This window comes from Prevotella sp. P5-126 (genome assembly GCF_002251185.1).
GTDB lineage: Bacteria > Bacteroidota > Bacteroidia > Bacteroidales > Bacteroidaceae > Prevotella.
On record NZ_NPIZ01000110.1, the window covers coordinates 1 to 43,739 of the forward strand.

At 41.4% G+C, this 43,739-nt stretch carries 40 protein-coding genes; all 40 read left to right on the forward strand.

Annotation, left to right across the window (positions count from 1 at the left end; genetic code table 11):
• Positions 1 to 108: 108 nt before the first annotated feature.
• Positions 109 to 3,264: a tubulin-like doman-containing protein gene (locus CIK90_RS12990; protein ID WP_094465754.1), complete on the forward strand. Its 3,156-nt coding sequence runs from the start codon at positions 109 to 111 to the stop codon at positions 3,262 to 3,264.
• Positions 3,265 to 3,285: 21 nt separating this feature from the next.
• Positions 3,286 to 7,164 (forward strand): C1 family peptidase, encoded by a 3,879-nt coding sequence (locus CIK90_RS12995; protein ID WP_094465756.1) that lies wholly within the window; start codon positions 3,286 to 3,288, stop codon positions 7,162 to 7,164.
• Between the two features lie 8 nt (positions 7,165 to 7,172).
• Positions 7,173 to 8,447 (forward strand): M48 family metallopeptidase, encoded by a 1,275-nt coding sequence (locus CIK90_RS13000; protein WP_094465758.1) that lies wholly within the window; start codon positions 7,173 to 7,175, stop codon positions 8,445 to 8,447.
• Between the two features lie 6 nt (positions 8,448 to 8,453).
• On the forward strand, positions 8,454 to 8,993 hold the full coding sequence (locus CIK90_RS13005) for a GNAT family N-acetyltransferase (protein ID WP_094465760.1): 540 nt from the start codon (positions 8,454 to 8,456) through the stop codon (positions 8,991 to 8,993).
• Positions 8,983 to 13,008: a formylglycine-generating enzyme family protein gene (locus CIK90_RS13010; RefSeq protein ID WP_094465762.1), complete on the forward strand. Its 4,026-nt coding sequence runs from the start codon at positions 8,983 to 8,985 to the stop codon at positions 13,006 to 13,008. Before CIK90_RS13005 ends, CIK90_RS13010 begins: the two co-directional genes overlap by 11 nt.
• On the forward strand, positions 13,005 to 13,328 hold the full coding sequence (locus tag CIK90_RS13015) for a multidrug efflux SMR transporter (protein WP_042517689.1): 324 nt from the start codon (positions 13,005 to 13,007) through the stop codon (positions 13,326 to 13,328). The genes CIK90_RS13010 and CIK90_RS13015 overlap by 4 nt, the downstream gene beginning before the upstream one ends.
• Before the next feature lie 3 nt (positions 13,329 to 13,331).
• Complete coding sequence (locus tag CIK90_RS13020; protein ID WP_094465764.1) at positions 13,332 to 14,705, forward strand: hypothetical protein; 1,374 nt, start codon at positions 13,332 to 13,334, stop codon at positions 14,703 to 14,705.
• Positions 14,706 to 14,770: 65 nt separating this feature from the next.
• Entirely contained in the window at positions 14,771 to 17,551 is a 2,781-nt protein-coding gene (locus CIK90_RS13025; RefSeq protein ID WP_094465766.1) for a calcium-translocating P-type ATPase, PMCA-type, read from the forward strand.
• 5 nt (positions 17,552 to 17,556) lie between these two features.
• On the forward strand, positions 17,557 to 19,014 hold the full coding sequence (locus tag CIK90_RS13030; protein ID WP_094465768.1) for a hypothetical protein: 1,458 nt from the start codon (positions 17,557 to 17,559) through the stop codon (positions 19,012 to 19,014).
• A gap of 174 nt (positions 19,015 to 19,188) precedes the next feature.
• Positions 19,189 to 19,608, forward strand: coding sequence for a hypothetical protein (locus CIK90_RS13035; protein WP_094465770.1), 420 nt, complete (start codon positions 19,189 to 19,191; stop codon positions 19,606 to 19,608).
• Between the two features lie 4 nt (positions 19,609 to 19,612).
• Entirely contained in the window at positions 19,613 to 19,738 is a 126-nt protein-coding gene (locus CIK90_RS14575) for a hypothetical protein (protein ID WP_256387361.1), read from the forward strand.
• A 294-nt stretch (positions 19,739 to 20,032) separates the two neighbouring features.
• Positions 20,033 to 20,416: a hypothetical protein gene (locus CIK90_RS13040; RefSeq protein WP_094465772.1), complete on the forward strand. Its 384-nt coding sequence runs from the start codon at positions 20,033 to 20,035 to the stop codon at positions 20,414 to 20,416.
• A gap of 11 nt (positions 20,417 to 20,427) precedes the next feature.
• Positions 20,428 to 20,727, forward strand: a complete 300-nt coding sequence (locus tag CIK90_RS13045; RefSeq protein WP_094465774.1) for a hypothetical protein — start codon at positions 20,428 to 20,430, stop codon at positions 20,725 to 20,727.
• A gap of 12 nt (positions 20,728 to 20,739) precedes the next feature.
• Positions 20,740 to 21,780 carry an AAA family ATPase gene (locus CIK90_RS13050; protein WP_158216074.1) on the forward strand — a complete coding sequence of 347 codons (1,041 nt, stop codon included), beginning with the start codon at positions 20,740 to 20,742 and terminating at the stop codon, positions 21,778 to 21,780.
• 11 nt (positions 21,781 to 21,791) lie between these two features.
• Positions 21,792 to 22,316, forward strand: coding sequence for a YkvA family protein (locus CIK90_RS13055; RefSeq protein ID WP_094399475.1), 525 nt, complete (start codon positions 21,792 to 21,794; stop codon positions 22,314 to 22,316).
• 9 nt (positions 22,317 to 22,325) lie between these two features.
• The gene (locus CIK90_RS13060; protein WP_094465778.1) at positions 22,326 to 22,997 is read left to right on the forward strand and encodes a hypothetical protein; all 672 of its coding nucleotides are present in this window, start codon (positions 22,326 to 22,328) and stop codon (positions 22,995 to 22,997) included.
• A 2-nt stretch (positions 22,998 to 22,999) separates the two neighbouring features.
• Entirely contained in the window at positions 23,000 to 23,761 is a 762-nt protein-coding gene (locus CIK90_RS13065; protein ID WP_094465780.1) for a hypothetical protein, read from the forward strand.
• Complete coding sequence (locus CIK90_RS13070) at positions 23,745 to 25,034, forward strand: hypothetical protein (RefSeq protein WP_094465782.1); 1,290 nt, start codon at positions 23,745 to 23,747, stop codon at positions 25,032 to 25,034. Before CIK90_RS13065 ends, CIK90_RS13070 begins: the two co-directional genes overlap by 17 nt.
• A 176-nt stretch (positions 25,035 to 25,210) precedes the next feature.
• Positions 25,211 to 26,377, forward strand: a complete 1,167-nt coding sequence (locus CIK90_RS13075; RefSeq protein WP_094465784.1) for a hypothetical protein — start codon at positions 25,211 to 25,213, stop codon at positions 26,375 to 26,377.
• Between the two features lie 77 nt (positions 26,378 to 26,454).
• Positions 26,455 to 26,889, forward strand: a complete 435-nt coding sequence (locus tag CIK90_RS13080; RefSeq protein ID WP_094465786.1) for a hypothetical protein — start codon at positions 26,455 to 26,457, stop codon at positions 26,887 to 26,889.
• Positions 26,886 to 27,284 (forward strand): hypothetical protein, encoded by a 399-nt coding sequence (locus CIK90_RS13085; RefSeq protein WP_042517711.1) that lies wholly within the window; start codon positions 26,886 to 26,888, stop codon positions 27,282 to 27,284. Before CIK90_RS13080 ends, CIK90_RS13085 begins: the two co-directional genes overlap by 4 nt.
• 15 nt (positions 27,285 to 27,299) lie before the next feature.
• Positions 27,300 to 27,701: a hypothetical protein gene (locus CIK90_RS13090; RefSeq protein WP_094465788.1), complete on the forward strand. Its 402-nt coding sequence runs from the start codon at positions 27,300 to 27,302 to the stop codon at positions 27,699 to 27,701.
• A 30-nt stretch (positions 27,702 to 27,731) separates the two neighbouring features.
• On the forward strand, positions 27,732 to 28,340 hold the full coding sequence (locus CIK90_RS13095; protein WP_158216075.1) for a hypothetical protein: 609 nt from the start codon (positions 27,732 to 27,734) through the stop codon (positions 28,338 to 28,340).
• 23 nt (positions 28,341 to 28,363) lie between these two features.
• Positions 28,364 to 30,496 (forward strand): dynamin family protein, encoded by a 2,133-nt coding sequence (locus CIK90_RS13100; RefSeq protein ID WP_094465791.1) that lies wholly within the window; start codon positions 28,364 to 28,366, stop codon positions 30,494 to 30,496.
• A gap of 14 nt (positions 30,497 to 30,510) precedes the next feature.
• The gene (locus tag CIK90_RS13105; protein WP_094465793.1) at positions 30,511 to 31,035 is read left to right on the forward strand and encodes a hypothetical protein; all 525 of its coding nucleotides are present in this window, start codon (positions 30,511 to 30,513) and stop codon (positions 31,033 to 31,035) included.
• A gap of 55 nt (positions 31,036 to 31,090) precedes the next feature.
• A complete protein-coding gene (locus CIK90_RS13110) occupies positions 31,091 to 31,774 on the forward strand; it encodes a PP2C family serine/threonine-protein phosphatase (protein WP_094465795.1) in 684 nt (227 codons plus the stop codon).
• A 197-nt stretch (positions 31,775 to 31,971) separates the two neighbouring features.
• Positions 31,972 to 33,846: a bifunctional (p)ppGpp synthetase/guanosine-3',5'-bis(diphosphate) 3'-pyrophosphohydrolase gene (locus CIK90_RS13115; RefSeq protein ID WP_094465817.1), complete on the forward strand. Its 1,875-nt coding sequence runs from the start codon at positions 31,972 to 31,974 to the stop codon at positions 33,844 to 33,846.
• A gap of 14 nt (positions 33,847 to 33,860) precedes the next feature.
• Positions 33,861 to 34,796, forward strand: a complete 936-nt coding sequence (locus CIK90_RS13120) for a hypothetical protein (protein ID WP_158216076.1) — start codon at positions 33,861 to 33,863, stop codon at positions 34,794 to 34,796.
• A gap of 76 nt (positions 34,797 to 34,872) precedes the next feature.
• Positions 34,873 to 35,421 (forward strand): hypothetical protein, encoded by a 549-nt coding sequence (locus CIK90_RS13125; protein ID WP_144007290.1) that lies wholly within the window; start codon positions 34,873 to 34,875, stop codon positions 35,419 to 35,421.
• A 16-nt stretch (positions 35,422 to 35,437) separates the two neighbouring features.
• Positions 35,438 to 35,995 (forward strand): hypothetical protein, encoded by a 558-nt coding sequence (locus tag CIK90_RS13130; RefSeq protein WP_094465801.1) that lies wholly within the window; start codon positions 35,438 to 35,440, stop codon positions 35,993 to 35,995.
• A 239-nt stretch (positions 35,996 to 36,234) separates the two neighbouring features.
• Positions 36,235 to 37,017 (forward strand): hypothetical protein, encoded by a 783-nt coding sequence (locus CIK90_RS13135; RefSeq protein ID WP_094465803.1) that lies wholly within the window; start codon positions 36,235 to 36,237, stop codon positions 37,015 to 37,017.
• Entirely contained in the window at positions 37,014 to 37,958 is a 945-nt protein-coding gene (locus tag CIK90_RS13140) for a hypothetical protein (protein ID WP_094465805.1), read from the forward strand. Before CIK90_RS13135 ends, CIK90_RS13140 begins: the two co-directional genes overlap by 4 nt.
• A gap of 19 nt (positions 37,959 to 37,977) precedes the next feature.
• On the forward strand, positions 37,978 to 38,547 hold the full coding sequence (locus CIK90_RS14010) for a hypothetical protein (RefSeq protein WP_144007291.1): 570 nt from the start codon (positions 37,978 to 37,980) through the stop codon (positions 38,545 to 38,547).
• Between the two features lie 22 nt (positions 38,548 to 38,569).
• The gene (locus CIK90_RS13145; RefSeq protein ID WP_158216077.1) at positions 38,570 to 39,052 is read left to right on the forward strand and encodes a hypothetical protein; all 483 of its coding nucleotides are present in this window, start codon (positions 38,570 to 38,572) and stop codon (positions 39,050 to 39,052) included.
• Between the two features lie 169 nt (positions 39,053 to 39,221).
• Positions 39,222 to 40,208: an ATP-binding protein gene (locus CIK90_RS13150; protein WP_158216078.1), complete on the forward strand. Its 987-nt coding sequence runs from the start codon at positions 39,222 to 39,224 to the stop codon at positions 40,206 to 40,208.
• A gap of 30 nt (positions 40,209 to 40,238) precedes the next feature.
• The gene (locus tag CIK90_RS13155) at positions 40,239 to 40,661 is read left to right on the forward strand and encodes a hypothetical protein (protein WP_094465811.1); all 423 of its coding nucleotides are present in this window, start codon (positions 40,239 to 40,241) and stop codon (positions 40,659 to 40,661) included.
• Positions 40,662 to 40,673: 12 nt separating this feature from the next.
• Positions 40,674 to 41,069 (forward strand): YbjN domain-containing protein, encoded by a 396-nt coding sequence (locus CIK90_RS13160; protein WP_094465813.1) that lies wholly within the window; start codon positions 40,674 to 40,676, stop codon positions 41,067 to 41,069.
• Positions 41,070 to 41,089: 20 nt separating this feature from the next.
• The gene (locus CIK90_RS13165) at positions 41,090 to 41,815 is read left to right on the forward strand and encodes a hypothetical protein (protein WP_094465815.1); all 726 of its coding nucleotides are present in this window, start codon (positions 41,090 to 41,092) and stop codon (positions 41,813 to 41,815) included.
• Positions 41,812 to 43,011, forward strand: coding sequence for a WG repeat-containing protein (locus CIK90_RS13170; protein ID WP_254046365.1), 1,200 nt, complete (start codon positions 41,812 to 41,814; stop codon positions 43,009 to 43,011). Before CIK90_RS13165 ends, CIK90_RS13170 begins: the two co-directional genes overlap by 4 nt.
• Positions 43,012 to 43,288: 277 nt before the next feature.
• The coding region (locus tag CIK90_RS13175; protein ID WP_305775597.1) for a transposase at positions 43,289 to 43,739 on the forward strand (451 nt) is incomplete at its 3' end.

Sequence of the window (43,739 nt, forward strand, 5' to 3'; positions counted from 1 at the left end):
ATTGAAATGGATAAATATAAAGATTTACAATGTTCAATTAATGACTCCAATGGAGACATTATAAAATTGACTGCAAAAATTTATCATAACACAATAAAAAAATAAGTCATGAAGAATGTAAACAACCTTCGTTTTAAGCGAACCTTATTTGTTGGTTTGGGTGGTGCTGGTGCCAAAACACTGCGTCGTCTTAAACAAGACATAAAGGATGCATGTGGTGAATTGCCTAAACAAGTGAAATTCCTTTTGGTTGATACCAATGCAACCGACCTCGCTAATTACCGCGATTTTGATAACAATGAAAAAATTTGTATTGCTGTAAGAGAACCTTATCAGCGCTACCAGCATGATATATCTCTTGCAACACACGAATTTATTCCAAAACAAAATGTTCATTCCCTTCTTGCCCTTGAACGAGGTGCAGGTCAAATTCGTTCGAATGGACATTTTGCTGTTATTGAGAGTCAATATTCAAATAAGTTGTCAAGAGTATTCAGACATACCGCAGAAGAACTTGAGAATATTGATATAAAAGGTGAGACTTTGGAACGAGACCCCAAAATAGAGGTTCGTGTAGTTTTTTCTTTGGCAGGTGGAACTGGAAGCGGAACATTTCTCCCAATTTCAGTTATTATTCGCTCTGCAATAAAACATTGCGAAATTAGTGCTTATGTATATTCTGCAACACATTTTGAGCGTTTTGTCGAAAAAAGTGCTAAGTACTCTGTTATGCAAAATGCTTATGCTTCAATTGCGGAATTAGACTACATGATGCATTTTGGCATGAAAGATGGTATTCATGAACCAATAAAGTTCAATTTTGGTCCAGAAGATAATCAACATATTACCCAAAGCAATAGACCTTTTGAGGAAGTCTTTTATATAGACAAAATAACTGGCCTGCCAACATCAGACACGGTTGAATTTGCATACAATGAACTAGATAGAGTGCAGCAAAATACAGCAGATGCACTATTCCTTGCTTCAACAAATATAATTTCTGCGCATACGGGAACTGTTGATAATGTGCGTCAAAAAGTTATGGAAGGTCAGTTCGATGTAAACGACAAATTCGCTTGGGTTTCAGGTTTTGGTTTGGCTGAATTGTATTTAGATCCGCAGAGCGAAGATGCGCCAAAAGTAATTAATGCGGGTAAGATGTCAATTCTCGCACGTTCTGGTGATTGTGACCTACCTGAAGATTTAAAGGGGAAAATTATCTCCTCATTCATGAAAGATTGGGATGAGTCACAGGGAGAACTAGATGGTGATCCTATATTGAAGAACTTTTTAACCAATGATGAAATTAAAAATTTCTGTTTCCAATTTCATAGAGGTTCCAAAGTGACTAGTGAAGAGTATGACGAGAATGCTCCAACACTGGATGGTCTTCTAGACAAAACTGTTCATGCGCAAACTTCTGCGATAACAACACGCTTAAATGATCTCTTTGCCAAACAAGTAGGAGAACTTCTTTATTCTTTGTTTGATGTTGATGAATATAGAGGATATTCATTTAGTGGTGCTCACGGGAAAAATTTGGGAATTAGTATTTCTTCAGTACGAGAAGTACTTAATGGTATAGTCGAAAAGCTACAAGCATCTCAAAGCAAAATCCAAGAGGAGCTTAAGGGGCATGAAGCAGCCCTCACGAAAGCTATTCTAGCTTATCAAACGTTTAGGGATAACAATGGTGGCAACCAACCTGTTGCGATTCAGAATATCGCATGGTACAAAAAACCATTTGTAAAACCTACTCAGACTCCAAATGTAGTTAATACTCCCACAAACTTTGATGGAAAATTAGCTGATTTAAAAGCAGAGGCATTGTTTCTAAAATATTATTGCGAACGTGATAATAAAACCATCAATGTTATCAGCTCCTGTATCAAGCATGTTGAGTCCGTATTAAAGACTCTTGAACACTGGCAATATGTTCTAAAAGCCGCATACACTTACGGTACGGAAAAACACATAAAGGTGGAAAATGCAAAGAGTGCTACAGAACGCCCCGAGAACAAAGTCGAAGTTCAAATGTTAGAAGTTGACGATTATCGTTTGTCACTGGATGATATTCGACGACATGTAAAGGATTTTGATGATAGTTTAGAGAAAGATGCTGATACTGCCAAACTAACTTTTGACAATATTTGCAGAGAGATTTCAAAAAAGTCTGGTTCCCTCCTCATATACCTTGAGGAAGGTCTAAAAAAAATTGAGAAGAAAGATAATGACCAATTCAATCAAGATGAGCGAACCGAACTTCAAAAAGCGATAGACCGTTTAGTTGATTTGGCAACTCCTTGTATGCAGATTGATCGCCATGGGTATGGAGAAAGGGTTAAGGTAGACCAATTCTGGTACATTATGACCGATTGTGGTAAAGACAAGTATGCAAGCAGCAAGGAAGAAAGAAAGAGAATTGAAAACGACTCTGTAGGTGGCAAATTAAAGAATCTGATAGAACGTAATGCTCTTGATGAGAAAGTAAATCTTGTTCACGTCTCTGGTTGGCATAACAAAGCCATCCTTTATCGAGTTAAAGCAGCTGTGCCTCCATATTTTGTTGAGGGTGTATGCACTAGCGAATGTGGTGGCATTACTCTTGAAAGTTGCTACGAAGAACTAAAGAAGACAAAACGGACGTATACTCCGTTCTGCCACGAGACCCTTCGTCAAAAGCTAGAAAATGCCATTACGGTTCTAAAACCTCACGATTCAACTTCTGATGATATTGCCATTAAACATTGGGTTGATTTTATGATTGCTAATTACATAGCTGTTCAGAATGAAAAAAACATTTGGGGAGAATGTAATGGATTAAGAGGAGTTTATACAGTAAATTCTCAAACCCTAGGTCAACCAATTACTGGTGACGTTTTGGTTACTGAAAAAATTTATACTTTGGGGGGTGGTAATAGAGTCGATGCATTCAATATGTTTACACGCTATTGTCAAACTTTGATTAAAGATAACGAAGAGTATCAAGAATATATATCTTCAGACCATGAGGATAAATATTATGCAAAATTTACGATTACTCCAGAGGATTACTTGGACAAAGTATTGGTTGAGCATTACAAATTTAGCAAAGATGTGATAACGGGAATGCCAGAGAACAATCAAGATAAAATTCTAATCCGAAAGGAGCTGGCAGAACTGAGCAGACGTCTTGAAGAGTTGAAAGAAAAAGAATTAATGCTTGAAAAGAATGAAAGTATAATGCAAAGTCATTTTCATAATCAAAATGACTCATCAAAATAATATTTGCAAATTACATAACTAATGAAGTACACTCTTCAAATAGCATTTAGTAAGCCTGTAGGAGATATTCTCCTACGGGTTTGCGAATATGCCAAAAAATATGGTAGTAGTTCAGCAGATTATATCAATCCTCTTCTGTTTGATTTTTCTGATGATAGCGTTATCGAAGTGAAGCGACCTGAGAAAAACTGTCCAGTTGCTGATACTTCGCTATTTGCATTAGAAATATTCAATGGAATCCCTTTGCGATGGATGACGAAAAACTCCTGTCAATCATTGAAAGACGAAAATGACATTGAAGAGTTTTTTGAAAGGGAGTATTCTGATAAAATTGTAGAGGAGAAGGATATTGATCCTGAGATGCATATTGTATTCTATGTTCCGTTATACGAAACAGGGATATATAAACATATAAACTATATTATAGATAATCTTCCTGTTGGACACAAATTCGTTGTCAATGTAATAGGAATTACCTACGATGTGGCATGGTCATGTAAAATGCTTCCGACTGATACAGATAAAGAGTCATGTAATGCATCTATGCTGCGAAATATTCAGGAAATAACCAGACGTACTTACTTTGAGAATGACTCATTAATTCCAACTCTTCGTAACGTTTTCATTTTCCAGAATTACAATATAAGTGGTTGGTCACAAAAATTCACAACAAAGAAACTGATAGATATTTGTGCCAATCTTTCTTTGGCAATGGTACAATACTATGATGTTATATGCCATTACTCTTGGAATGATTTTGTTTGGGAGGTGGATGAAAATGGAAAAAGGAAGAAAGAATCAAAAGAACCAAGACGAATCTACGCAATCAACATACAGTCAAGGGTTATAGACTTGTATCTTGCCGTAAATCACATTTTTAGAAATCTTTTCAGTGGAGTTGCAAATGACCATGTGATTGATGACAATTCCATCGATAAAGAGAAAGTAAAAGATGCATATAAGAAAATCCTCGAAGAAGAGGTGAAACTGATAAGTGATTATAAGGATTCACTTGCATCTGGTTTGGCTTCACAATCAGAGTATGATGACCTGTTTTCTAAGGAGGTCAAAGCAAAACTTAAGAACATTATTGAAAGCAATATATCATCATTTAACCTCAATGTATCGGAGCAGCAATATCTTTACTCTTTATTCTCAGATATAAAAGTTGACACAAATTTTGAGAGCAAAGAGTTTGATGACGCTATCTGGCAGTTGGAGGAAATGATGCTCGAACAGTTAGATGGTGATGCTAATCTGTTAGATGCATATCATCGGCTGAAAAGATGTTCAAAGGAACTGACAGAAACAAATGAAAGAATTTCAGAGTTAGAAAACACCATTAGAGACCTTCAATCAAAGATCGATAACGACTATCCCGCAAATGGGGAGATTACAGAAGAAGGTTTCAAAATAGGGAATGAGGTTTTCAAACCATACAAATGCCAAGATGTGCCTTTAGATGCAAATTACGAAGCACCTAAAGACCTTATCTTACCCCCTTCCGTAGATTTGCGGAACGACTTCTCTACCATTCGGAATCAGGGTAATCAAGGGGCTTGTTCTGCCTTTAGCTTAGTTTCGGTTATAGAGTATTTCTTATCGAAGATACTGAAGAAAAAAACAGATTTGAGTGAGGCTTTCGTTTACTATAATGCACGAGATATAAATAATGCAACAGATGAAGACGAAGGCACCAATTTCCACGACATAATTCAATCAATACGCGATAACGGCGTATGTGTTGAGGAGCTATGCCCATATAATCCCGATGTATATAATGAAAAACCATCAGAAGAAGCCTATACGGAAGCAACTGGAAGAAAAATAACAGAAGCCAAGAACGTAGGAATAAATGTCAATGATGTGAAATCTGCTTTGGCGCAGGGGTTTCCTGTTGTCATTTCAGCGAGAGCGTTTGATACTTACTTGACAAATGCCAATGGCGTGTTGAGAACACCTACCGACAAGGAACTTGAAGATGAAACGAAGAATCATGCGATGGTTATCTGTGGATATACAGATAGAGAGGGATTCTTTATTGTCAGGAACTCATGGGGAACGGCATTCGGGGATAATGGCTACTGTTATTTGCCATACGAGTATTTTAGGACACCAAATGCTATTAATCAAGCATATGTTGTAACGGGATTGAATATAGAAGGGTTTGAAGCAGGACAATTACCTGCCGTGGATTCCATACTCGATGGTAAAGATGTTAATGCTCAATACTCTATCTACAAAAATATGCTTTTGGAAGCCAGCCATAAGTTGGATTCCAATCGTAAACGCCTTGACAATCTACGTCAAGAATACATCAGACTATTCAATAAGATTGGTGATTATTCTAACGTTGAGTTAACTCTTAAGGACCTAAAAGAGAAAACAGATCAACAACGAGCAGAATTAGAGGAAAGGCTGAAACAGATTGTCATCGATGCAGAACAAGCAAAACCACAGCAACAGAAGAAAAACTTCTTTAATTTCTTTAAGAAGGATAATGCAGACCACTCTTACGATGATGAGAAGAAACGTATTGAGAGTGAGCTTGAAAGCCTTGACCATTATGCTGACGACGAGAAGCGCAAATACAGAATTCGTCTTGCAATTCTTAATGGTCTAAAGAACATCAATAAAGATTGTGTAGGTGAAAGCATACGCAGGAGAAATCTTAGTGACTATTATAAAGATCAAACTCTACGCATAGAAAAGCAAGACAAAGAAGATGCTAAGGCAATTGAAGAAATCAAGCAAATAATACCATTAGATGACATAGTCGCGAAATTAAAGACTTCAGGTATTACTAACTTGATTTCAGATTTGTCAGATACCATCTCAAAAATTATACATGGTGATATTGGCTTATACGAAATGTCAAGTGACTTGAATGCTAAGATTATCAATCGAATTTCGGAGGAAATGAATCTAAGAATTTCAGACCATTTGAACAATCGTATATATGATAGTTTCTATACTCAAATCAACCGTAGTTCAGTGATGGCCCAAATACATGGAGATGTACCAACTGGATTTGGAGATGAAACAAAATATTTCTTCTGTAATGTTGAGGATATGCCACTTCGTGTTGCTAAAGAATGCGACGGAATAAGATTGTTGCCTATTAGTGATAATCTTAGAATGTGTTTCCTTCACATGGAGAAATACAATGTGGATGACTTTATTGTATTTCGAGAAGCAAAAGAAAAAGCGAAAGCAAGAGAGAATCTTTTGTGTTCAAAGGGCGAATCTGCAAAAAAGGATAAGTATATCGAGACTTGCGTGAGATTAGCAGCACATGTATATGGCAGTTACTCCAACAATATATTGCCAACAAATTGTAAAATCCTTGATGAAATTGATGACAAGAAGACAGGATTAAAAGCAAAGTTTTATGCCTTAGATTCTAAAAATGCAATATGTGCCTTTGCAGGAACAAGAAATCTAAAAGACTGGGCAAATAACATAACCCAAGCCTTTGGAATGTCATCTCAATATGATAAGGCTTTGGAATACGGAAAGATGCTTCAGACGAAATTTCCGAATTACACAATTTCCTTTGTCGGTCATTCACAAGGTGGAGGCGAAGCTGCATATTGCGCCTTGCATTTAGGTGCAAAAGCTATAACTTTCAACCCAGCAGGTTTGAGTCATTTCACGACTTGGAAAGGAAAAAGTCAATTCACAAGATATGTTGAAATACATGCTTATATATTCTGGAATGATGTATTGAATAAACTTCAGGATGCTACAGAGCAATTTGAAGAATTCACTATGTTGCCTACCAGTTTGAAGGCAGATGGCGTAGTTCATTACATCAATGACTATGAGCCTTTAGACCTTACACCTGGTGAGTGGCATGGGATGAAGGGAATACTTAGATATTTTGGAATTAAAGAATAGGTGACAAAATGAATAATAACGGCAAAAGTTGTCTTTGGAATTGGTTCAAGTCCTCCAAGGACGAAGCAACAGATAATAGCCACCCTCTCTCCATCGAGTTAGAACGGCAGATTGGCGAGCAGATATACAATGCCTTGCAGGGCAACATTGTAGAGGAGGTGCTGCGTGAGATAAAGACCTCATCAAGTAGCGATGCCTATTGGCGAAGCAATATGGAAGGACATAGTCTGAAGGTGGAAAAGGAGCTGCTCCCTGACTTCTATCAGCTGTGCCATGAGGTGAAAGAGAAGTTGGGGGTAAAAGATAAAGTGGACTTCTACATCACGGGTGATTCATCAGTGAATGCGTTTTCTGTTGCTGCAGAAAGCGAAGGAGAGCCACATATTGTAAACATCAACTCGGCCCTCTTCGATTTGATGACGACCGATGAACTGCGGTTTGTTGTCGGGCACGAGCTTGGACACCTTCTTAATAAAGATACAGCATTGGCGCGTCTGATTCAGTTTGTGTTTCCACCAAATGCGGAAGTGCCAGTAACCTTGCAATACAAGATAAGGCTGCATGAGCAGTTGGCAGAACTGGTGGCTGACCGTTATGGCTATATGGCTGTGGAGAACCTTGATGTGTGCGTGACCGCATTCTTCAAGATGGCTTCCGGTCTTGATTTGGTGAAGATGAATGTGAGCATTGAAGCCTTGCTTGCAGACAATAACCGCAGGTTGGAGTACTTCCTGAAGGACAAGGGCATGAGTAGAGCATCACATCCCGTCAATCCAATCCGTGTGCAAGCCCTCAATCTGTTTGCCAAGTCGAAATCTAAAGAGGATTTGGATAAGGGCATGGAAGAGCTGATAGCCATCTTACTGAAAGTGGGTGACTGCGAGCAGGACGAATATACGGCAAAGTTCATTGCGTCCGCCGGTCTTATTGTTGCGAATGCTGATGACAACATTGCGAAAGATGAGATAGACCTCATTATCTCTCAGTTGGCATCGTTGAAGATTTTCCCACGACAGTTCTTGGACGAGATAGCAAAGGGCGACGTGATGGAGACATTCAATGATGCGGTGACAAACCTGCTTCGCATCAATCCGGGTATGAGGGACGGAATGCTTCGCTATATGATAGCTATTGTCATGTCAGACAAGATTATAGCCAAGGACGAAGTAGAACTGCTATATAATTTTGGTGAGAGCATTGGGCTGAGCAAAATCGAGGTTGCCAATGCTATTGCGGAATCCATCCAGCAAAGCTATGTGCCGAGCTTGGATGCAATTTGTTGATTTGTAATGAACATAGAAATAAGAGACGCTAAGATAGAGGATGTCGAGATAGTAGCATGGACTGTCTTGACTGCGTTGGACATGGAGACGGATGAAATGAAGAAGTTCATCGACTCCTGTTCGGATGAAAGTACCATGTACTCTTGGAAAAACTCCATTGTTGCCCTTGTAGATGGTGTGGCTGTCGGAAGCCTTATAGCTTACGACGGACGGAGTTACCTGCAACTGAGGCATCGTACATGGGATAGTCTTTGGGACGATATGGACAAAGACTATTTGAGTAAGGTGGAAGCAGAAGCACGTGATGGTGAGTTCTATCTTGACTCAATGTCCATCCGTCCAGAATATAGAGGTATGGGTATCGGCAGGATGCTGATAGAATATGCCATCGAGAAGGGCAAGAGATTAGGCTGCGCCTATTCATCCCTCTTAGTGGACAAGGATAAGCCCAAGCTGGAGGCATACTACCAAGCCATGGGCTTTGAACGATTTGGTGAAATGGAATTTTTTGGCCACGATTATTATAGAATGAGATATGCTAAGTAATATAGATCTTGATTGGTCTTGGATAATAGAATCATTTGGTATTATTGGTTTATTATTCTTTGCCTATATATGGATTTTCAAGCCTGTTGAGAAAGACAGATGGATGTATGGTAATAAACCATTGGTGATGGTTGCAATCATTTCTGCATTTGTTTGCTGTTTTGCATTATCATTATGCCTTGTAGGAGAGTTTTTTAACAGTGACAAAATCGTACATTGGCGTGATGATGATGGTCCGGAAAAAGAAGCTATAGAACATTGGTGGGCGGTAATCAGTCAATTTACAGACCCTGGTAATTTACCCTCCGCATATGGAAAGGGGCGAGTAATCGCATTTATAAGTGCAGTCTCTGGCATCGCATGTTTGTCAGGTCTGTTGGTTTCTTCTATCGTTAATTATCTGTCTCGTCGTTCTCTAAAATGGAAACAAGGCATGATACATTACAACCGTTGTTTTAAGGATTATGTGGTTATCATCGGATGCAATGAACAGACGGCAAATATTGTCAAACTCTCGCTTAAACGAAAAGATGTCAAATATATACTGATACAAACAAGGCAGGATGTTGAGAAAATGCGAATGAGGCTCGACCTTGACCTTGATAAGAATGAAGAAGATAGACTTGTATTTTATTTTGCAGAGCGAACATCTCGCGAAGACATAGAGGCTCTGCATTTAGAGAAAGCAAAAGAAATCTATATCTTGGGTGAAGATGTACATGCTGACAATGAAGAAGATCACGATGTATTCAATATCAGCTGTTTGGAGAACATTTCCGAATACTTTAAGCATGTCATATTAAAAGACAAGAAGAAGGTTCATGTAAGCCTTGAATATCAAAGTACATTTACGGCTTTCAAGTCAACACATATATACAAAAGTTTAGACAAGAATGTCGAATTCCTCCCATTCAATATACATGCAATTTGGGCGAAGAAAATTCTTGTTGATAACTTTGCTATAGTTCCTGTTGGCAAGAAAGGCGAGGTTAAGGTTCAGAATTACATACCAATCGATTCCTACGATGGAATAAAAGCCGATGATGACAAAACGATACATCTCGTAATAGTCGGAATGAACCAAATGGGTACTGCTCTTGGAGTCCAAACGGCTTTGCTTGCACATTTCCCCAATGCTCATAGAGACAAGAATCTAAGAACAACAATTACCTTCATTGACGATCAGGCAAAGAAAGAAGGTGAATACTTTAGAGGAAGATTTGCCACAATGTTTGATTTGTGTCGTTATAGAGTGGTTGAGATAGGTAAAGATATTTGTGGCAAGAAAGAATGGTATGACCCTTTGAGTCAAGATGGCGACGGCAGATATAAACATCTTGGTGAAAATGGGAACTTCATGGACATTGAGTGGGAGTTTATTCAAGGCAATGTGGCTTCTGATGAAATCAGGAAGTATTTGGTAGATGTTGCACAGGACAAAAACAAGATTACGACAGTTGCAATATGCTTCAATCACCCACAGCGTTCAATAGCTGCTGCATTATATCTGCCTGAGATGGTATATCGCAGGGCATTGCAGATATTGGTTTATCAACAGAACAGTTTTGACTTGGCCAACAAAGTGGCTGATGGAGAAAAAGTATGGAAGCGTTATGAAAAGCTTCGCCCATTCGGCATGATAGAAGGAAGCTATACAGAAGATGCATTCGATAATTCTATGGCCAAAATCCTTCACTTCCTTTATGCTAATAACAAGATTGGGATTAGGAATCATGGTGATAATCAGCAGGTAACATATCAATACCAGGAAATAGAAGATATAAGCGCATACGAAGAAATAGATTTTGATTTCGCACGAAAAATTAACAATCTGTGGAACCAGCAGGGCATTGTCGATAAACTTTCCAATATAGATATGGTGGATAGTATTCCCATGAAGTTACGTTCATTGGGAACAACTATAGATGACATTAGTGACTTTACATCCGAGTTGAAAAAAGGGAACAATCTGGAACTAATGGCAAAGGCTGAACATACCCGATGGCTAACTGAAAGAGTTACCATGAATTTTAGGCCATTGGATAATGTTGAAGCTGAATGGTTGCTATTTACGAATAAGGACTTGGATGAAAAAAAACGCAAGAAGGAAAAGAAGTTCAGAAAAGAGAAAAGCCGTGCTCATCTTGATATTTGCTCAAACACTACATTGAATGAGATAGATCCAGGTGTACACTATAATGACATTGATGTAGTTTGCTATATACCACAGCTATTGAAATACAGAGAGTGGATAAATGTTATGAGACTGGCTGATGAAAAGTCCCGCCACTCCATAGCTGGCAAGTTGCTTGGCGATTTTGTCATTTCCAAAGGTGATGGCGGCAACCATTTCGCATTCAAACTAATCGAAAACGGCGACAAGAAATTTTGGATGATGGAAACTGCTGTCTCTCAGCAACAATGGGAAAGCATCATGGGCAATAATCCTGCACAGGATAATGGAACTGACAAAGGACAGGATGACGAAAGTCTAAAAGAGAAGAAATATGTTGGTAGCAATCTACCTGTTATCAATGTTTCTAAAAATGACATTGAAGATTTCCTGAAGGTTCTCAGAAAGATGACAGGACTCCGTTTTGATTTGCCTACTAAAGAAGAATGGGAATATGTGGCGAGATGCACAGCGGAAGAAATAACTGAGAAAACACGCATTGAGGATGCTTTCCGAATAAACAAAGGGAAAGAAGGGAAAAAAGACAGAAAAGGACCATGGCTGGTTGACGACAACAAAGATTTGCAGAGAAACAGCTTGGGTGTATATAATATGATGGGTAATGTTTGGGAATGGACAAAAGAGTCCCCTGAGGATAATCCCAGTTGCTATTTCTTCTGCGGTGGTAGTTGGCGTTTCCGTAAGCTACATAGCGACATAAAAGGCAACTATTGGTATTCGTTCTGGAAGCCAATTCTAAAATCTGATGATATTGGTTTCAGAATGGTATGGCGATTTGACATGCGTAATATTGAAGCTGACAAAGAGCGAGAGGTTGTAGATTTATTAGATAAGGTGGCAACCAATCCAATTGATGAACAAAAGACGATGTCTGCAAATGATATTGTTAAGCTCACGGGTATGATACCTGTGGAAACTGGTTATTTCCTTATGGGAACTGAGAACAATGATACAATTGGCAAGTACAAGAACCCGCTTTTCCCGGAAAATTGGATAGACGAGAATGCAGACGAAGAAGAGACTCCCCATCATTTCGTAAAAATCAATAAGTTCTATATCTCAGCGACACCTGTAACTCAAAAATTATGGAATGCCGTAATGGGTATTGAGGCAAAAATGAACCCAAGTGATAACTTAGGAGACAATAAGCCACAAACCAATATCAGTTGGGATATGATAAAATACCAATTCCTGCCTAAGCTGGAAGAACTGACAAAGTTGAAATTCAGGCTTCCGACAGAAGCTGAATGGGAATACGTTGCCAAAGGTGGACATAAAACTAAAATATGTAAGGAGTTATCAAAGATATTCGATAACGAAAGCATGACAGTTGATGAGAAACAATTAGCTGCATATAAATATTTAGCAGAAGAAGGTCATAAGTATTCCATGTACAGCGGTACGGATGATGCAATGGATTTAGATTTATATATTCATTCAGCTACCGCAGGAGTAAAAGACAGGATGCCTAATGAACTTGGCGTTTATGACATGTCTGGCAATATCTGGGAATGGTGTGAGGACTATTATCAGACCGATTTCTATAATGATTGCATTGAAGGTAAGGGAGATATTGCACAACAAGGCAAACAGGATGAGTATAGGACTAAAGGTTACATAACTGACCCTGTATGCAAGGATGAATCTTACGCAGCTCACACATTTAGAGGCGGTAGCTTCAGATTTGATGCCAAAAGTTGTAGAAATACGAGCGTAAATTTCTGGATTGATACAGATACAGACGATGACTTAGGTTTCCGTTTGGCATTAGACAGCAGTTATGAAAGCTCTTTGAATGGGTTAATAAAGGGGAAAGAATGAATTGGTTGATACTTATATTGGCTGCATTCTTCGAGATTGGATGGCCTGTAGGCTTCAAAATGTCGAGCCTGCATCCTGAGAAATTCGGGTTGTATATCGCTCTTGGCTCATTGAGCATGTTGTTGAGCGGCGTCCTATTTTACTTTGCACAAAAGACCATACCAATTGGTACCGCCTATATCGTATGGACAGGGCTTGGTGCCATAGGGACTTTTGTGATAGGGATATGGCTCTTCGGAGATACATTCTCCGCATTGAAGATGTTCTTTGCCCTTCTGATACTCGTTGGTATTGTGGGTATGGAGGTTTGTAGCAGATAACAGATGTTGGAAAGAGTACAAAGAATCGCCTTGGCTCGCATATTGTCAGACCTCATTGAGGCTGACTTTATCGTAGAAGAAAAAGAGATGGACTTCTTTGAGGAGACTATCTCTAAGGATGGTTTCAACATCAGTGAATCCATGCTTATAGAAGCCAAGAGGATGGATTTTGCGAAAGCCATGTCTATTCTCAAAGAACTGGATGGAGAGACAAGAGAAGAACTTGTAAAGACCTTGAAACGCCTCTCTTTGTCAGATGGAACGTGTGTGCCGTTGGAAGCAGTCTTAATATATTGCGTTATCATGGCTTTGACAGAAAATGCTAATGTCTTTTCTGTGCCGTCTGAGGGTATCAACATGGAGAACATGACCACCGTATATGTAGAAAACACAGAAGGAACAGATATAGATGCTGCCATTCGCAACCAACTGAAACAGATTGAGGAAGAGTTTGCCAATGCAGGCTTTGACTTCATCTATATCCCCAGTGTTGTTGATGATTTTAGAGCGTTGGGTAAGAAATATCTGCATAAGGTGGTGAAATACATGATACCATCTGCTTCTACTCTTCGCATAGATGAGATTTGCTATAGTCTGTGTAATCTGAGTACCTCACGCTTTTGCAGAGACTTGTTATACAAGAAGATTGGTGTAAATCTTATTGATTCCAATCCCTCACTACTCATAAAAATCAACGAGTCGGACATTATCGATTCCTTTGGCGATGATGATGCAGAACGGACGAGATTCAGCAATTTCCTCCAGATTGAGTTGACCGATGATGTGATGAACACCATACATCGGTTGGTGAACACCTATAGAGAAATGATCAATGCCGATATTGTGGCAAAGAGACGGTCGAGAAGCAACAAGTTCCTGTATTTTGGCTTTCATCGTTCGCTCTTTGACTTGATTGCATACGGCAAAGAGAAAAAAGATTGCCGGCTTGTATTTGATTTCTCAACGCATACGGCAAAGGTATATTTTGAGTCTATGGATTGTGATGAGAGATTCATACTAAAACTCAATCCCCAAGAGGCCGCCTTATATATGATGATAGTCCGGAAATCGTTGGAAGGTAATGGACTCGACTGGCGTGAACATATTCCAAAGGCAGAAAAGAAAAAGTTGTTAGGTGAATACAATAATATTTACAGCTATATAGGAAAAGGCAATATCGTGAATGAATATAAAGACAGAACGCAAACCCATCATATCAAGACAAGAATCAAGGTGATGTCGGGATTGGCAAATGCGGAAATGTTCATTCCTGAGCACGTAAAATGTGGTTTGATGTCTTTCTATAGGATAAAAGCCCCAAAAGAGTATGTTACTTTCATTCTTCCCAAAGGGGAATCCTCGTTTCCAACGTTGTAATTTTCGTCTATTATGACAAGAGTATTGTAATTTTGCATTCAAAGAAATAGAAAATTGAAAATAGAATGCGAAAAAGAAGATCATTTTTACATCAGTGTCTTTATGACAATTCTGAACAAGTAACTAATGGGAAAGGTAAGAATCTGATACCACCCCCAGAGAGAGAATCCTTATGGAAAGCCTATCTGGAAAAATTTAAGGACCCACTGATAATTGTATTATTGGTGGTATTCTTTTTTTCAGTGATAGTCTCCCTGTATGAAGTCTTCTATATGGGGCAAGGCAAGAACATCCTATTCGAGCCTATCGGTATATTGTCTGCCTTGCTGTTGGCTACAGGTGTAGGATTCATCTTTGAAGTAAAGGCAGAAAGGGAGTTTGAAGTTCTGAATACTGTAAAGGACAGAAGGCCTATCAAGGTGTTCCGTCGCTTTATGGAAAACGGGAAAGAGAAAATTAGGATAAGGGAAGTCAAGAAACATGATGTCTGCATAGGAGATTATGTATATTTGGAGAACGGTGACGAGATACCTGCCGACGGATATTTGGACGAGACTAATTCCTTCATCGTTGATGAGTCGAACTTCACAGGAGAACCATACGCACGAAAATCAGCCTACGAGGAGGAGTTTGAAAAAGAAACGACCTTCCCCACCAATATGGTACTTCGAGGTTCTACCGTTATTGGTGGTACCGCCATATTCCATGTGGATAAAATAGGTATGGACACTATCGAGGGAAAGGGCGTAGCCAAAACCCAAGAAGGAAGAGAAGTGGAGACACCGCTCAACCAACAGTTGGACAAACTGGGCAGCATGATTTCCAAGCTCAGTTTCATTATTGCCATCCTGATTGTCATCGGAAGAATGGTCTATTTCTTCTTCTTTGACGGAAATGCAGCAAACAACCATTCATGGTTAGAGATAGCCGAGTTTGCTCTCGGTTCAATCATGCTTGCCGTTACCTTGATTGTGGTAGCCGTTCCTGAAGGATTGCCCATGAGTGTTACTGTCAGTCTTGCCCTCAGCATGAGAAGGATGCTGAAAGAGAACAACCTTGTCAGAAAGCTCCACGCGTGTGAGACGATGGGAGCAACGACTGTTATCTGTACCGACAAGACAGGCACTTTGACCCAAAACAAGATGACGGTTGTAGATTATGATTTCTATGGAGAGGATGCTGAGAAAAGGATTCAAAGGAACATTGCCATTAACTCAACGGCAGAAATATCGCTTGATGACAATGGAAAGGAAAAGCCATTGGGCAATCCGACAGAAGGCGCATTGTTGGCTTGGCAGAAGACAAAAGGCATCAACTATGAAGAACAGCGTCACCTATATGAGATTGGTCATGGTGAGCCATTCTCGACAGAGAAGAAATATATGAAGATGGAGTTTGAAGCCAAGACTGGTGTAGAACTTGCCAAAGAAGAGCGTCATGTCAGATATGTAAAAGGTGCGCCAGAGATTGTTCTGGAAATGTGTGATGTAATTGCCGGTAATACAGACAAGAATCATGTCCTCGAAAAATTGTCAGAATATCAGGACAAAGCAATGCGTACATTGGCTTTTGCTTCACAATATGAGAGCGATGGAAATTGGAGTTCCTTGACATTTGACGGTATTGTAGGCATAGCCGACCCTGTGCGTGACGAGGTGAAGGATGCCATAACAGAATGTACGCAGAAGGCTGGGGTCAGAGTGATTATTGTGACAGGTGACACCCAAGGCACTGCTAATGAGATAGGCAGGCAGATTGGACTTTTGGAGAGAAACGAGAAACAGCAAACGGTGACTGGTGATGTCTTCGAGAAGATGTCGGATGAGGAAGCAATGAAATTGATAGCCAATCCGGACTTTAAGATTATTTCACGTGCCCGTCCTGATGACAAAGCCAGATTGGTGACTTTGCTTCAGAAACAGAACCAAGTTGTTGCTGTTACGGGTGACGGAACAAATGATGCTCCGGCTCTCAGCAAAGCACAGGTTGGTCTCTCTATGGGCGATGGTACATCAAGAGCCAAGGAGGCAAGCGATATTACAATTTTGGACAACTCCTTCAGTAGTATCGTAAGGGCCATTATTTGGGGACGCTCTTTGTATCTGAATATACAAAGGTTCATTCTCTTCCAAATGACGATCAACATCTGTGCCTGTCTCATTGTGCTTATAGGTGCTTTTACAGGTCTTGACTCTCCGTTGAATGTGACGCAGATGTTGTGGGTGAACCTTATCATGGACACATTTGCCGCAATGGCTCTCTCTTCATTGCCTGCCAACAAACGTGTGTTGAATGACAAACCGCGTGACCCCAACAGCCATATAATAAATAAAGGTATGGGAACTCAGATTGTCGGTGTCGGAATATTGTTCTTTGTAATCTTAGTCGGCATGTGGCAGTTGTTATGGCATTGTGACATACATGAGGTTTCTGAATTGTTTAAAAGCGAAAAGTTAACCCTGTTTGCCACAGGCATTTTCGACCTCAGCAAGACAAAGCAACATCTAAGTCCGTATGAGTTGAGTGTGTTCTTCACCTTCTTTGTACTCCTTCAATTCTGGAATCTGTTTAATGCGAAGTATTTCAAGACCTCACGCAGTTTGATACAGGATATATGCGGTGTGTTCAAGAAGGACGAGGAAGTGAAGACATCTTTTAGCCCAAGTTTTATATATATAGCATTGGTAATTTTGGTGGGACAAATAATTATTGTCACTTTCGGGAGAGAAATGTTCAGTGTGTCTCCTCTTTCTATAAGAGACTGGGGATGGCTACTGCTAATCACATCGCCTGTGCTCATCATTGCAGATATAAAACGATTTATAATAAACAGAATTAAAACATAGAAGATATGGACAGTCGCATTAAAGATTTGGGGAAAGACCAGCGCATAGCTTTGGCTCGCATAGTCTATGACCTTATTATGGCAGACAAGATTATCGACGATGAAGAAGTGGTCAAGTTTGCCAAACTGTTTGGTGAGGAGAACAACCGTATTCTCTTCCACCAGGCACAAGAACTGACGTTTGCAAAGGCAATCAAATTGTTGACGCAACCCTCGGATGACAACAACGACAATGAAGTCATCAGAAAAGTTCATGCCGACCAACGGCGAAGACAATCAGAAAAGGCAGCAAACATTGTCAGTGAGACTGCAAGCAGTGATGGCTTCTGTGCTCCAGCGGAGGCTATCTTGCTGTTGGCAATAGACTATTTCCTCAAAAAGAACAATGCGACATACACCAAATATGATATTCAGTCATTCAAACTTACTGACATCTTCATAGGTAAACGCTTTGTGTTGTATGTTGACAACAATGCAAGCAGCAAAAGCCTTGAAGTAGAGCAAAACTACGACTTGATTGTCAATCTGCTCGCAAGCATTGGCTTCCAGTTTATCTATATCCCTAAGATTGTAGAACAATATAAGAAAAAGGGATTGGAGATGTTCAAAGCTATGTCTATGTATATCTTCCCCGATATACCAGAAGACAAGGTGGAGGATGTCTATAACAACATCATGCAGATGGACACCAAGAGTTTCGTTAAAGACTACTTGAATGAAAAGCTGGGCTTTGACATCATTTGTGCCCGTCCCTCTTTGATGGTGATGCTTGGCCGTTCGAGTGTCATTGGCAAGAATATATCTGATAAGGGTCTCGTCTATGAGACAAATGCCAACTTCTTAAAAATCAATATTGGAGAGGAAAAGGTGGTCAACGTAGTGGGAGATTTGATACATGACTTCAATAAGTTTGTAACCTTTAACTTCCACATTGATTTTAATCCTGCGAAGGATAAGTTGTTGTACCATGGCATTCATAAAGCCTTCTTTAGGATGGTGGCGTTGGCAAAAAACAATCCACAACAGTACAACATCAATATAAGCACGAATCTACGTGCTGTGTTTATCAATGACTACAAGTTGCCACTGGCTATGGGCAAGACGGCCATCTATATTATGATATTGTGCAGATCTTTCTTTGGTGACAAGAAAGGATTGCCTATGAAAAAGGTCTTCAACACTCTGAATTCTGAAGAACAAGATAGGCTTCAAGAACAATATGAATGGATTTGCTCACATCTGTCCAATTGTCAAACGATAACACATCGCAGTCCCCTCTATCCTAACGTAGTGAATAGAATATCTGAAATAAGGAATGCTATTGAGGATGTCGTTGGCAGCAGACTGATTGGAGAAATCCAGATTGGCACTGGTGATTACATCACTACCATTGTCTCACCTGACAGAGTATCAGTCAATGGAGTACCCATAAAAGAACATCCCGATTGGGGAACTTTCATGTAAGTTCATCCAAGAAATAGTCAAAATCAGGGAGTGAGTACATTAAGTTACACACTTCCTGATTTTGCATTTAACAAATGTCGTGTAAGTGAATGTGCACCTATTGTCTGTAGCAGAAAACCATGTAATTTTGCAGTACAGAAAACAAAAAGAATAACAATTTAAAACGAAAGTATTATGAGACCTCCAAGACCCGGTAGCTTAGGCTACAACGCAATCGTAGGAACCGCAGGTGCAACTGTAGGCGCAAGTTCAGGTGCTGCTTTGTCAGCAATTGGTGCTAACTCTATTGGCAGTTCAATTTCCAATGCAAGCAATAACGCAGTCAATGCATTCACTAACTCTATCAATTCGACTGCCTCTGGTATAGGAAGTGCAGCATCCGCAATTGGCCTGGGTAGTGTTGGAGCTGCTGTAACATCAGCAGGCTCAACGGTAGCCTTTGGTATTGGAGCTGTTGCTTCTGGAGCCAGTGCCGTGGGAACAGCAGTAGGTGGATTGGTGGTTGCTGCCGCCCCCATTGTAGGTGCAATTGCTGTTGGCGGAGCTATCGGTGCAGGGATTGGTTGGTGCATAGGTAAATTACTTGATGATTAGTATTATGGGAACAGTATTGGCAATAATGGGAGGATATTATCTCCTTAGCGGGCAGGCTTTCAAAGCCGCTGGCGAAGCAGCAAAATGGATTGATGAAAAGGTGAATCAGTCCAAGGACAAGAAAATGTAACGTTGCAATTGCAGTAGAGTTACACTTCTTTACACAATAAATTTGTGAGACAAAATGAATTGGATGTAAGGGAGTATAACTCTACTACATGCAATAAGAATTGTTACTATCTTTACATGCGAAAACAGGAATTTTTAATCAAATAGTGAAAGTTATGGGACTGATTGGATCTCTTTATCATACAGCCAAGGGCATATATGCAATGGCTAATCACGACTCAGAAAAAGCTAACGAAGAACTGGACAAGGCAGTGGACAGTCTTCATAGAACAATGATAATTTAATTCTATAGACAATGAAAACAGAAAGAGTAAATAGCCTTTTGGCTGAAATCGTAAGTAGTCAGGGATTCATTAACATTGACCAAAACGATGTTGATAGTTTCAAGGCTAATGTCGGCGATATTGACGCAGAAAAGGTTTCTGGGAAGATCGAAGAGATTGGCGTTATGCTCGATAACGCCATCTCCTCAATTATTGAGAGAAACGACAGCAAACAGGTAAAAGGATTGCTATTCGTCATTCGACTTCCACAAGATAATTGTTTCATGGAGAATATAAATAACATCCATGAGGTAATAGACAAACTGGGCGAAGAATTGGAATGCAAATGGGGAATATCTACAATGGACAATTTGCAAAATGACCAATTTGAGCTTATAGTGGTAATAGGATTTTAATACGGAATGTTATGGGATGGTATGACCTAACTTCGAGACAACAAGAGTTGGATCGTAAAATAGAAAACAGTGGCATTAAGTTGGATTCTTCCAATAGTTGCCTAAAGAAAGTAATGCGAGCCATTGGGGCATCAAGCAGCGAAGAAGATTATGTGAAAAGCCGAATCGCTCTCCGATTGAAGACCCAAGCACTGCTTGATGATACGGATGACTTCATCAACAGTACAGAAAAGATGTTGGATGACTTCAAGAAAGATGATGAGAAATGGGAACGAGAAGGTCGAAAACTCGGCTTTAAGTTTTGGGACTAAAATATGTTTATTATGACACAGGAAGCATTTAATCAGATTATAGAAGCAGCTCGTCATGGTGACGTGTTTGCCCAAACCGCACTAGGAATCATGCTGTGTGAGGGCAAGATAGTACAACCAAACCGGGAACATGGTTTGGGTTGGCTGAAGAATGCAGCCCAATGCAACTGCCTTTGGGCAAGGGACGCTTATGCTGAATACTCTCAGCCGCAAAATCAACCATCACAGTCCTCTGCTTCCAATGGAATTGCAGACAACACTGATTACGAGCAGGAGTTGAATAATCTGATTGGGCTGGAACGTGTCAAAACAGACATAGACTCTCTTCGAAACCTGCTCCGTATTCAGAAAATGAGGGAACAGAGTGGGCTACCAACCACTTCTGTGTCCTACCACTGCGTTTTCACAGGCAATCCCGGTACAGGCAAAACAACCGTAGCCAGAATAGTGGCAGGTATTTACAAAGAACTGGGTGTGCTGCAGAAAGGACATCTTGTAGAGGTTGACCGCAGTAAGTTAGTTGCAGAGTATGTGGGACAGACAGCAGTTAAAACAAACAAGGTCATTGATGATGCGCTGGATGGAGTGCTGTTCATCGACGAGGCATATACACTTGTAGGTGGAGAAAATGACTTTGGGGCGGAAGCCATTGCAACGTTGCTGAAACGTATGGAAGATGACAGAGACAGACTTGTGGTTATCCTTGCTGGATATACGGACGAGATAAAAGGATTCATCGAGTCAAATCCCGGCCTCCAATCGCGATTCAACAGATATATCCAGTTTGATGACTACTCTGTTGAGGAATTAGTGAAGATATTCAAGTTCAACCTAAGAAAGTCTCATTATAAGATTAAGCGGGATGCACTTGAAGTACTGCAAGCGAGAATCGAGCAAGCTGTGCGTCATAAGGACAAGCATTTCGGCAATGCAAGATATTGCAGGAACATCTTTGAGAAGATAATCCAGAACCAAGCCAATAGACTGGCTAAGATGGACACAATAGACAACGAGGAACTCGTGATAATAACAAAAGAAGACATTAACATATAAAGAAAGGGGATATGGACAAGATACTAAGATTATTTGGAGGAAGCGAACAATTGTGGCAGTACATACAAAAGTATGCAAAAACCGCTGGCATTGAAGGAACACGTACCGTCTTAGAGTTGTATTACGTGTTGAAGTCACCTGACACTCCAGGATTGGACAAGACTATCATAGTGGCAGCCCTTGCCTATCAACTTCTTCCAGAAGACTTGATAAGCACAGAGAACTTCGGCATTCTTGGCTTTATTGACAATGGTGCCGCACTTGCATTGGCATATAATAGGGTGAAATCGCGTGTCACCCCGCAAATCGATGCACAGGTAAATGCCATCCTCAATCAGTGGTTTGGTGGTATGCAACCTGCCATAGCAAGCGATGCACCTTCTAACAACAACTGGAATAACCCTACTTCATACAATGACGGATGGCGTGAGCAGCCTGTGCAGACTCCTCCCCAGTTCAACACTCAGGGACCAGTAAACAAGCCACGTAAGCCAACCACACCCATGTGGGATGACGATGATGTGGTGATAGACTAAAATACCATTATGGCAAACATATTCGATAATCCTGCATTCCAGTTTCTTCAGAGACCTTCAATGGAAGACTTCTTGAAGCGATGCCAGCAACGTTTCAACCGATTCGGGTTGAGTGATGCTGACATCAACGATGCTATCAAGTCGGCTTGTGATTTCTTCTACATTCCGATGCCGAGGATGATACAAGACCTCACAAATGCCCAAAACGGGCAGACCATGTTCGTGAATTGGGATCGAGGTAGCTATTACGATGATGTCCTTTGCTTTAATATGCAACAGCTCATTGACATGAAAATTGACAGCAAGGATGCGTTCTCGTTAGTTATGACCCACGAGTGCGGTCACAGAGTCCTCCAGAACACCCAATTCCCTGGTGTGGCTAACGGACAATGGGAGTCAGAATTGTGTCCTGACTTCTTTATGGGATGTCGTGCTGGTTTGTGGAATATGAATGCCATTGACAAGGTTGTGATGGGATTGATACTTACAAACGGAAGTCCAAGCCATCCTGAAGGAACCTTGCGAGCATTGTTCATCAGACACGGAAAATACATCGCTCCAGAAATGCATCGCAGGGGTATTCCACTAACCATCCAGAACTTAATCAATGAGTTCATGGCTTTCAGACAGCAGAACCTCAATGAAATATTAAACCAACAGCACAAGTATTACAGATTTTGAATATGCCAGCATACGACCATCAGCAATGGATGAAATACATGCGTCGCCACGAAGCAAATGTATTCAATGCCATCTTTTATGACAAGGAAGAAGTCACGGAAGATGACATTCAGCGTATCATTGCTGATGTGGCATCGTTTTTCAGCTTGCCTGTACCTGAAATAAATGGCAAATGTGAATCTTTTGCGGAGGTATTGCTTGGCGACAAAGCTGGGGAATGTGAGCTTTCATACAACTTGGAAATGCTGAGAACTGCGGGCATCAACAACAAAGATGCTTTCACTTTGTGTTTCGTTCATGAGATGGCTCACCAAGCCCTTCACAGGTACCAATTTATGCTTTTTTGCTGTGAACGCTGGATGCAGGAACTGGCCGCAGATCTAACAGCCGGACTATATGCAGAGCGACATCACTTGGCTACAGGAAAGTTCAAGTACGCATTATCCACACAAAAATACAGCATTACTCACCCCGATGGAAAAATAAGAGAAAACATTGTGGAATGTGGAAGGCACTATCTTGAACAGCAAATAGTGAACGGTACAAAGATGATGAATATGGTGCTACAGATAATGCCCACCTTTGTCTTTACACATAAAAAGAAACTGAAGACAGAATGGTATCAGTTGCTTGACGAATTGGAATATTCTCCACAAGAGCCAGTACGATATAGAATAGAAGATTTGCCAGACAGTAATCTGATTAAGCAAGCTGTCTTAAAATACAAACTATCAAAAGCGCAAGAAGATGAAAATCATAGATAATGACCCTATAGACAAGCCTTGTATTGGCGAGTTGATTGAAGAACAGTGTGCAGTAGGGCAATTTGCCGACAACTGTCTTTATCTTATTGCCGATCCAGAGGCAGACATAGCCAAACGTTCAGTGGACATCATGGAGCAGTTTAAGCAGATTGCTGACTGCGATGACTACTACAACACCTATGAATTGGAGGTCGTCCAGAATGTGGAGTTAAAAAATCACCCCAAGATAAAGGAACATATCGAACAACATGGTGACAATTTTCTGATACAGTTGGCTTCACATGGTTTCAATGAAAAGAAGCGATTTATCGTTGCCAAGACTGACAATGATAAGCTGTTTGAAAATATCAATCTGATGATTTATGCGGCAGAACGCATAGCCAAATTTGATATGGCAGCATTACTCCGCTCGTTTGTAGAAGATAATACAGATGAGTTCGTTGAACTTGCAAGGAATGCCATAACAGACAAACGCTTCCAGTCCAACTATTTCGCTGCGCTGTCAGAGAATACAATCCATCCGACCTTTGGGATGGCATCTTCCACCGCCAAGCTCAAGGAACAGATGGAGATTAAGGGTGTCATCACCCATAAACAACGCATGGAAATGTATGACCGTCTGTTGGACAACTTGAAAAAGAGTCATAAGAAGCATGACCCAAAGATGGAAGCAGAAATAGAATTTATCATTAAGTCTATAGATCCAGCTACTCTACGAATGTTCTTCCAAAGGCAATCACCAAAATTACAAGAGAAGATGTCCGATTTCGTCAATCCGAAACATTTGGCAGAAGTCTCGTCAATGGATTTGGAGATACGCTGGTCTGAAAAAATTGATAAAACACGAAAGACGGACGGTCATTATCGTCTCTTTCTAAGCAGAGGTGACGAGAGATTAATGGTACATTTCAGCCGAAGTGCAGGTTTTGTGCTTTATCTTATCTATCTTATAGACCGCAAGAAAAACGGTGACAAGGTTGATACGTTGAACATTATCCAATACAAGCAGCTCTTTGGAAAACTGTACGAGATGACTTATGGCATCAATGGAGAAACAATATTTACCGACATGGTGAAGAATTTCAATTCGGAAGGCGAATTACAACAGAAAGGCTTGTACACAGTGCTGAAAAGTATTCGTGAAGACATTGGAAATACCTGCGAAAGGATGCAGGAACCTGCAGAGCCGTTCCTTTTGCAAGATATGAAAGCCCACCTTGCAGTTCTGCCAAAACACATTATTTTGCCTGAAAAAATCATGGCACTGATTTAGTGTTAAAATGTTTAAATATACAACTCTAACATATTGATAATCAGTGAAGATATAAGACTCACGTTGTTCACATAGCAAAGAACAGCCAACCTGTCAAAATCCACCGAACTTTGCATCAGAAAATCCGATGTAAGGTTCGGTTTTTTGTATGTATAAATTTAAGGATTTTGACAGATATGAGAACAAACGATTTTACTGCAAAGCAGACTATCCTCGGTCTTGTAGAGGTTGTCCGTTTGGAAATTGAGAGTAAGAAGAAAACACTCTCGATAGGTGATGAAGAACTTGTTCAGAAGATAATGAGCAAGGTATCGGAAGCAAATAAGGAGTTTGCTACAGAAAAGGAAGAACTCCGCTATTGGGGTATTGTGACACGTGAAGTAGCATGGTATGAAGCCAACACTGAAGAGTCTGAAGAAATCATCAACCGATTAAAATCAGGTGACCAGTTGTTTGCCCAAAAATTCTTCTACAGCACAAATACCAACGGATGCAATATCAGCCGTTTCCGTTCAAAGATACTTGCTAACATCAAACAAACATACAAGATTGAGGTATCTGTAGAAGAGTTTGGCGACATACTTTATACTTTCTTGTGGAATGAAGGTACATGGAGTATACTCGACAAATACTCACGCAAGAGCAGTTTCTTCTGTTGGCTTTCCGAGGTCGCTCAACATGAACTGATAAGATACCTAGAAGATATGAAGCTTATCAACGTCACACGCGAGCGTACTGCCGGAAACACACGTCTTCTCGGCCTTTCTATAGCACCAGAAATGTGGGAATACATCTTGAACGATACCATGCCTAATGGTTTGTATAAGGATGTACTTTTCTCCACTTTGGTAAAACGTAATACTGAAGAAAAGATGATGAAGTCTTTCTGTCTGAAAAAAGAAGATCTGCACAGACTCCAGAAAAAAGCCGAAGCAGATTTGAAAGATCGCCTTATCCGTAGTGACCGTGGATATGAGGAACTAGTTCTGCGTGACAAGACTCCTCGTGTCATTGAAGTTTCAGAAGAGTTTGCCAAGGACTTCTGTGTTTGGCAAGAGGGCAAGAGCAATGCTAACCCATTGGCTGATGTGTTGGGGGTTGACTTGAACCACGAAGACTTACAGAAGAAGGTGGTGGACTTTCTTTATACCATACCTCAGAAGTTGAAATGGACAGAAGAAGAACGTATTGTATGGACCCTGCGTTTCATTGAAGATACTGCACCGATTGAAGTGGCTGAACGTATCGGAAGAAAACGCTCATGGGTTGACACCAAGTATTCCAGACTGAATGCCCGTTTCAACAAGGCGGTTAAGGATTGGTGGTCGAAAAATGCAAAATAGTCGGAGAAAGTTTGGTGCAAATAGTGATAGAGCATCAAACTTTCATTCCTCTTTTATTATAAAATAAATCAAATAAGATGAGCAAAGATATTACAATAAGCAACAATATAACAGTGAACTTGTTGAAGAACGTGGAAAACTATGCAAAGTTTGTTTCTCAAGTATTGCATGATGAAACTTTCCTTGTTGAATTAGACAAGACATTACCATTTGACAAGATGGTTCATGCCACAATGAATATAGCATCTAATCATACACCTATCAAGAAAATGGGGGTGTCTGTCATGCGAATGGATATAGAGCCACCTCTATATTCAATCGCTATAACCCTGCAATTCAAAGGAAGGGATGGAGTCATACATGACCATTCAGTCTTCATCAATGCGTGCAAGACTATCGAAGAACTCCAACAGTTGGTTACAAGAGAGAACTTCAAACAAGAAGTCCTGTCGCTGTGTGAAGAAAGAGTATTAGAAAATTCAGGATTACAAGAAAAAACAGAAAAGGCATGATACAAGTAATAACAAGAGAGTGGCAAATCACAAAGGCATATATCGATGACATAGCTTTACATTCTGGGCTTATAAATCTTGACTGGGACGACTTCAAGGCATTTGCAGAAAGCCATCGTCCTGTAGTGGCTATAAGAAATGAAGACAATGCCTCTGTCACAGAACTCACAGATAATGCAATGGCAGAGATTCGGAAACGTTGTTCAAACAAGCTTTCAAATATCATTGTTTCAATATCCTATAAAGAAGGAGAGGAATTGATGATGGATGAAATGGAAGGGATAAGTGATTGCTTGACCATGTTTGCCAACAAAAATGTAGAAATTAAATGGGGCATCAGTCAGAACAATACATTAAAGTGCAGACGCTGCATATCTGTCTTTGCCTTTGAATAACAAAACAGTCAGCCTATGAAAGTTTCAGTTTATTACGAAGAAGTGTCCAACTATGTAGAGAAGCACTACTTAGTTCGTCCTTCCATAAAGCAGGTGGATGATAAGACCTTGTCCATCGAATACACTCCACATAAATTCATTCCAGCAATTTGTGTTTCAGTACGAATTGAAGCAATGCGCAAGGATGTTATATGTATGTCGTATGAATGTAGTAAGGCAATATCTCTACTGATTTCTGGTGCTATTACCCATATCGAGAAGCAGATTCCCCAAGGCATTGAAATAGACACCGACAGCAAACGCATCAATGTATATCCTGAGAACGTTACCGAATTAAAGAATTTTCTCGCATATCTTTCCTTGTCTGGAGTGCATTTTTCTGAGTCAGGCATGGAAATCACGTTGGATATGAACTAAGTATAACAATCAAAGAAGTGCAAAATGTTGGTGATACATCCTAAAGATAAATCAACCTCTTTGGCAGAGACCATATATGCCAATATGCCTAATGTACATGTGGTAGAGGACGAATGGTATGAACGTGGCATTGGACAATTACTCTGGCAAACGCCCAAAGAAGAACCCATATTAATAATTGGTTATGGTGATTGCCGTGGACTGTATAGAGAGCGTTTTAACGATGTGCTTGAAATCAGTCCGAGTGATTTGGATAATCCAGTGTGGGTACAACGTCTGGCAAACTGTCAGATTGGAACTCCACAGATCGTGCTGAACAGAATACATGCCTACAATCTTCGCAGACACAATGGAAATATCATTGGAATATGGCCTAATGCAGTAGAGTTCGCACGTAGGAATCGTCTTCATGGACTATTTGCCAGCACTTTCTTCTTTAATGCTAAAGATGCTGAAAATTATGGAGAAATCACCCTTGATATGTATATTGAAAGGTCGAATTATACTCTCTACCGCACTCTTGGCAAACTATTGACCAATCATGTACCGCTATACAAGATTCCCGAAATATTGCAGCAAAGAGCCTATAATGACACATGTGTCAACCATCGCAACTTTGAGAGTTTCTTTTGTTTGTGAACAACAATAAGTTTAAAGGAAAAATGAGTAAAGATAAAAATACAAGACTTGTTTCTGCCCTCAACACTATGGCAGAATTGGCAGGACAACGACAGGTAATTGACAATAATGAGATAGGGTTGGGCATGATGCTCCAGTCCAACAGATGCCGTGAAGAAGCACAAATGGTGACAGACGGGCTGTTCCGTGTAGTTGTCATGGGAACATTCACCTCAGGTAAGAGTACCCTCATCAATGCCCTGTTAGGCAGTAGGGTATTGCCAGAATATGCATTGCCAAGTACCGCCATACTCACATTCGTCCAGTTCGGTTGCGAAGAAGATGATGTGGAGATACATTATAAGGATATCGTAAATGAAGACGGAAGCGTTACACATGGCAGAATAGAGCACATTAGCAAGGACGAGTTCATGCAGACCTATCGCTATGGCATAGCAGATACAGAAGCATTGGCATCTACAGGTAATGTTCCTAGTTTCAGGAATGTGGTCTACTCCATCATCAGATGTTCACTGCCATTGATGCAGAATGGAGTTAACATTGTAGATACTCCAGGGTTGGAAGATAAGGAAGTGGCAACAGAACTGGCACTTGACATTGCTGCCAAGGCTCAAGCCATCGTCTATGTATGCGGCGAACGTGGCTTTGCGGAAACCGACCGTGAATACTTCAATGATAATTTCAAGGCTAATCCGGGCAATGTGTTCTTCATTCTGAACAAGATAGACCTTATAGCATCCAATGTGGAGCGAGAACAAGCTCTTGAACGAGTACGGCAGGATGTGAAAGGCTGCTTCACCAAGGCTGACGGAAGCGTGGACGAAGCATTGATGTGCAAGCGAGTGTTCGGACTATCCTCGTTATTAGCCTTGGATGCAAGAAGAGGTATGACCTTTGATGAAGACCTGCAAAAAGACGTGCCGCTCTCACAAGAAAAGATTGAACTGAAGCTACAACGCAGCCAGTTCCTTCCATTCGAAAAGGCTCTGCAGGAGTTCCTTTCTACCGATGAGCGTTGTTTGGCACAATACGGAAAAGTCTTCCGTACATTGCTTGGCACCTATAATGATGCTGTGGAAAAGGTGCGTGAAGACCTAGCCATCTACGAGCATAATGCAGAAATGACTGCGGAACAGAAGGCTGAATGCCAGCGCATCATTAACGAGATAGAGACAGGACTGGAAGCTACAGAAACCGCTTTCGACAACTGCACGCTGAAACTTCAAAATACCATAGCTTTGCTTATCCGCAATGCCATTGACAGTGTGGATAGCACGTGGGAGGTCGATTTAGCAATCTTGCATGAGAAGATACGCTTTGGTATGAAAGACTACCTTTCCCTGGCAGTAAGTAACATAAATCTGTTCAAGTCGAAGGAGGAGCGCATGGAAGAAATGAAACGCCTGCTCCAACCTTTCTCACAAATCATTGCCGATCATATCTCTGAAAAGATAGATCATTTCATGGAAACGAACAAATCCGTCCTTCAGAATGCCATCGGCGAAGCAGAACAGAGTGTAAACACTAACTTGGTCAATGTGGCTGGACTGTTTTCACGTCTGGGAGATACCCTTACGGAAAGACCAGAAATGGGCAAGCAAGAAGACCAAGACTGGTTACAAGCCGTCATCTCCTATTGCGTAGGCGATGCCAGTGCCATCGTGAAGAACTGTGCAGGAGGACATACCGCATGGATGGAGTTTATCCGCAAGGCGGTGTTCAATGGCGTGTGGCAATGGATGGTCATCCAAATCGTCACAGGCGGTTGGGGGATTATCATCTGTGGACTCATTGAATGGTTACAGATCAAGAACGGCAAAAACGAAATGGTCGACCGTATGCTTACAGACAGCAAAAATGCAGCTTTGAAGGAGATACATACCAAGCTGGATGAACGGTTGCATGAGATGAATGCCAATATCGCCATTAAGGTGAATGAGGTAAAGAGTGCCAAGTGTGGTGAGAGTCGTCAACGTTTGACAGATGAGAGATTGCGTTTGGCAGAGATAGAGCGCAATATAAACGACAATCATTTCAATGCAGATCATGAACGGCAGCGCACAACAGGCATCCTTACGACAATGGCATCAGAAATCAAGTGCTGTTATCTCGATGTGTTTGGCATACCATACGCAGAGGAATTGGCAACATTATAAAATGTCTATTCACAATGGAAAAACAACGACAAGAGATATTCAGGAGCCAGTGGCATGACATCCATGATATTGTGTTGTCTGAAGCCAAACGACAAATCAAGTTCAACGGCAAGGTGGATGTGCAGCGACTCACAGAAAAACTGCAAAAGGAGATTGCCAAGTGGCCACAAGGCGTATTAGCGCAAGGTATGTGGTTCCAGAGTTTTCATAATGCAGCTCCCGACAAAGCCTTGAATTTTATGACAGAAGCAATGGAGCAAAGTTTCATAGAGCCAGACAACAACAAACTTCCATCCAATAGTTGGTACTTCGTTTTGGCTTTTGTGTTGACGGGAATAGTGGCATGGCTATTACATTCCAGGACAAACATGAGTCTGATAGAGCAATGTTTCTACCCGACTTTGTTCCTGGTAGTACTAAATACGTTCAATGTGTCCTTCAGAAACAAGCGAATTGCAAAAGCTGAAAAGATGATAATCACCAATATCAGCCATCAAATGTTAGATATGGAAATTAGTCTGGAAAAGTATATTGAGTGAGTATCATTAGGTTACTTCTTTCTCAAAAACGATATAAACATAAAAACAAAAGATAATGAAAATCAAATATGCGACAATCAGCAAGACTGGTCGGCGAAGCAATAATGAAGATTGCTTTAACGTCCTGGAAATGCCAGAGCATAATCGCTTTATGGGCATAGTATGTGACGGCATGGGAGGTCATTCCTTTGGCGAGGTGGCAAGTGAGGCTGTCTGCAATGCCATTTCAAAATACTGGCAGGATAATACAGACACTCCAGACAGTGACCAAAAAGTTGTTATGGCTTGCAGAAAGGCTTGTAATGCCATCAACCAGAAATCCTATGACCTCAGCCATGCAGAGATGGGTACTACGATGGTCATGGCCAGCATTGAAGGTGACAAGGCGACAATAGCCCATGTGGGCGACAGCCGTTGCTATCTGCTAAGGCAAGGTGAGGGATTACTTTACCAAACCGAAGATCATGTGCGCATTGACTTCGGATGGGAAATTGTGTCACGCTGTTTCTTCAGCTACCGTCCAGAAGTCGCTGTTCCCGACATTAGGCAGTTCACCATTCAGAAAGGAGATAGGATATTACTCTGTTCTGATGGCTTGTACAAGAGCATGGCACCCGACATCCTGCAAGCAAGGATGTTGGACGACAACCCCTTAGAAGGTATACTCGATGTATTTGATTTTCTCTGTCAAAAACAAGGTGATGACAACTATACGGCTATATTGATAGAAATAGAATAAAAGAGAGACAAGATGAGAAAGACACTATTAGGAATTGATATGGCTATCTGTTCATTGTGGACTATAGCCGCATTGGGAAGCAGAATAGCATGGGGCGGTACTCCTGCAACATGAAATCTCATGTTTTCTGAAGAAAGTTGATATAATATCAACAACTCTTCCACTCTCTTATAATGAACGATAAAAATGAAAAGACTATGAACGAGAAGTATGAAAAGAAGATACAAGCCGATGTGGACGCTATCTTCACATTGATGGCTCAACGAGTGAACGAAAAACAGATGAACTTGCTGCATGAAGCGTACGACTTTGCCGCTTATGCCCACAAAGACCAACTGCGCAAGTCTGGTGAACCCTATATCAGTCACCCTGTTGCCGTGGCACGCATTGTGGCAGAAGAGCTGGAGCTGGGAGCAAACCCTGTCATGGCAGCTTTTCAACATGATGTTGTGGAGGATTGTCCTTATAGTATAGATGAGATCCGTGAACGTTTCGGGGATGATGTGGCATTTCTTGTCGGTGTCGTGACTAAGCAGAAGAAAGCTCAGTATGACCAGTCGAAGCAGGTGGATAACTTCCGCCAAATGCTATCGTCTGTACAGTTTGATGTGCGTGCCATCCTGGTGAAATTGGCAGACCGACTTCATAATATGCGCACGCTCAGCAGTATGCGCCCTGACAAGCAGATGAAGATTGCCTCGGAGACAGATTATTTCTATGCACCTCTTGCCAATCGCCTTGGTTTGTATAACGTAAAGACGGAACTTGAAAACCTGTCGTTCCGCTATCGCTGTCCACGTGAGTATGAACAAATAGAGAAGCAATTGGCTGAACTTCAGCTGTCGGAAAAACCAGATGTGGATGTCTTTATCGCCAAGACTAAGGAGATACTTGAAGCTAACGGCATTGACGCACGCATCGAGCTCCGTATGCGCTCACCTTACAGTATCTGGCGCAAGATGCAGTCCAAATGTTGTGATTTCGAACATATCGACAGTAAGCATTACCTGCGTATCATCTACAAGGCAGACGGCTTGCAGGAGGAGAAGAAGCAGAGTTTGCATATCTATGCCGTATTGTCCGACTGTTTCAAGGAGCGTCCTTGTTCTGTGGTCAATTATATCAACGCTCCGAAGGAGAACGGCTACCAGAGTTTCCATGTGAAGTTTCTCAATCCAAAGGGACAATGGGAGGAAGTGCATATCTCGTCTGAACGTATGATACGCAACAACCGCCTTGGCTGTACTGCTGAACGCACGGAGGAAAACCTGAAGGCATGGTTGGAAAAGTTCAGGGCTGTACTCAAGGATATAGCCTACCACACCAACGAGATGGACTACATGGATGGTGTGACGGCATCGTTCTACCATGATAACATTATGGCTTTCACACCCAAAGGCAAATGTATCGTACTGCCCAAGTATGCCACTGCACTCGATTTTGCCTTCGAAATTCATACCGAAGTAGGACTTCATGCCGTGTATGCACGTATCAACGGTAAACTGTCCTCTGTGAAGACGATGCTCCATCGTGGCGATTGTGTAGAGATAGGTACTGCAGAGGATGCAGAACCAGAAGCAGAATGGCAGAACCATGTGCTTACCTATAAGGCAAAGCGTAGTTTGGGCTCTTTCTTCACCGACCGCCCAAAGATGGAGTATAAGCGTTGTTCCTGCTGCCATCCGTTGCCAGGAGACGAAGTCGTCGGTTTCAAGAATACAGAGGGACAGATTACGCTCCACAAGCGCAACTGCCTCACCGCTATCCGTCAGGCATCCAAGCAGGGCGATACCATTGTAGCTGTGGATTTCAAGGAGAACGAACAATTCCTTTTCCCCGTCCGTATCTGCATCCGTGGTATCGACCGTCATCATCTGCTCAGTGACGTGGTTGCTTGCATTACAGAGCAACAGAACCTCTCCATTTCGGAACTCCATACAGTAACCCAAGACCGCATTGTGGAAACCACGGTGGATTTTGAGGTACATTCTTCCAACGAACTAAAGCAAGCCATTGAAAATATCCGTAAGATAAAAAATGTGGATGAGGTGGCAAGAATAGATATTGAATAACAAAAATGAGCAACATGAAAACTACTACAATATTCAAAATGACGGTATTGTTTCTGATTGTCCTTTCCGTAGTTTCCTGTAAGGGGAACAAAAGCAGATTGGATAATCAGGAATCCGATACGGTGATGGTTGCTAAAGACAGCATTCCATTTGTCTTGGAACATCTGGATGTTGACAAGAAAAAAGTGATGGCATACGTTACTTGTTCAGAACATATGGTTGACTCCTTGCTATCCATCGCTGATACAGCGTACAGCAAAACTGGTAGCTACGGTTTGGAAGACTTGGGCATGGACAATAAAGAGTATAATAAGTGGATTACAAAAGACTACAAAGACACCATTTCTATCGTTATTGCCCTGTTCGATTCATACGCAAGTATGGTCAATTCTGGTATGGATGAAGCAAGCGCATCCTTTGTCTGGCATGAGGTAGCACGACTGCAGATGAAGCACTTCTATGAAAAAACAGGTGGTGAATGGCAAGAACCTAACAGTTACGAAAAACTATTTCGGGTGATTGATGGAGTCATGGGAACATACAGCTGTGGTACCCAAGCCGATATGAATATGGCTGCCTGGCGTTCTGTCATGCCAGTTGACTATCGATTGATAGAAGCATATAAGCAACTGGCGGATTTGGGTAATGACATAGAGACGACTAAACTCATTCACGATGACTATATGTACACGCTAACCACCTATCGGGCACATCGTGAAAGCATTGATGAATGGTATTCTGATCTGCCTCGTGAGCAAGGTACACTGTTTGAATGGTTGCTAAGAAGTAAACTCGAAAATATCAATCTGCTCATCAAGAACTACAAGAGAGGAAAGATAGACAACAATACTGTCAAGAAGAACTTGCAGGAACATCTGTGTCTTGCAAACAAAAGACTGGTAAAACTGACCAAAGATTTTCTTGATAGAGAAAGAGATGACTTTCGATGATGTCAAGCCAATGAAGTGATAGATTAGAGGTTACTTTTCTCTCCCTATTATCATAAACGAGACAAAAGGAAAGACTATGTTAGTGATACATCCGACAGATAAAACGACCGAAATGCTCTCAATCCTTTATGAAGGGTTGGGAGCACGGTTGATTGAAACGGATTGCTCCAACAAAGAGATGGGACATCTGCTTCACCACACGTCTCCAAGCGAGCGTATCATGCTGCTTGGTCATGGTTCAGACAAAGGCTTGTTCTTTCGCAAGAGCGATGAGGAAGAAGACTTTGACGGTATAATTGTAGGCCATCCGCAATCCTATTATCTTCGCAAACATTGTGGAGGCATCATCGGTATATGGTGTCATGCCATGGAATTTGCAAAGAAGGAAGGGCTGCATGGTTTGTTCTCTGGTATGATCATATCTGAGATGAGTGAAGCAGAAAAGTATGGTGTGGTTACTGATAAGGATAGCATGGACAAGACAAACCGTCTCATGTTTACACAACTAAGAAGGCTTCTGGACAATGGTACACCTCTACATGAGATACCAGAACGTTTGAAGGCATTGGACACCACGCAAAGTGAGTTGTCACAGTTCAACTACGAGAGGTTTTACTATTTGTAACAAATTAACGAAGAATATGATTTCAATATTCAGAAAGATAAGAGTAAAGTGGCAGATATGGAGAGGGCAAGCTATAGACATATGGTCAAAGAATGCTTATCCTGCTGATGTGTTGAGTAACCTTTGCAGCAATGGTTTCCGTTTTGATGGCGTTGTCTGCGGCAGTATGGAGGGTTTTCTCCAATCATTGAAGCTGCAGGACATAAACAAACAGCGTCAAATATGTAGTATGAAAGGGAAAAATGCAAAGAAACAGACTTCGGCAGGATGGCAAACTGACCAGATAGTATGGTGGAAGGGAAAGGCTATAGACCGACAGAGCGGAGAATTCACAGCTCTTGTCCGCAAAGCCTATAATGCTATGTTCGAACAGAGTGAGCGTTTCCGTACAGCTTTAATGGCAACACGTGGTATGATTTTATATCACACAAAGGGTAAGAGCAATCCATACAAAACGATATTGACTGAGCAGGAGTTTTGCAGTATATTGACAGAGTTACGAGAAAACCATGATCATCGAGACAAGACTCAAGAGCTTATAAGCAAATCGGTACAACATGAGCCTAAAGCATAGCATTATGCCTTGTATATTTCACCGACATTGAATATGAATGTCGGATTTCAAGAAGGATTTCGAAAGATTAGAGGCTTTTTGATAGGACGTAGTTACTTCTATACTCTATATCTCATAAACAAACAAATAACAAACTTAGAAGTTGTGCCCGACACGGATTAGGGTATTGGAATATGAGATTCAAGGGATTCTTATGGATCGTATTAATAATGTTGCTTCTTGCAAGTTGCTCAGAGCAAATGGTGATAGAGGAAACTTTGTGTTCGCAGAAGTTGACAGAGCAGAAGAGCATGACAGTCAGTCCGCAGGACTCAGTCATGTCATTGCTCTATCAAGCTCGCTGGGGCGATGGTTCGGCATATTTGAAACTGGCAGATTGTTATCGAGATGGTATCGGTGTGAAAAAGGATTTCTTCGGAATGATTACTATGGCTCACATGGCTGAGTGGCGTGGAGCAATCAATCGCATGGATGACTATATCTACGGCTTGCCTGATGGACATGAATACAAAACTCTATTTTTATTGATGGATGGCTATAAGTCTTATATTCAAGAAGGTACAGACAGCGTGGAACATGTGCTATGCAATAATGGCTCACCAGAAGCTAAAACTCTTCTTGGAATTATAACTATAGATAAAGGTGACACCATATCAGGAATGAACATGGTTAAGGATGCGGCTGAACAAGGTTGTTCTTTGGCTGAACTGCTGTTAACCATACCTGATTGGAAAGGCAGACTGAGAGCAGATGCAACAAAGCTTGGCATAATTGCTCATCGTGTACCTCTCGCCTATCTGATTCTTGGCGACCTCTATTATGAACCTGACGATAATGGCAAATCAAACAAGCAACTTGCTGTAGAATACTACATGAAAGCAGAAGAACATGCTGTGTTGGACCGATATGGCGCAGAAAGAGTGCTCGACTATTACAGAAATGGAGGGAATGTCCAACTGACAGAAGACGATATCAAGCGATTGGAACTGATTGTACAACCTAAAGATGTAGAGACGGAATGAAAACAATAAAACAAGCATTTAGAACTTTATTAGTATTCATGCTAATATTCTATTGCGTAGGTGTCTATGCTCAGAGAAAAGAAGTTTCCTATTTCAACGATAGTGTTGAAATTTGTCCATTAGCAGACAAAGAACTTATAGACTCATGCTATTACCTATTGGATAGAAACATGATGTTGGAAACAGAAGGTGTCTATGGACAGATTGTAGTCCTGGACGCAACAACATCGGAAGTATTAGCTTGGGCATCATTGGAGAAAATGTTGGACGGTGAGTGTGAAGGGTGTGGTGATATGGTATATGTTCCATTCAAGAAGAAGGTCTGTTCTACAGACATCTTTGTACCCTTTATAGCTGCAAGGTGTTTAGAGGAGTCAAATACGCCTTTAGGAAGAATAGTCGATACTGAATGTGGTATATTGGAAGTCAGTGATAGTCTGAAAATACGTGACCATAATTGGCGAAGAGGTGGTTATGGAAAAGTTACATTTGAAAAGGCGTTACTGATGAAGTCGAGAATCGGAATGTACAAGGCTTTCACGACCATGCCAAATGGATCGGATTTATGGAGGCAAGCATGTGATACTACAGCGAAGAGTAACGCCATAGAGTTGGCTATGACTTTCAATCAAATATACCACCAAAAGTCATCTTTAGGATATGTCAAGAAGATTGCTACTGGCATTTTTGAGAAAAATGGAATACAACATCGACTTGCTCCAGAAGGTGTAAAACTGGCAGGTATGTACAACATACGGCAAAGTGATGACAATAAAAGAACTTCTGATGAATTTACGTTTGTTGGATGTTTCCCTGTCGATAATCCCAAATACACCATCGGCATGGTTGTCATTCGTCCTCATAAACTTCCTGCAACTTTTTGTATACTGAGCAAGGAGATGAACCAACTGATAGAATGGTTGACGGATAGGAATAAATAGAAGTTGTACCAAAAATACTATGAATATCAACAGAATACTTGCACTCAACATTCCCGACATACATCCTACATACGGAGGTGTAAGGGGAAAAACAATGTCATCACGCAGTCAGGGCTATGCCTGGCCAGTTATCAAGGACGCAGGCGTTCATACCATCATTGACCTTCGCAATGACGGCATGAACCAACGTATGCAAAACCTTTGTGAAAAGTACGGTATGGAGTATTTCTACTACCCTGTTGATAACCGTGCCGATGTCGTTGAAAGTATGGTGTCGTTGTTTCCTGATTTTTGTGAGCGCATCGACCGAGGCGGTTTCTATATCGCTTGTGCCATGGGGCTGCACCGTACAGACATCGCTCTCAGCACCTATTGGGTGTTCTATGGCGCAGATAAGGGAAAGGAGCCGCTGACCCTGCAAGGCTACCTGAAGGAAAGCGGCCACGGCACCTCAAAGATATTACGTGTGCTTAATGCCTTCTATGATAAGCTCACGGAGAGAGATGGCAAGGAGCCGATGCCCATCGAGGAGTTTAAGCGAAGAAAGCAAGTCATCAACGAGCAAAGCAAGAGAAACAACAAAAAGTAATAACCTCATAATAAGAATAGTCATGGAACAGAAATATACCATTTGCTTTGTCTGCACGGGCAATGCATGCAGAAGTCCATTTGCCGAGTGTGTACTCAAATCGATGCTCGAACAAGAGGGAATGAATAATATCGAAGTGTTCTCTCGTGGCACATTGGACTGGGGAGAAAACCCTCGTGACGCTAATATGGTACGAATTGCCAGAGAGTTGGGCTATGACCTGAAAGGCATGACCACACCCATTACTCGTGAGAAGTTGCAGGAGGCAGACTGCATTGTTATCTTTAATGCGGAACACCGTAATGCCATTTCTCGTGTGCTTGACTATGCGAATTGGGACAGGATTGTCATGTTCGACAAATTGGCATTTGGTACAGATACCGCAGTTATAGATCCGCACTATCAGACTGATGCCGTGTATCAGCGTGTGGCCTCACATATTGTGGATGGGTGCAAGCGGATGATTGAACAGTGGAGGAATAATCCACCGACTCACAAGGTGTAAAGATTGCAGAATAACAAAATCTTTCAGTCCCTTTCATCAGACTATGATGGCTATCATACGATGATGAAAGGGATTTTTTTCAGTCAAACAAAAGAATGATGATAGAAGATGCTTGTTCTACCTATCTTTCTTTATAGAAGTACAACTAACGAAACGAGGAGGAATGCACATGAATACGACAGAAGCAGAAAAAGACTGGTTGCGCCGCATCAGCAGAAAGGAACCTTCCGACACAGCAGAAAAACAGGCCAAGAAGGTAGTCAAAGAAGCCGTAGAGCAGAACCCCACCCCACTAAAGAAGAAAGGCAATGGTTTCGGTGATGTTGCCGGCATGAACGAACTAAAGAAGATAGTGACGGAAGGATTCATCAACGTACTCCAAAACCGAGAATGTGCCGAAGTCTATGGCATCAAGCCTCCGTCCATGCTGTTTTACGGCCCAGCAGGATGTGGAAAAACCTTCTTTGCGGAGAAGATGGCAGAGGAGGTAGGCATCAATTTTATGAAGATCGTTCCTGATGACTTGGCTTGCACTTGGGTTCACGGCACACAGCAGAAGATTGGCGAGGTTTTCAAGGAAGCAGAGAAAAACGCTCCTACCTTGCTCTTCTTTGATGAGTTTGATGCTATGGTGCCACAACGTTCGGGTGAGGAGGGCAATCAACATTATGACAGCGAGGTAAATGAGTTTCTCTGCATGCTCAACAATGCCTCCGACAAAGGCGTTTATGTCCTCGCAGCTACCAATCATCCAGAACGCATAGACAAGGCGGTACTGAGAACAGGACGTATAGATGAAATGGTGTATATCGACATGCCTGACATGGAAGCACGCAAGAGTCTGTTTGCCTTGGAACTATCGAAACTCCCCACAGAAGGCGATATTGACACAACCCATCTTTCCGAATTGACCAACGGTTACAACTGCTCTGACATCAGCTATATCGTCAAGTCGGCAGCTCGCAAGAAGTTCAACGAGACCATCAAGAGCCCTGACGGAAAGAAACATGGTATCACGCAGGAAGTATTGGTAGAAATCATAGCGACCAGAAGTCCTTCTGTTAGCACCAAGTCACTTCGAGAATATGAGCGTGTGAGGAGCGAGTTCTCCCCAAAGGACAAAGGACTCAAACCTGTAACCATAGGCTTTAGATAACAATAGTAATAACCATAAAAATTAAATCAGATGAAAGAAAAGATTTTGGCAGCCTTTGAAAACTTGGGCTTTAACTTGGAAGACAACGAATCGTTGGGTTATCACTTTTATTATGAGGGTATCAACTTTCTCTATATGTACAACGAAGATGATGAGGACTTCCTCAATATCTCTGTTCCAGGCATTTACGATCTGGAGGAAGATAACAAGGAAGGCTATAACGCACTTAAAGAGAAAATCAACTCCTCCCTTAAATACGTCAAGGCATACACCCTTGGCAAGGGGCTCTGGCTATTCTACGAACGTGACCTTCTTGGCAACGAAGACCTGGAGGAGGTGATCCGTCATATGATTCTTCACCTTGCTGCTGCTTTGATGTTCGCTCGCGACTCTATTGAAAAGATTGATAATGGCGAGAGCGATGAAAGTTCCGATAACGATAACAACGACTAAACGACAAGTATTATGACAAGACATGAAATGGTAGTCTCAGTACTACAGTCTCTAGGGTTCAAGCCTCAGATTGATGATGAAGGTGACATATTTATCCGCTATCAGATGAAAACGTTCTATGTGATGGGATCAAGTTCAGACGATGAAGACTATCTTGTTGTCGTATTCCCCCAAATGTATGAGGTTAATGAAGGGGAAGAAACCAAAGTCCTTGCAGTCTGCAACAAGATAACTCGCGAAATCAAGCTTGCCAAGGTTTATATAGACCAGACATTGAAGAATGTCTCGGCAGGTTGCGAGTTCTATTATAATGGCGAGGAGAGTTTGAAAACTTGCCTTGACAAGGCGATAGAGATTCTTGGCATGGTACGATTAACCTTCATCAAGACTATGCGTTCATTTGACTAACAATATAAAAATAAAAGAAAATGGAAGTAAAGAAAGAAATCCAGAAGACCCAGGTCTTCAATGTAATCATCCTCGACCGTAGCGGTTCGATGGAGTGCATACGTCAAGCCGCTGTTGAAGGATTCAACGAAACCTTAGCTGGCATAAAAAAGGCGCAAGAGAAGTTTGCCGATACTCAGGACCATTTCGTGTCGTTGGTGACATTCTGTAGTTGTGAGACAAAGCATGTGTATGACAAAACACCTGCGGCAGAAGCCAAGCCGCTGAATATAGAGGATTTCCAGCCATGTTGTACAACCCCACTCTACGACGCTATGGGCATGACGCTGACTGGTATGCACAAGCATATACAGGGCATGAAGGATGCTTTGGTGGTCGTTACCATCATCACGGACGGTATGGAGAATGCCTCTCGCGAGTATAACGGCAAGACCATTAAGGAACTTGTGGAACGGCTGCGTGGCGAGGGATGGACATTTACTTATATGGGAGCCAACCAAGACTCTGTAGAGGTGGCCATGTCAATGTCTATCCGCAATGCCCGAAACTTTGACTACAGCAATGAGGGAACACGTGCTTCGATGCAGAAAGACAGTAGCACCCGTATGAATCTCTTCGGTCGTCTGGCAAAGTGGAAAACAGCAGAGATGAAAGGTTGTTGTGCGGCTCCGGCATCTGAATCAGAGCGCCGCAACCTATATGCAAACATGGCTGATGAAGCCTTTGATGAGGAGGAAAACAAATGAAATCGACATCCATGAAACGAGCTTTCGTATTGTTTTGGCACGGATTTACCGCCATCCTTGCCTGTATAGCCAACTGGTTTACGACAATATTAGGCATGAAGGACGACTCCAAGTATGGCAAGTTCATACGCCGTGTTGTCGGTTCGTCCTTTGCTGTCATTATGGTGATGCTGACCGCTGCTGTGGTGTATAGTGTTTGTCATGCGTTCTATGAGGAACTTCCTTGGAAGTACAGAGCTAAAGAATGTGTTTTTGATACTATGAAACTCTCTAGAGGAGTCACCTACTTCCATTTGTATGACAACCCTGGCTATGTAAAGAACGCTGACGGCAAGAAAACAGTTACAGATATTGACTGGCTGTTCAAGCCGTTGGGTAGGGACACGCTCGCTTGCTACAAGAGTGGAGACAAACGTGGTTATCTAAGCCTTCTGACTGGTGAGGTAGCTATCAAGCCTCAGTATGCCCATGCGTGGATATTTTCCGACGGTCTGGCTTGTGTCGATGATAATGGATGGCTGAAGTTCATTGATGCAAAAGGAAAAGTAGCCATAGACCTAAAGACTCCATACAATCCAGAGTATGACGGCTATGTGTTTCACAACAATCATTGTGTTATTGCAAATAGCGACCTCAACACTGTAGGTCTGATTGACAAGCAGGGAAACTGGGTGTTGACTACCAAATATGATGCAATAGAGCCAGTTGATACTTTCTGGATTATCACTCAGGGCAAAAAGCAAAGTGTGTTGAACGCTTCTATGGGTACTGTTTTCCCATTCACCGAAGCCAAATACAGTATATTGGATGAAATGATTACCGAGATTACTCCCGACCATATCATTCGCAGATATACCTTGCAGGGCAAGCTCATCAATGACTTCTATATCTACAATGTGGAGCAGTTGACATACGAGACCAACGAGTTGCGTTACGAGTCAACAAAGAACTATGACGATGAAGGCAACGTGACAAGTGAAGAAATGAATTCTGTGCCATCTCCTATACATGCAGTCGCTCGCTGCAAACAGTATGAGACGGAATATGATTGGTACGGTCTGATGTCTCCAGAAGGTAAGGTTATCACACCTCCAATATATAGTAGCATCAAAGCTATAGCCTACGACCTCTACCTTTGTGAGGACTCAGAATGTAGAGGTGTTATCATCAATGGCAGAGGTGAGGAAGTCAGGTAAATATTGTGTTTTTTAGATAAAAGTGATAGTCGGAATTCATAAGCTGGCTATCACTTTTGTTCTCATAAAAAACAGAAATCTGAACGGAAACCCAAAGAACAGTTATGAATGTAAATCACTATGTAGCAGTACCCATAAACTTTTAAAGTAAACTTGTACACTCTCAAAATACTATACCCCAGTTCGGGATAAGAAATAGTTTATAAAAAAGTTGGTAGTCTCATAAATATCTTGTACCTTTATAGGTGAAAATCAAATAGTTACAAAAATATTTAATATGACTACCGATTGCAAAGTTACAGAATTATTTTGTATTATAGACGAGTTTTGCAAACATTTTGATGCAGAAAATGCAGGAAATTTGCTGGAAGACAATAGCGGAGTGAAGCGTAGACGGCGTGCAGCATCGTTGTCCGACAGTGAAATCATGACGATTCTGTTGTATTTCCATTTCGGTACATTCCGCAATTTCAAGCACTACTACCTGTTCTTTATTAAGGGTACGATGAAGTCTTATTTTCCGAAAGCTGTGTCGTACAACCGCTTTGTGGAGTTGGAAAGCCGCGTGTTCTTCCAGCTCATGTTCTTCCTTAATCTGGGAGCTTTCGGAAGATGTACTGGCATAACATTCGTTGATTCCACGATGATACCCGTATGCCATAATCTCAGGAGATATGCCAATAAGGTATTCAAGGGAATTGCCACTGACGGAAAAGGAACAATGGGTT

Bases quoted from the DNA above. Each gene is read 5' to 3' on its own strand.
- CIK90_RS12990 (WP_094465754.1), top strand. From the start codon at position 109: ATGAAGAATGTAAACAACCTTCGTTTTAAGCGAACCTTATTTGTTGGT.
- CIK90_RS12995 (WP_094465756.1), top strand. From the start codon at position 3,286: ATGAAGTACACTCTTCAAATAGCATTTAGTAAGCCTGTAGGAGATATT.
- CIK90_RS13000 (WP_094465758.1), top strand. From the start codon at position 7,173: ATGAATAATAACGGCAAAAGTTGTCTTTGGAATTGGTTCAAGTCCTCC.
- CIK90_RS13005 (WP_094465760.1), top strand. From the start codon at position 8,454: ATGAACATAGAAATAAGAGACGCTAAGATAGAGGATGTCGAGATAGTA.
- CIK90_RS13010 (WP_094465762.1), top strand. From the start codon at position 8,983: ATGCTAAGTAATATAGATCTTGATTGGTCTTGGATAATAGAATCATTT.
- CIK90_RS13015 (WP_042517689.1), top strand. From the start codon at position 13,005: ATGAATTGGTTGATACTTATATTGGCTGCATTCTTCGAGATTGGATGG.
- CIK90_RS13020 (WP_094465764.1), top strand. From the start codon at position 13,332: ATGTTGGAAAGAGTACAAAGAATCGCCTTGGCTCGCATATTGTCAGAC.
- CIK90_RS13025 (WP_094465766.1), top strand. From the start codon at position 14,771: ATGCGAAAAAGAAGATCATTTTTACATCAGTGTCTTTATGACAATTCT.
- CIK90_RS13030 (WP_094465768.1), top strand. From the start codon at position 17,557: ATGGACAGTCGCATTAAAGATTTGGGGAAAGACCAGCGCATAGCTTTG.
- CIK90_RS13035 (WP_094465770.1), top strand. From the start codon at position 19,189: ATGAGACCTCCAAGACCCGGTAGCTTAGGCTACAACGCAATCGTAGGA.
- CIK90_RS14575 (WP_256387361.1), top strand. From the start codon at position 19,613: ATGGGAACAGTATTGGCAATAATGGGAGGATATTATCTCCTTAGCGGG.
- CIK90_RS13040 (WP_094465772.1), top strand. From the start codon at position 20,033: ATGAAAACAGAAAGAGTAAATAGCCTTTTGGCTGAAATCGTAAGTAGT.
- CIK90_RS13045 (WP_094465774.1), top strand. From the start codon at position 20,428: ATGGGATGGTATGACCTAACTTCGAGACAACAAGAGTTGGATCGTAAA.
- CIK90_RS13050 (WP_158216074.1), top strand. From the start codon at position 20,740: ATGACACAGGAAGCATTTAATCAGATTATAGAAGCAGCTCGTCATGGT.
- CIK90_RS13055 (WP_094399475.1), top strand. From the start codon at position 21,792: ATGGACAAGATACTAAGATTATTTGGAGGAAGCGAACAATTGTGGCAG.
- CIK90_RS13060 (WP_094465778.1), top strand. From the start codon at position 22,326: ATGGCAAACATATTCGATAATCCTGCATTCCAGTTTCTTCAGAGACCT.
- CIK90_RS13065 (WP_094465780.1), top strand. From the start codon at position 23,000: ATGCCAGCATACGACCATCAGCAATGGATGAAATACATGCGTCGCCAC.
- CIK90_RS13070 (WP_094465782.1), top strand. From the start codon at position 23,745: ATGAAAATCATAGATAATGACCCTATAGACAAGCCTTGTATTGGCGAG.
- CIK90_RS13075 (WP_094465784.1), top strand. From the start codon at position 25,211: ATGAGAACAAACGATTTTACTGCAAAGCAGACTATCCTCGGTCTTGTA.
- CIK90_RS13080 (WP_094465786.1), top strand. From the start codon at position 26,455: ATGAGCAAAGATATTACAATAAGCAACAATATAACAGTGAACTTGTTG.
- CIK90_RS13085 (WP_042517711.1), top strand. From the start codon at position 26,886: ATGATACAAGTAATAACAAGAGAGTGGCAAATCACAAAGGCATATATC.
- CIK90_RS13090 (WP_094465788.1), top strand. From the start codon at position 27,300: ATGAAAGTTTCAGTTTATTACGAAGAAGTGTCCAACTATGTAGAGAAG.
- CIK90_RS13100 (WP_094465791.1), top strand. From the start codon at position 28,364: ATGAGTAAAGATAAAAATACAAGACTTGTTTCTGCCCTCAACACTATG.
- CIK90_RS13105 (WP_094465793.1), top strand. From the start codon at position 30,511: ATGGAAAAACAACGACAAGAGATATTCAGGAGCCAGTGGCATGACATC.
- CIK90_RS13110 (WP_094465795.1), top strand. From the start codon at position 31,091: ATGAAAATCAAATATGCGACAATCAGCAAGACTGGTCGGCGAAGCAAT.
- CIK90_RS13115 (WP_094465817.1), top strand. From the start codon at position 31,972: ATGAACGAGAAGTATGAAAAGAAGATACAAGCCGATGTGGACGCTATC.
- CIK90_RS13120 (WP_158216076.1), top strand. From the start codon at position 33,861: ATGAAAACTACTACAATATTCAAAATGACGGTATTGTTTCTGATTGTC.
- CIK90_RS13125 (WP_144007290.1), top strand. From the start codon at position 34,873: ATGTTAGTGATACATCCGACAGATAAAACGACCGAAATGCTCTCAATC.
- CIK90_RS13130 (WP_094465801.1), top strand. From the start codon at position 35,438: ATGATTTCAATATTCAGAAAGATAAGAGTAAAGTGGCAGATATGGAGA.
- CIK90_RS13135 (WP_094465803.1), top strand. From the start codon at position 36,235: ATGGTGATAGAGGAAACTTTGTGTTCGCAGAAGTTGACAGAGCAGAAG.
- CIK90_RS13140 (WP_094465805.1), top strand. From the start codon at position 37,014: ATGAAAACAATAAAACAAGCATTTAGAACTTTATTAGTATTCATGCTA.
- CIK90_RS14010 (WP_144007291.1), top strand. From the start codon at position 37,978: ATGAATATCAACAGAATACTTGCACTCAACATTCCCGACATACATCCT.
- CIK90_RS13145 (WP_158216077.1), top strand. From the start codon at position 38,570: ATGGAACAGAAATATACCATTTGCTTTGTCTGCACGGGCAATGCATGC.
- CIK90_RS13150 (WP_158216078.1), top strand. From the start codon at position 39,222: ATGAATACGACAGAAGCAGAAAAAGACTGGTTGCGCCGCATCAGCAGA.
- CIK90_RS13155 (WP_094465811.1), top strand. From the start codon at position 40,239: ATGAAAGAAAAGATTTTGGCAGCCTTTGAAAACTTGGGCTTTAACTTG.
- CIK90_RS13160 (WP_094465813.1), top strand. From the start codon at position 40,674: ATGACAAGACATGAAATGGTAGTCTCAGTACTACAGTCTCTAGGGTTC.
- CIK90_RS13165 (WP_094465815.1), top strand. From the start codon at position 41,090: ATGGAAGTAAAGAAAGAAATCCAGAAGACCCAGGTCTTCAATGTAATC.
- CIK90_RS13170 (WP_254046365.1), top strand. From the start codon at position 41,812: ATGAAATCGACATCCATGAAACGAGCTTTCGTATTGTTTTGGCACGGA.